The organism is Rhodococcus sp. A14 (genome assembly GCF_011603105.1).
In the GTDB taxonomy this organism is placed as follows: Bacteria; Actinomycetota; Actinomycetes; order Mycobacteriales; family Mycobacteriaceae; genus Rhodococcus_F; species Rhodococcus_F opacus.
Map to the genome: position 1 here is coordinate 56,455 of NZ_JAAOQS010000020.1, position 46,121 is coordinate 102,575.

46 protein-coding genes, 2 tRNA genes and 1 pseudogene (1 of these 49 running past the window's edge) are annotated in these 46,121 nt (G+C 66.5%); 16 read left to right on the top strand and 33 right to left on the bottom strand.

Annotated features, from left to right (window positions below; all coding sequences use genetic code 11):
• A protein-coding gene (gene pknB / locus G9373_RS13625; protein WP_005263449.1) for a Stk1 family PASTA domain-containing Ser/Thr kinase crosses the window boundary here: on the top strand, positions 1-110 show its final stretch. It extends 1,810 nt beyond the left edge of the window; 110 of the gene's 1,920 nt are visible here — the last part of the coding sequence; its start codon lies off the left edge, out of view; its stop codon occupies positions 108-110.
• Between the two features lie 60 nt (positions 111-170).
• Here pknB and G9373_RS13630 read toward each other — a convergent pair whose 3' ends face one another.
• Positions 171-824: an aminodeoxychorismate/anthranilate synthase component II gene (locus G9373_RS13630; protein ID WP_005263451.1), complete on the bottom strand. Its 654-nt coding sequence runs from the start codon at positions 822-824 to the stop codon at positions 171-173.
• Between the two features lie 54 nt (positions 825-878).
• Entirely contained in the window at positions 879-1,580 is a 702-nt protein-coding gene (locus G9373_RS13635) for a DUF881 domain-containing protein (RefSeq protein ID WP_005263454.1), read from the bottom strand.
• A gap of 119 nt (positions 1,581-1,699) precedes the next feature.
• Here G9373_RS13635 and crgA point away from each other — a divergent pair, with 119 nt between their 5' ends.
• Together crgA and G9373_RS13645 are read left to right on the top strand one after the other, a co-directional pair.
• Positions 1,700-1,963 (top strand): cell division protein CrgA, encoded by a 264-nt coding sequence (gene crgA, locus G9373_RS13640; RefSeq protein WP_005249082.1) that lies wholly within the window; start codon positions 1,700-1,702, stop codon positions 1,961-1,963.
• A 67-nt stretch (positions 1,964-2,030) separates the two neighbouring features.
• The gene (locus G9373_RS13645; protein WP_005263458.1) at positions 2,031-2,489 is read left to right on the top strand and encodes a PH domain-containing protein; all 459 of its coding nucleotides are present in this window, start codon (positions 2,031-2,033) and stop codon (positions 2,487-2,489) included.
• Here the strand turns inward: G9373_RS13645 and G9373_RS13650 are convergent.
• Both G9373_RS13650 and G9373_RS13655 read right to left on the bottom strand, forming a co-directional pair.
• Positions 2,483-3,400: a rhomboid family intramembrane serine protease gene (locus G9373_RS13650; RefSeq protein ID WP_167115471.1), complete on the bottom strand. Its 918-nt coding sequence runs from the start codon at positions 3,398-3,400 to the stop codon at positions 2,483-2,485. The genes G9373_RS13645 and G9373_RS13650 overlap by 7 nt on opposite strands.
• Before the next feature lie 13 nt (positions 3,401-3,413).
• Positions 3,414-3,941: a peptidylprolyl isomerase gene (locus G9373_RS13655; protein WP_005263459.1), complete on the bottom strand. Its 528-nt coding sequence runs from the start codon at positions 3,939-3,941 to the stop codon at positions 3,414-3,416.
• A 100-nt stretch (positions 3,942-4,041) separates the two neighbouring features.
• Between G9373_RS13655 and G9373_RS13660 the strand changes: the two genes are divergently transcribed.
• A complete protein-coding gene (locus G9373_RS13660) occupies positions 4,042-4,602 on the top strand; it encodes a hypothetical protein (RefSeq protein WP_005561066.1) in 561 nt (186 codons plus the stop codon).
• A 160-nt stretch (positions 4,603-4,762) separates the two neighbouring features.
• Positions 4,763-5,227 (top strand): hypothetical protein, encoded by a 465-nt coding sequence (locus tag G9373_RS13665; RefSeq protein ID WP_167115474.1) that lies wholly within the window; start codon positions 4,763-4,765, stop codon positions 5,225-5,227.
• Here the strand turns inward: G9373_RS13665 and G9373_RS13670 are convergent.
• The 21 genes from G9373_RS13670 to dnaA all read right to left on the bottom strand — a co-directional run bounded on the left by G9373_RS13670 (position 5,217) and on the right by dnaA (position 29,273).
• Positions 5,217-6,188: a helix-turn-helix domain-containing protein gene (locus G9373_RS13670; RefSeq protein WP_054247683.1), complete on the bottom strand. Its 972-nt coding sequence runs from the start codon at positions 6,186-6,188 to the stop codon at positions 5,217-5,219. The two genes, G9373_RS13665 and G9373_RS13670, sit on opposite strands and share 11 nt — an antisense overlap.
• Before the next feature lie 50 nt (positions 6,189-6,238).
• The gene (locus G9373_RS13675; protein ID WP_167115477.1) at positions 6,239-6,829 is read right to left on the bottom strand and encodes a chorismate mutase; all 591 of its coding nucleotides are present in this window, start codon (positions 6,827-6,829) and stop codon (positions 6,239-6,241) included.
• Positions 6,830-6,848: 19 nt separating this feature from the next.
• On the bottom strand, positions 6,849-7,682 hold the full coding sequence (locus G9373_RS13680) for a siderophore-interacting protein (RefSeq protein WP_054247685.1): 834 nt from the start codon (positions 7,680-7,682) through the stop codon (positions 6,849-6,851).
• A gap of 94 nt (positions 7,683-7,776) precedes the next feature.
• Positions 7,777-7,849: transfer RNA gene (locus tag G9373_RS13685), tRNA-Ala, on the bottom strand.
• A gap of 120 nt (positions 7,850-7,969) precedes the next feature.
• Positions 7,970-8,043 (bottom strand) — tRNA-Ile (locus G9373_RS13690).
• Positions 8,044-8,174: 131 nt separating this feature from the next.
• Positions 8,175-9,269 (bottom strand): DUF3566 domain-containing protein, encoded by a 1,095-nt coding sequence (locus tag G9373_RS13695; RefSeq protein ID WP_005561075.1) that lies wholly within the window; start codon positions 9,267-9,269, stop codon positions 8,175-8,177.
• 305 nt (positions 9,270-9,574) lie between these two features.
• On the bottom strand, positions 9,575-12,097 hold the full coding sequence (gyrA, locus tag G9373_RS13700) for a DNA gyrase subunit A (RefSeq protein WP_167115480.1): 2,523 nt from the start codon (positions 12,095-12,097) through the stop codon (positions 9,575-9,577).
• A gap of 151 nt (positions 12,098-12,248) precedes the next feature.
• A complete protein-coding gene (locus G9373_RS13705) occupies positions 12,249-13,091 on the bottom strand; it encodes an MHYT domain-containing protein (protein ID WP_005561077.1) in 843 nt (280 codons plus the stop codon).
• Positions 13,092-13,102: 11 nt separating this feature from the next.
• A complete protein-coding gene (locus tag G9373_RS13710; protein WP_005249094.1) occupies positions 13,103-13,654 on the bottom strand; it encodes an ATP/GTP-binding protein in 552 nt (183 codons plus the stop codon).
• A 13-nt stretch (positions 13,655-13,667) separates the two neighbouring features.
• Positions 13,668-14,042: a DUF742 domain-containing protein gene (locus tag G9373_RS13715; RefSeq protein WP_005249095.1), complete on the bottom strand. Its 375-nt coding sequence runs from the start codon at positions 14,040-14,042 to the stop codon at positions 13,668-13,670.
• A gap of 7 nt (positions 14,043-14,049) precedes the next feature.
• Positions 14,050-14,466, bottom strand: coding sequence for a roadblock/LC7 domain-containing protein (locus G9373_RS13720; protein ID WP_005249096.1), 417 nt, complete (start codon positions 14,464-14,466; stop codon positions 14,050-14,052).
• Positions 14,463-17,294 (bottom strand): ATP-binding protein, encoded by a 2,832-nt coding sequence (locus G9373_RS13725; protein ID WP_065488336.1) that lies wholly within the window; start codon positions 17,292-17,294, stop codon positions 14,463-14,465. The genes G9373_RS13720 and G9373_RS13725 overlap by 4 nt, the downstream gene beginning before the upstream one ends.
• A 424-nt stretch (positions 17,295-17,718) precedes the next feature.
• The gene (gyrB, locus tag G9373_RS13730; protein WP_043787085.1) at positions 17,719-19,761 is read right to left on the bottom strand and encodes a DNA topoisomerase (ATP-hydrolyzing) subunit B; all 2,043 of its coding nucleotides are present in this window, start codon (positions 19,759-19,761) and stop codon (positions 17,719-17,721) included.
• Positions 19,762-19,958: 197 nt separating this feature from the next.
• Positions 19,959-20,897 (bottom strand): alpha/beta fold hydrolase, encoded by a 939-nt coding sequence (locus tag G9373_RS13735; protein WP_167115483.1) that lies wholly within the window; start codon positions 20,895-20,897, stop codon positions 19,959-19,961.
• Positions 20,898-20,943: 46 nt separating this feature from the next.
• A complete protein-coding gene (locus tag G9373_RS13740) occupies positions 20,944-22,062 on the bottom strand; it encodes a PDR/VanB family oxidoreductase (protein ID WP_064080185.1) in 1,119 nt (372 codons plus the stop codon).
• Positions 22,059-22,967, bottom strand: a complete 909-nt coding sequence (locus G9373_RS13745; RefSeq protein WP_007301426.1) for a metal-dependent hydrolase — start codon at positions 22,965-22,967, stop codon at positions 22,059-22,061. Before G9373_RS13745 ends, G9373_RS13740 begins: the two co-directional genes overlap by 4 nt.
• A gap of 125 nt (positions 22,968-23,092) precedes the next feature.
• The gene (locus G9373_RS13750) at positions 23,093-23,656 is read right to left on the bottom strand and encodes a DUF721 family protein (RefSeq protein ID WP_005263477.1); all 564 of its coding nucleotides are present in this window, start codon (positions 23,654-23,656) and stop codon (positions 23,093-23,095) included.
• Positions 23,646-24,878, bottom strand: coding sequence for a DNA replication/repair protein RecF (gene recF, locus G9373_RS13755; protein WP_167115487.1), 1,233 nt, complete (start codon positions 24,876-24,878; stop codon positions 23,646-23,648). Before recF ends, G9373_RS13750 begins: the two co-directional genes overlap by 11 nt.
• Complete coding sequence (gnd, locus tag G9373_RS13760; protein WP_259465776.1) at positions 24,879-25,850, bottom strand: phosphogluconate dehydrogenase (NAD(+)-dependent, decarboxylating); 972 nt, start codon at positions 25,848-25,850, stop codon at positions 24,879-24,881.
• Between the two features lie 2 nt (positions 25,851-25,852).
• Positions 25,853-27,037: a DNA polymerase III subunit beta gene (dnaN, locus tag G9373_RS13765; RefSeq protein ID WP_005249107.1), complete on the bottom strand. Its 1,185-nt coding sequence runs from the start codon at positions 27,035-27,037 to the stop codon at positions 25,853-25,855.
• A 649-nt stretch (positions 27,038-27,686) separates the two neighbouring features.
• Positions 27,687-29,273, bottom strand: a complete 1,587-nt coding sequence (dnaA, locus tag G9373_RS13770) for a chromosomal replication initiator protein DnaA (RefSeq protein WP_005263480.1) — start codon at positions 29,271-29,273, stop codon at positions 27,687-27,689.
• A gap of 738 nt (positions 29,274-30,011) precedes the next feature.
• On the opposite strand from dnaA, the gene rpmH reads away from it, so the two are divergent.
• From rpmH to G9373_RS13820, 10 genes are all read left to right on the top strand, one after another.
• Positions 30,012-30,155, top strand: a complete 144-nt coding sequence (gene rpmH / locus G9373_RS13775; protein ID WP_005263481.1) for a 50S ribosomal protein L34 — start codon at positions 30,012-30,014, stop codon at positions 30,153-30,155.
• A gap of 27 nt (positions 30,156-30,182) precedes the next feature.
• Entirely contained in the window at positions 30,183-30,560 is a 378-nt protein-coding gene (gene rnpA / locus G9373_RS13780) for a ribonuclease P protein component (protein WP_005249110.1), read from the top strand.
• Entirely contained in the window at positions 30,557-30,919 is a 363-nt protein-coding gene (gene yidD, locus G9373_RS13785; protein WP_005560838.1) for a membrane protein insertion efficiency factor YidD, read from the top strand. The genes rnpA and yidD overlap by 4 nt, the downstream gene beginning before the upstream one ends.
• 4 nt (positions 30,920-30,923) lie before the next feature.
• Positions 30,924-32,036, top strand: coding sequence for a membrane protein insertase YidC (gene yidC / locus G9373_RS13790; RefSeq protein ID WP_005263485.1), 1,113 nt, complete (start codon positions 30,924-30,926; stop codon positions 32,034-32,036).
• Between the two features lie 19 nt (positions 32,037-32,055).
• Positions 32,056-32,610 carry a R3H domain-containing nucleic acid-binding protein gene (locus G9373_RS13795; protein WP_037206810.1) on the top strand — a complete coding sequence of 185 codons (555 nt, stop codon included), beginning with the start codon at positions 32,056-32,058 and terminating at the stop codon, positions 32,608-32,610.
• A gap of 1,116 nt (positions 32,611-33,726) precedes the next feature.
• Positions 33,727-34,128: an SgcJ/EcaC family oxidoreductase gene (locus tag G9373_RS13800; protein ID WP_005560836.1), complete on the top strand. Its 402-nt coding sequence runs from the start codon at positions 33,727-33,729 to the stop codon at positions 34,126-34,128.
• 679 nt (positions 34,129-34,807) lie between these two features.
• Positions 34,808-35,491 (top strand): 16S rRNA (guanine(527)-N(7))-methyltransferase RsmG, encoded by a 684-nt coding sequence (gene rsmG / locus G9373_RS13805; protein WP_005249117.1) that lies wholly within the window; start codon positions 34,808-34,810, stop codon positions 35,489-35,491.
• A gap of 68 nt (positions 35,492-35,559) precedes the next feature.
• Complete coding sequence (locus G9373_RS13810; protein ID WP_167115490.1) at positions 35,560-36,573, top strand: ParA family protein; 1,014 nt, start codon at positions 35,560-35,562, stop codon at positions 36,571-36,573.
• Complete coding sequence (locus G9373_RS13815) at positions 36,570-37,652, top strand: ParB/RepB/Spo0J family partition protein (RefSeq protein WP_167115493.1); 1,083 nt, start codon at positions 36,570-36,572, stop codon at positions 37,650-37,652. The genes G9373_RS13810 and G9373_RS13815 overlap by 4 nt, the downstream gene beginning before the upstream one ends.
• A 157-nt stretch (positions 37,653-37,809) precedes the next feature.
• Positions 37,810-38,508: a hypothetical protein gene (locus tag G9373_RS13820; RefSeq protein ID WP_005249120.1), complete on the top strand. Its 699-nt coding sequence runs from the start codon at positions 37,810-37,812 to the stop codon at positions 38,506-38,508.
• A gap of 18 nt (positions 38,509-38,526) precedes the next feature.
• Here G9373_RS13820 and G9373_RS13825 read toward each other — a convergent pair whose 3' ends face one another.
• From G9373_RS13825 to G9373_RS13845, 5 genes are all read right to left on the bottom strand, one after another.
• Positions 38,527-39,726, bottom strand: a complete 1,200-nt coding sequence (locus G9373_RS13825; protein WP_005263495.1) for an N-acetylmuramoyl-L-alanine amidase — start codon at positions 39,724-39,726, stop codon at positions 38,527-38,529.
• 165 nt (positions 39,727-39,891) lie between these two features.
• A complete protein-coding gene (gene trxA, locus G9373_RS13830; RefSeq protein WP_005249122.1) occupies positions 39,892-40,215 on the bottom strand; it encodes a thioredoxin in 324 nt (107 codons plus the stop codon).
• Positions 40,216-40,261: 46 nt separating this feature from the next.
• Positions 40,262-41,245, bottom strand: coding sequence for a thioredoxin-disulfide reductase (trxB, locus tag G9373_RS13835; RefSeq protein WP_164061726.1), 984 nt, complete (start codon positions 41,243-41,245; stop codon positions 40,262-40,264).
• A gap of 111 nt (positions 41,246-41,356) precedes the next feature.
• Complete coding sequence (gene nox / locus G9373_RS13840) at positions 41,357-42,544, bottom strand: 4,4'-dithiodibutanoate disulfide reductase (RefSeq protein WP_167115496.1); 1,188 nt, start codon at positions 42,542-42,544, stop codon at positions 41,357-41,359.
• 36 nt (positions 42,545-42,580) lie between these two features.
• Entirely contained in the window at positions 42,581-43,552 is a 972-nt protein-coding gene (locus G9373_RS13845; RefSeq protein WP_054247668.1) for an NAD-dependent epimerase/dehydratase family protein, read from the bottom strand.
• Positions 43,553-43,641: 89 nt separating this feature from the next.
• On the opposite strand from G9373_RS13845, the gene G9373_RS13850 reads away from it, so the two are divergent.
• Positions 43,642-44,214: a TetR/AcrR family transcriptional regulator gene (locus G9373_RS13850; protein ID WP_007301436.1), complete on the top strand. Its 573-nt coding sequence runs from the start codon at positions 43,642-43,644 to the stop codon at positions 44,212-44,214.
• A 3-nt stretch (positions 44,215-44,217) separates the two neighbouring features.
• On the opposite strand, the gene G9373_RS13855 is transcribed toward G9373_RS13850, so the two are convergent.
• From G9373_RS13855 to G9373_RS13865, 3 genes and pseudogenes are all read right to left on the bottom strand, one after another.
• Positions 44,218-44,964 (bottom strand): hypothetical protein, encoded by a 747-nt coding sequence (locus G9373_RS13855; protein WP_005560821.1) that lies wholly within the window; start codon positions 44,962-44,964, stop codon positions 44,218-44,220.
• A 78-nt stretch (positions 44,965-45,042) separates the two neighbouring features.
• Positions 45,043-45,624, bottom strand: coding sequence for an RNA polymerase sigma factor SigM (sigM, locus tag G9373_RS13860; RefSeq protein WP_054247671.1), 582 nt, complete (start codon positions 45,622-45,624; stop codon positions 45,043-45,045).
• A 47-nt stretch (positions 45,625-45,671) separates the two neighbouring features.
• A pseudogene (locus tag G9373_RS13865) lies at positions 45,672-46,121 on the bottom strand (peptidoglycan biosynthesis protein MviN); the annotation flags it as partial.

Consider the following 46,121-nt stretch of genomic DNA (forward strand, 5'->3'; position numbering starts at 1 on the left):
ACCCGGAGATGGTCGGCAAGATCATCAGCCAGGAACAGCCGCCGGGATCGGAGATCACCAAGAACGGTGTCGTCTCGGTCGGTGTCGGCGCGCTGGGCATCCCGCGGTAGGCGCCTCCGCCGCCTGTGCGCCTTTCTGGTTGCGGTAGCTACCACAAAGGCGCACGGGCGCTACGCGCCCAGCGCCTGCGCGACCTCGGTCTCGAGGGTGGCGACGAGGGATTCCTTCGGGGCTTCGCCGCAGACGGTGAGCCAATTTGCGAGCATGCGGTGCCCACCCTCGGTGAGCACGGACTCCGGGTGGAACTGGACGCCGTGGATCGGCAGTTCCCGGTGCCGCATCGCCATGACGATGCCGCTGTCGGTGTGGGCGGTGACCTCGAGTTCGTCCGGGATGGTGTCTTCCAGGACGGTCAGCGAGTGGTAGCGCGTGGCGGTGAACGGGTCGGGCAGACCCGCGAGAACACCCTCGCCGGTGTGGTGGACGACGCTGGTCTTGCCGTGCAGGAGTTCGGGTGCCCGGTCGACGGTCGCGCCGAACGCGGCCCCGATCGCCTGGTGCCCGAGGCACACCCCGAGAAGCGGTGTCTCGGCGGCGGCGCATGCCGTGACCAGGTCCATCGTCGCGCCTGCCCGCTGCGGTGTGCCGGGGCCGGGGCTCAGCAGAATGCCGTCGAACTCGGCCGCTGCCGCCGCGACGGCGTCGGGCCCGGTGAGGTTCGGATCGTCGTTGCGCCAGACCACGGCCCGTGTTCCCAGCTGTCCGAGGTACTGCACCAGGTTGAACACGAAGCTGTCGTAGTTGTCGACGACGAGAATCCTCATGGAAGCAGGGTATTCTGCCCGCCTCGTGCTCTGCACGGCCGGGGACCGTTCAGGTCAGTGCCCTGCGTAACCGGGCACGGTGAGTTGGCCGGACGCCGCCTCCGAATAGCCGAGGCCGAACCGCGACGCGTATTGCTTGAACACCCGGATTCCGGGTTCGTTCGCGAGCGCCGCCTCCAGTCGCGCGGGGTCCCCGATCGCCGACATCACGTACGGCGGGCTGTAGGTGCGGCCGTGCAGCAGCAGGGTGTTGCCGATGCAGCGCGGCGCCGACGTGTTCACGATCCGCTGGTCCTGCATGCTGATCGCCTCGGCGCCACCCACCCACAGCGCGTTCAGCACGCTCTGGACGTCCTGCTGGTGGACGACGAGATCGTCCGGGGACGCGTCGACGGGGTATTTGCCGTCCGCGTCGCGGGGGGCGTCGGTGAGGGTGACGGTGACGCCGGGACCGGTCATCGGCGTGAGTCCGGCATCCGTGGCGAGCGCCTTGGTGTCGGCGAGCGCCTGCGCGACACCGCTGTCGGAGGCGGCGGCGTCCTGCTGCAGCGACTCGACCTGCGCCGCCAGCCGGTCGCGGGTCTCGGCCACCTGGTCGGTCTCGGACTGCGCGTTCCGCACGAGGTCGGACAGCCGGGTGGAATCGCCGGCGCGGATCTCGTTGCCGTGCGACACCTGACGGGTGGTGGCCACCAGCAGGCCGGCCACGAGACACACCACCAGCACCGCGATCCGCCAGAAGATCGACCTGGTCACCGGTGTTTCCGTCCCCTCGTCCTCGCCGCGCGAATCGCGGCTACGTTAGCGTGTACACACGCAGGTATTTCCGAATCTACCTGCCCACATTCCCGTAGAGCCGCACGAACGAGGACGTCATGCCGAAGTCGAAGGTCCGAAAGAAGACCGATTACACGATCAACCCTGCGAGCCGCACCCCGGTAAAGGTGAAGGCCGGCCCCTCGAGCACCCTGTACGTCTCGGTGATGCTCGGGTTCATGCTGGTCGGGCTGGTGTGGCTGCTCGTCTACTACCTGGCCGCCGACCAGCTCGAGTGGATGAACAACCTCGGTGCCTACAACTTCCTCATCGGATTCGGCTTCATGGTGGTCGGTCTGATCATGACGATGCGCTGGCGTTGACGATCACAATTACACCGATGTCATTCATCCCCAATGTGGACAACCCCTGTGGATAGCCGCAGGTCGAGTGCTGATGTCTGCTGACGAGGCGCCGTTGGAGTGGTCGACGCCCCTCGGCGCGGTGATCGCGCTCGCTGCGGGCGGAGTCGCGTTGGGGGTCGCGGGACTTGCCGTGTCGACCGAGCCGGCGGGCCGTGTTCTCGTGTGCGTCGCCGCCCTCGGGCTGCTGCTGACCGCCGCGTCGGCGCTCCGGCAACGCCCCCGTCTCGCCGTCGACAAGGAGGGCGGCGGGATCGTGGTGAACCGGCTGAGAGGCCGCCACAGGTATGCCCGCTCGGAGATCGACCGCGCGCGACTCGTGCGCTACCCCCGGCTGGGTCGCCGGGTGCCGATGCTCGAGATCGACATCCGCACCGAGGACGGCACCGAACGCCTCCTGATCTTCGGCCGCTGGGATCTCGGCACCAATCCGGAGGACGTGTTCGACGCCCTCGCGGTGCATCGTCTGGTGGGCCGGGGTCAGTAGCCGAAGCTCGCGCGGAGCTGCAGGGTGCGGACCGCGATGACGGCCAGCGGCACCAGCACCACGACGCCGAGGCAGATCCAGCCGACGGTGATTGCCTTCTCCCGGTTGTTCCCGGCGCCCAGCAGCTGGGGTCCGTAGAGAATTCCCGCGGTGGCCGCGGCTCCGGCGACCAGGCCGCCGAGATGCCCCCACAGTGAGATGCCGGGGATCGTGATGCTGATGATCACGTTGACGGCGATCACCGAGATCACCGGTGCGGGGCTGCGTCGCAGCCGCAGGAGGATGACGGCCTGAGCGCCCATCAGTCCGAAGACGGCGCCCGACGCCCCCGCGGTGACCGCGCCGAGCTGGAACAGCATCACTGCGGCGGAACCGCCGAGCAGGGACACGAAGTACACGCAGGCGTAGCGGGCGCGGCCGAGGACCAGTTCGGTGTCGCGGCCGATCACCCACAGCGCGAACATGTTGACGGCCAGGTGAATGATGCCGAAGTGGAGGAATCCGCTGCCGAGCACGCGGACGATCTGCCCGTCCACGACAGCGGGTGGGAACAGCGCCCAGTCCGCGAAGAGCTTCGATCCCGCCTGGTTCTGCATGATGCTGCGGGACTGCGCCGCGGTGATCAGGAAGATGCCGACGTTCACGGCCATCAGGATGTACGTCACGAGCGGCACCGCACGCTGCGTGGTCACGGCGCCGGCGACGTTGCGAACCTGACGGACATCACGCTGCCCGGCGGCCACACAGTCGACACACTGGTAGCCGACGGCTGCTTCGCGCAGGCATTCGGGGCACGCGGGACGACCGCACCGATTGCACGACAGTGCAGTGGGCCGATCGGGGTGGCGGACGCACCGCGGCTGGGGCGGAGTGCCCTCGTTCGCGGCACCGCCCCAGCCGCGGTTGGTCATGTGCTGCGGTTCCCTACGCGATGGTGACGCTGTTGATCACGACCGGCTCGAGCGGACGGTCCGCGCGATCCGTCGCAGTGGTCGAGATGGCGTCGACGACCTTCTTCGACTCCTCGTCGACGACCTCACCGAAGATGGTGTGGCGACGGTTGAGGTGCGGGGTCGGGCCGGTGGTGATGAAGAACTGCGAACCGTTGGTTCCCGGGCCTGCATTCGCCATGGCCAGGATGTACGCGCGGTCGAACTGCAGTTCCGGGTGGAACTCGTCGCCGAACTTGTAGCCCGGGCCACCGGCGCCGGTACCCGTGGGGTCGCCGCCCTGGATCATGAATCCGTCGATGACGCGGTGGAAGACGGCGCCGTCGTAGAACGGTCCGGAGTCGGTGCCACCGGCGTTGGCGGTGCTGTAGTCCTTCGAACCGTTGGCCAGGCCGACGAAGTTCTCGACGGTCTTGGGCGCGTGGTTGCCGAACAGCGCGATCTTGATGTCGCCGCGGTTGGTGTGCAGCGTTGCGGTTGCGGTCTGATGAGGTGAAGTCACACCACCATGTTGCCATTGTGGGGTTCCGTGTGGTTCCGCCGCGGTGACTCGAGTCCTTCGGATCGGTTCGTGCTCCCGGTTCTTGTGACAAAGTGGGGACATGACACGAGCGACGGAGTCCCTCACGAATCTGCTTCCGACCGAACGCGCCGAGACCCTGCAGGAGCAGGTCTCCGAACGAGTCGAGACCGCTCTGGCCCACGTCGAGGATTCGGCTTCCCGCGTCAAGGAATCCGAGGCTGTCGATCAGGCGCGGCGCTACGCAAGCTCGGCGGCACTCGCCACGGCTCGCGGCGCCGGCCAGCTCAGTCTGTTCCTCGGCCGTCAGGGTGCCTCGCTGGCCAAGAAGGGCTACGAACGCGCCCGGACCGTGCCGGTGAAGAAGGTCGCCCAGGATGTCGTTCGTCCCCTGACCTCGGCCGCGGCGCCGGTCGAGGAGAAGAAGTCGCGGAAGGGCCGTCGCATCGCGATCATCGTCCTCGTGGGTGCCTCTGTGGCCGGGGGGGCGGTGTTCTTCAAGAGCCGCCGCCGCGAGCAGCCGCGGGTCGCGTCCGCTCCCCCGAACCTGCGCGACCTCGACAGCACGAACACGCAGGAGCCCACGCCGCCCACGGCGACGAAGCCCCTCACCGCAACCGACCCGTCACTCCCCGGCCAGTAGGGCGCGCGCTCGCTCGGTGTCGCCCGGCGCCAGCCGGGCGGCTGCAGGATCGGTCGGCACGGTCTCCGGCATCTGCGAATCCTTTCGTTTCACGGCTTGTACCAGGGGTATCCCGCAGGCAGATGCGCACCAGCGCGAGGATCCGTTCCGAGGAGCAGACATGCCCACCAGACGTATCGTCCACCGTATCGCCGCCGTCGCGTTTCCGATCGCCGCCACCGCGGCTGTGCTGACGGCCGGCCCTGCCGGCGCCGACCCGCCCCACCCGTTCGGCGGACCGGCTCTGACCATCGGATGCCCGAACCAGGGCAGCCTGATGTCGTTGACGGCGCTCACCGGACAGTCCGGGCCGGAGGCGTCGCCGCCCATCGCCGACGGCGACATCCGGTTCGAGTCACGCCCCGCCGCAGCACCGATTCCGGCAGCCGCGCAGGTCACCGTGGCCTGGGTCAACACCGACAGCGGACGGTCGGGGGTCGTGAACCTCGGCGGTGTCTACCCCTTCCTGTCCGCGACGGTGAACACCGGCGTCGGGAACGTGGTGGCGACGGCGTTCGGATCGATCAACTTCGGCAGTAGCCCGATCTGCCAGGCGAACCCGGCCATCGGCACGTTCATTGCCTGAGTTCGGCCGCGTTGCAGCCGAACCGGCGCCGATAGTCGGCCGGTGCGACGCCGACCACCCGGTTGAAGTGGTGACGTAGAAGCGCACCGGACCCGAATCCGCTGCGTCTCGAGATCGCCTCGAGACCGAGGTCGGTGCCCTCGAGTAGTTGCCGTGCGTAGAGGACCCGCTGCGTCGTCAGCCACTTCACGGGGGTGGTGCCCGTCTCGGCCGCGAACTTGCGTGCGAAGGTGCGCGTCGACATGGACGAGCGCGCCGCGAGCTCGTCGACCGTGTGGGGCAGCTCGAGATTCTCGCTCATCCACGCCATCGTCTCGCTCAGACTGTCCGACGTGCACGCGACCACCGGCTGTTCGATGAACTGCCGCTGTCCCCCGTCGCGTTGCGGCGGCACGACCATCCTCCGGGCGATCGTATTGGCGACGGTGGAACCGAGCTCCCGGCGGACCACGTGCAGGCAGGCGTCGATGCCTGCCGCGGTGCCCGCACTGGTGACGAGGTTGCCCTCGTCGACGAACAGGACGTCGGGGTCGACGGTTGCCGTCGGGAACCGGGTGGCCAGTTCGTCGACGTACTCCCAGTGGGTGGTGCACTTGCGTCCGGCCAGCAGTCCCGCCTCGCCGAGCAGGAATACACCCGAGCACAGGCTGAGGACGATGGCACCGGCATTCGCGGCCGCACGCACCGCGTCGAGCGCCTCCACCGGGAAGTCGGACTGCGCCCCCGGCGGCGGGACGACGACGAGATCCGCGTCGCGCAGGAAGTCCAGCCCGAAGTCGGCGGAGAGTGTCAGTCCCGGTGTGATCGACGCGAGCGGTTCGCCGGGACGGATCCCGCAGATCCGGAAGTCGAACGGCGGAACCCCGTGTTCGGTGCGGTCGATTCCGAACACTTCACAGACCACCCCGAACTCGAACATCGAGACACGGTCGAGGAGGAGCGTCGCGACCTTGGAGATCATGACCCCAGTCTAATTGGCGACATCTTGTCGGACCATGTCGAAACGGCCAGTCATTCGCGGACCGGCCCACAGATCGACACGAGCGCACGCGCCAGCGTGGCCTGATGCAGCGGGTCGAGGCGTTGTTCGGCCGCCACCGCGACCGTGGCGTCGACGAGCGCGGGCACGCACCCCGGACCGGCGAGCACGGCCTCCTGTTCGCGCAGCTGCAGGAGTATGTCCGAGTTCTGGCGGTCGATCACCGGACGAACCTGTGACAGGTCGGGCCGGACAGTCGGCGCCGCACCGGGCGCGACGCTCCACCAGGCGAAGAGGGCCCGCTGCACCTCCTTGTTGGCCTCGATCTGGTCCCGGAAGACCTGCTGCACCCGCGCCGCGCTCAGGCCCTCGTCGGCGGCCTGCGTGGCGACCGCATTCAGAACCTGCGCCTCGCGCGCGGGATCGTCGATCGGTGACGGGGTGCCCCACTTGGCCGCCGCCACCGCGTCGGCCGTGGCGAGGCGCAGCGAGACCGCCCGGGCGATCGGTTCCAGTGGTCGGGTCTGCGCACCCGCGGGCGCGGTACCGCCTGCCGTCAGTAGCCCGAGCATCACCGCGGCGACGGCCGCGCGGCGGGCGAGTGCTGGCCGGACCGTGGTCATGGTGCGAGTGTAGGGCCGGTCAGTCGTCCAGCCCGGCGACTCCGCGTTTCCAGTACCCGGTGAACAGCGAATCCATCCGGTCCCGGCTCCACGCGCGCAGAGGCTTGATGTCGGTCGCCTCGCCTGCCGCGAACAGGAAGGAGCGGCCGTCGGGCAGATCGAGCGACTGCACCGTCGACGCCACGGCGGACTCGCTGCCGTCGCGCACGAGCCACGTCACGTCCACGTTCTCGCGCACGGCCAGCGGGTAACCGTGCTCGACGTCGTCGTCGGTCTCGATCACGACGTGCGCCGAGACGTCGGCCGGGGATTCGTCGAGCCACCGCGCGACCGCCGGAAGCGCGGTGGAATCGACCGCGAAGACGTAGTGGTCGAAGTTGTGGGCGAATGCCTTCGCGCCGGGCGGTCCGGCGATGGTCACGTCGTCACCGATCGCGACCGTCCTTACCCAGGAGGACGCGAGCCCGCCCTCGTGCAGCACGAAGTCGAGGTCGAGTTCGCGGGCGTCGGCGTCGTAGCGGCGGACGGTGTATTTCCGCGTGGTCGGGAGCGGTCGCGGCCAGTCGAGCATCATCGCGTCGTTCACCACCGGGACGCGGCGGGTGCCGTCCGGATCGGGGAACACGAGCTTGACGTGATCGTCGGCCTGGTAGGTGTGGAATCCGTCGAGTCCGGGGCCCCCGAGCGTCAGACGCACCATGCGGGGTGTGACGTACTCGCGTGCACGGACCGTGACCGTGCGGACTCCGATCGGGTATCCGATGCGTGCGGTTCCCTCACCGGTCCGGTGGTGGGATGCGACGCGACCGCGCGGGTCGAGACGTTCACGGGCTCCGGGATCGAGGGCAGTCATGAAGTAAGGGTAACCTCACCCGGTTCTGGTCCGCACAGCAGCGTGCCCCGGACTCTTCCGAATCCGGGGCACGCTATTTCTGTATTTGTACTTGTGGAGCCTAGGAGATTCGAACTCCTGACATCTGCCTTGCAAAGGCAGCGCTCTACCAACTGAGCTAAGGCCCCGTTACCTCGTGCCACACCTCATTGCCGCGAAGCAACTTGGACAGTCCGATCGCCACCAGCACTCCGGCTCCCACAAACAGGAGGACCTTCATGCGAATGACCTTTCACCGGCACCAGGAGTGGGCCTAGGAGGACTTGAACCTCCGACCTCTTCGTTATCAGCGAAGCGCTCTAACCGCCTGAGCTATAGGCCCCTGAAGTCTGGAAACTCATCTCGCGCAGTTCCCTGAACCGAGTCGGAAGATTACCCCACCGGACCGGCAACTACCAAAACCGGTCCGGCGAGACGGTCTTTTCCCAGCTCAGCCCTCGTCGTTTTCCGCGTTCAGTCCCGGTCGGCGAGCGTCACTTCGACGCCCCCGACGAGGTCGGAACACAGGTTGTAGATGAAGGCGCCGATCGTCGCCAGTGCGGTGAACAACACCATGTTCGCGAGACCGATGACGGCGGCGTATCCGAAGACCTGCCCGGCCGTCACGAGCCCGTCAGAGCTCGACTCCGCGACGATATCGGTGAACGCGTTGTTCAGCCGGTCCCACACGCCCATCCCGTCCAGGACGACGTACAGCAGGCCGACGGCCACCATCCACACGAAGAACAGCGACACCGAAATGACGGACGAGATCTTCAGCGTCGACCACGGATCGATCTTGCGGACCTGCACCGTCGCCCGGAGAGCCTCGCCCTCCTCGACCCGCTGCGGGGCCACGGCGACCTTCGGCTGCTGACCCGCGGCCGCTGCCCCGGGCAACGGGTGCTTGGCCTCGGACAGGTCCGGCATGTCCTTGGGGAGCACGTCCCGGTTGATGTGCCGGGTGGGTCCGTCGATCGCGGACGCCTTCGCCTTCGCGGCCTCCCGCTGAGTCACGGCACCGGCGGCTGCACCGGACACCGCACCGACCGCTGCCGTGGCCGCGGTCGAGGACGGTGTGCGATCGGGCCCCTCCTTGGGCGCGGGCTGACCCTTCGCCGGCGCCGACGGGTTCTGTGCGGGCGCCTTCTGGGTGGGCACGGCCTGGGTGGGAGCACCCCCGTTCTGCGCGCCCTGGGGTCGCTGACCCTGCGCCTGGGGCTGCTGCGTCTTCTGCGTCGGCGCGGTCTGCGGTTTCTGGACGTCCTGACCGGCGGGAGCCTTCGCTGCCGCGGCACCCGCCGCAGCCGCTGTTGCCGAGCCGTTGGCCGGGTTCGGCTGCCCCTCCGGGCGCGACTGCTTGGCACCGGCCCCGCCCTGCACGGGACGCTTCAGGTTGGTCTGCGGCTCACGCTGCATTCCCCGCTGCCACGGCGGAGCCTGATTTCCCCGGATGGACTCGGTGGGAGCACCGCCCGCGGGAGCCCGGTTGCCGGACGCCTGCTGCGGCGGGCCCTGATGCCCGGGAGCCTGCTGATTCGGAGCGTGACCCTGCTGCGACGGCGGCACGGGCCTGCCCTGCGGGGTCTGCGTGCGCGGACCCTGATGCTGGGGCGTCGACGGCGACCGGGCCGGATCGGCCGGAGCCTGCCGATCCGGTCGCCCGTCGGGAGCACCACCCGGCCGGGCAGCCGGCCCCGCCTGAGCGGGGCCACGACCGGCTGACGCCTGCGGCCCCTGCGGCGCGGAACCCTGCTGCGGGTTCGGTCGCGCCGACCCGTTCTGGGGAGTGCGGGAGGCCTGCTGCTCGGATGGCGCCTGATTGGCGGAACCCGGGTTCTGCCGGTCACTGCCTGGCTGGTTGGGAGTGCTCACTAGGACTCCTTAGCTCCTTTGCCGCTGCTGTCGGCGTTGTCGTCGGGTTCGTCCGGTTCGTCGGCATTGCGCGCGATCGCGAGCAGGGTGTCGCCTTCCCCGAGGTTCATCAAACGAACCCCCTTGGTCTGCCGACCGGCCTTGCGGACCTGCTTGGCGGCGGTGCGGATGACACCACCGCCCGACGTGATCGCGTAGAGCTCGTCGTCGTCGTTCACGATGAGCGCTCCGACCAGGGTGCCACGTTTCCGGTCGTACTGGATCGTGAGTACACCCTTTCCGCCGCGACCCTGGACCGGGTAGTCCTCCATGCCGGTGCGCTTCGAGTAGCCACCCGACGTCGCCACCAGCAGATAGGTGCCTTCACGCACCACGTTCAGCGACAGCAGTTCGTCGTCACCGTTGAATCGCATGCCCTGGACGCCGGACGTGGCGCGGCCCATCGGACGCAGCGCCTCGTCGGTGGCGGAGAAGCGGATCGACTGTCCCTGCGCGGAGACGAGCAGCAGGTCGTCGTCGGAGGAGCAGAGGACCGCGCCGACCAGTTCGTCCTCACCGCGCAGGTTGATGGCGACGATGCCGCCGCTGCGGTTCGAGTCGAAGTCGGTGAGCTTGGACTTCTTCACCAGACCGTTGCGGGTGGCGAGAACCAGGTAGGGGGCGTCCTCGTACGTCTTGATCTGGATGACGCTCTGGATGCGCTCGTCGGGCTGGAACGCGAGCAGATTGGCCACATGCTGCCCGCGGGCCGTGCGGCTCGCCTCCGGCAGCTCGTACGCCTTGGCCCGGTACACGCGGCCCTTCGTGGTGAAGAACAGCAGCCAGTCGTGCGTGGAGCTGACGAAGAAGTGCGAGACGATGTCGTCCTGCTTCAGCCCGGCGCCCTGCACGCCCTTGCCGCCGCGCTTCTGCGAGCGGTACAGGTCGGTCTTGGTGCGCTTGGCGTAGCCGGTCTCGGTGATCGTGACGACGACGTCCTCGCGGGCGATCAGATCCTCGTCGGCCACGTCGCCGTCGGCCGCGATGATGCGGGTCCGGCGGTCGTCGCCGTGCTTGTCGACGATCTCCTTGAGCTCGTCACGGACGATCCGGCGCTGACGCTCGGGCTTCTCGAGGATGTCCTTGAGGTCGGCGATCTCCCGCTCGATCTCGGCGAGTTCGTCGATGATCTTCTGACGCTCGAGGGCGGCGAGGCGACGCAGCTGCATCGCGAGGATCGCGTCGGCCTGGATCTCGTCGACGGTGAGGAGCTCGATCAGGCCTGCCCGCGCGATGTCGACGGTCTGCGACGCCCGGATCAGCGCGATGACCTCGTCGAGGGCGTCGAGCGCCTTCACCAGTCCGCGCAGGATGTGAGCGCGTTCCTCGGCCTTGCGGAGCAGGTACTCGGTGCGCCTGCGGATGACCTCGACCTGGTGGGCGACGTAGAGCCGGATCATCTGGTCGAGGCGCAGGGTGCGCGGCACGCCGTCGACGATGGACAGCATGTTGCAGCCGAAGCTGGTTTGCAGCTGGGTGTGCTTGTACAGGTTGTTGAGCACGACCTTCGCGACCGCGTCACGCTTGACGGTGACGACGATGCGCATACCCGCGCGGTCCGAGGACTCGTCGTGGATGTCGGAGATGCCGGCGATCTTCGCGTCGCGCACCTGCTCGGCGATCGACGTGATCAGGTTGTCCGGGTTCACCTGGTACGGCAGCTCGGTGATGACGATCGTGGTGCGCCCCTTGGCGTCCTCCTCGATCTCCACCACACCGCGCATGCGGACCGAACCGCGTCCGGTGGTGTAGGCGTCGTGGATGCCCTGGCCGCCGACGATCAGGCCGTGCGTCGGGAAGTCGGGTCCCTTGACGCGTTCCATGACCGCGGTGAGGGTGGACTCCTCGTCGGCTTCCCAGTTCTCGAGCGCCCAGTAGATGGCCTCGGCGACCTCGCGCAGGTTGTGCGGCGGGATGTTGGTGGCCATACCGACGGCGATGCCGCCGGAACCATTGATCAACAGGTTGGGGATACGGCTGGGGAGAACTGACGGTTCCTGTGTACGACCGTCGTAGTTCGGGGTGAAATCGACCGTCTCGTGGTCGATCTCACGCAGCATTTCCATGGCCAGCGGAGTGAGCCGGCACTCGGTGTATCGCATCGCGGCGGCGCCGTCGTTGCCGCGGGAACCGAAGTTGCCCTGGCCGTCGACGAGCGGGTACCGCAGCGACCACGGCTGGGCCATGCGGACGAGCGTGTCGTAGATCGAGGCGTCGCCGTGGGGGTGGTAGTTACCCATCGTCTCGGCGACCGGTCGCGCAGACTTCACATAACCGCGATCGGGCCGGTAACCGTTGTCGTACATCGCGTACAGAACGCGGCGGTGCACCGGCTTGAGGCCGTCTCGCACGTCGGGCAGCGCACGACCCACGATCACGCTCATCGCGTAATCGATGTAGCTGCTCTGCATCTCCTGCTGAATGTCGACGGGCTCGATGCGGTCGTGCCCCGGTCCCTCCGGCGGCAACGTTGTGTCAGTCATGAGCTCCTTCTTCTACTCGGCTTGACGTCTCCTCGCGGACTCGCGGTCCTGCACGACGTCGCGCAACCACCCGAGTCTATAGGTGCAGGTCAGCTGTGAGGGTGAAGGACTCGGGTGCGCTCATGAATCGGTGCCGCCGGAGTCGTCCGATCTACTGGAGTTCGAGCTCCCGGCCCTGGGTTTCGGCGGCGAGGGATTCGGCGGCGAGCATGTCGGCCTCGAGTTCGAGCTCGGCGGCGACGCGGTCGGGCGCCATCAGCAGGGCGGTGATCGGGATCGTGACCACGAGCATGCCCAGCACGAAGACGGGGAACAGGATCGAGAACACCTCGAGCCCGTCCGGGCGCGCCACGGCCAGGTCGACGGTGGCGCTCAGCCCGAACACGCCGGTGTAGTGCATGGCCACCAGTCCGGCGGCCACGACCACCGACGCCACGAGTCGCAGCGTGCGGGACTCGAGGGCCGAGATCGACCACATGATTCCGGCGCCGACGACCAGGCCGATCACGGCCGACGCTGCCGTCAGCAGGATGTCGGAGTCCACGGAACCCTGGATCTCGAGGGAGGCGACGATCGCGAGGTCCATTCCGGTGAAGCCGACGCCGAGGAGCACCGCACCGCCGGCGAGACGGCCGATCTCCACCGACGCGCTCGGCAGCCGGTGTTTCGTCGGCGGCGGGCTGATGATCAGCAACGCCACCGCGGCGGCCGCGACGGGCACCACGAACGAGACCGCGATCCACAGGACGTCGTAGCGCACCACGCTGCCGTAGACCTCGAACCCGACCATCGCGATGTAGTGCGGCAGCCAGGCGCCGATGCCGCCGATGGACAGCGCACCCCAGGCCAGCCAGAGGTACCGCTGCCTCGGGTTCGGCGCGGTCACCGCCTTGCGGGCGCTGGCGATCCCGACGAAGACGCCGATGAACGCCGTGACCGCGGCGAGGGCGACGATCCACGTGCCCATGGAGAAGTGCTGCAAGTCGTCCGACATGTTTCGAATCCTCAGTACGCGGCCGTGTGAAGCTTGGTCAGTGCGTATTCGGTGATCGCGACCAGAGCGCGTTTCGCCGATTCCCGGTCACGCGCGTCGATCGGGATGATCGGCACGTCCTCGGAGATCGCGAGGGCCGCGCGGATGTCCTCGATGGGGTAGCGCGGGGCGTCGTCGAATTCGTTGATCGCGACGAGGAACGGCAGTTGCCGGGCCTCGAAGAAGTCGACGGCCGCGAAACTCTCGTCCAGCCGGCGGGTGTCGATCAGGACGATCGCACCGATCGCACCGCGGATCAGGTCGTCCCACATGAACCAGAACCGGTGCTGACCGGGGGTACCGAACAGGTACAGCACCAGGTCGTCGGCCAGGCTGATGCGACCGAAGTCCATGGCGACGGTGGTCGTGCCCTTCTGCGGTGTCGCAGCCAGGTTGTCGACGCCGTCGCTGGCGTTGGTCACGAGCGCCTCGGTGCGCAGCGGGACGATCTCGGAGACAGCCCCCACCAGCGTGGTCTTACCGACGCCGAACCCGCCGGCGATCACGATCTTGGTCGAGGTCACCCGATTGCGGGGATCAGATTTCGCGAAGTCCACTGAGGACCCTTTCGATGAGTTCACGACGTTCGGAGTCGGTCGAGTCTTCCTTCAGGGTGGCCAGGATCTGCAGATGACCGGCCTCGACCAGGTCGGCGACCAGGACGCGTGCCACTCCGAGGGGTACGCCCACCCGGGCGGCGATCTCGGCGACCGAAGGCGACTGCTGACACAACGCGACGATCGCGGCGTTGACGTCGTCGAGTTCCCACTGCCGGTCCACCGACTGCGGCAGTGCCTGAATCAACGCTTCGAGCGCGAGCTCGACCGCAGGCCGGGTCCGGCCCGACGTCAGCGAGTACGGGCGCACGATGTTCGGGCCCGGCTGCTCCGAGTGGTGGTCGTTCATGGGCATGGGCTGGTCAGAGACCCTGCGGGGTGCGGGCCGTGGCCTGTACCGATGCGCCGACGCGGTCGACCAGGATCGCCATCTCGTAGCCGACCTGTCCGATGTCGCACTCGGCGTCCGTGAGGGTCGCGAGGTGCGAGCCGTCGCCGACGCTCATGAGCAGCAAATACCCGTGCTGCATTTCGACCACCGACTGCAGCACTCCGCCGCCTTCGAACAACCGGGACACACCGGCCGACAGGCTGGCCAACCCAGAGGTGACCGCGGCCAGCTGCTCGGCCCGGTCGATCGGGAGATGGGCGCTGGCTGCCATCAGGAGACCGTCCGCCGACACGAGCACGGCGTGGGAGACACCGGGCACGTCACTGGCGAAGTTCGACACCAACCAGTCGAGCGGTCGCGTGACGTCGGATCCATGAGCGGTGTTCATCGGTCTCCTTCAATGCTGTTACGTTCCGCGAGCCTCGTGGCCCTGCCGTTTCGGACGCCCTGCTGGTGACGACTGAGATTGGCGCGAATTGTCTCAGGGTCACGCACCCGGCGCAGTGTCCCCGTATTGTGCGCGCCTTCGACCGTGCCGGGAACCAGTCGGTCGCCGGGACGCCGCTTCGGCAGTCCGATCTCCGGGTCGACCTCGACGGGAGTCTCGCTGATCCGTTCGGCGGCGGACCATCCGGCGTCGCCGGCGGAATGCCAGACGCCGGGTGCGCCCTCGGCGCCGGTCGGATCGGTCAGCCAGTCGGACACCATGTCGGAGAAGATCGGGGTACCGCCGCCGGGCCTGGGTGTGGCCTCGGCCGACGGCGGATCGATCCGCGACTGGAAGAACGACGCGGTCTTCGCCGAGTTGGTGCGGTAGCGGTGCCGGACCGGTGCCTGATCGTCGCCGTTCGACGACGTGGGCGCCGGCTGTTCCGCGGTCCGCGCCGCGATGCGGTTCTCGCTTCGTGGTGCGTGCGGTGCGTGCTGCGGCTGCGATTCCGCCGGTGCCGTCTCCGGGGTCGCCGCCTGCGGACGCCGCACGGGCAGCTTCGGCATCGCCCCGGATCCGCGGACGTTGACGGTGTCCTGGGACTGCGCGGCCGGGGCACCGGCCGACGATCCCGCGCCGGCCGCGATGCCACTGGCACCGGGCTGACGTCGGGGCAGGCTCGTGCCCGACGCCGTCGTCACCGCGCCCGCAGGTGCCGGGCTCGGCGGGGGCGTGGACGGGGTGCGGGTCGGCAGTCCGTTTCGGGTTGCCGGCTTCTGCTGTCCGTTGTCCGTGCGCGGTGCCGGGGCCGCGGGTGCCGGAATGGCGGTGCGGACCGGCGCCGCGGGAATCCTCCGCTGCGGTCCGGTGTCCTGCCGGGCAGCCTGCGACACGATCAGCGCATTCGGGATGTGGATGCTCACGGTCACACCCGGGTTGCGGGCGGTGTCGAACGTCGACCGCAGGCGCACGGTCAGGCCGTGACGCTTCGCGAGGCGGCTCACGACGAACAGACCCATGTGGCGGGCGGTCTCGGGACCGACCTCACCACCCGACGCCAGACGCTCGTTGACGGCGCGCATGTCGTCGGCCGGGATACCGATACCGCGGTCCGCGATCTCGAGCAGCACCCCGCCGTCCACGGCGCGAGCGAAGCTGAACGTCACCGAAGTGTCGGGCGGCGAGGCGCGCAGCGAGTTGTCGACGAGTTCGGCGAGCAGGTGCACGACGTCCGTGACGACGGTGCCGCTGAGCGCGCCTTCGGGAGTCGCACCCATCTGCACACGCTGGTAGTCCTCGACCTCGGAGATAGCGGCACGCAGCACGTCGCCGAGCGGGATCGGCGCCGCCTGCGAACGACGCACGCGGGTACCGGCCAGAATCAGCAGGTTCTCACCGTTCCGGCGCATACGCGCCGCCAGGTGGTCGAGCCGGAACAGGCTCTCGAGTCGCTTCGGATCTTTTTCCTCGAACTCGAGATTCTCGATCAGGCCGAGTTGCTGGTCGACGAGCGACTTGCTTCGGCGCGCGAGGGTTTCGAACATGTCGTTGATCTGCAGGCGCAGTTGCGCCTGCTCACCGGCGAGCTTGAGCGCCTGCCCGTGGATGTCGTCCACGGCGCGGGCGAGCTGGCCGATCTCCTCGGAGGAGTGCACGGCCACCGGCTCGAACGACAGTGCCCGCGGATCGTCACTGGCCTTGATCTGCTCGATCGCCTCCGGAAGGTCGCGGCGCGCAGCCTTCAGCGCGCCGTACCGCAGGCGGCGGATCGGACCGATCAGCGACCGCGACACGAGGAGCGCGAGGACGAGGGCGGCGAGCAGGGTTCCGAGGACGATCGCCGTGTCACGCAGCGCGGCGGACCGGGTCTCGGCCGCACGGACCTGCACGGTGGACGCGATGTCGTTCGCCGCTTCGCTGGTCAGTTCCTGGTAGACGTCACGGCTCGCGATGAGCGAGGAGCGCAGCTGCAGGATGGGCAGCATTCCGCCGCGCGCCGCGTCCGCCAGGCCCTGGTCGATGAGGGCGTTGCGGTCGTTGATGTTGTTTCGCAGCGTCTCGAGACGGGCATCACCCTTGGGGTAGTACCGGTCGAGGACGTCGAGGAGGCTCGATTCGGCGCCGGCGGCCGCGACGACGGCCGAGGTGGGAATGTCACCCGTGCGGGCCTTCTCCCGTCCGTCGGGACCGGCGTAGACGTCCTTCACGATCACGAGGCCCATGGCCTGCTCGAACAGACGACGCTGCGCCTGCCACGCGTTGGTCAGCTGGTAGCCCTTGTCGACGACTTCGCTGTCCTCGATGGGACGCACGATGTCGTCCACTTCGCGGATGAAGTCCGCGGCGAACGCGCGCTGGCGTTCCGCGAGCAGGTCGGTGGCGACGCCCGGGGAATCCATCAGATTCAGGAGGGCGCGGCCGTCCGAGACGGTCTGGTTGATGGAACTCGCGACGGCGGGATCCAGCTCGGGGTTCCGGGCCTCCTCGGACACGTCGTTCATCAAGGATTCCGCGTCCTCGCGGTCCTGCTTGGTGAGGGTGCCCGAGGCGTAACCACTGGTCACGGTACCCATCGAGGCCTCGAGGGCCACGATGTCCGGGACGACGACGATCTGGTCGGCCGCCTCGGTGAAGTGGACGGCGTTACTCAGCTCGCCCTGCACACGGAGCCCGCCGAGCACCATGGCGACGGTGACGGGAACTGCGAGAACCGCGGTGACCTTCCACCGCAGGCCCCAACCCTCGATATCCCAGAACTTTGCCCGGGGCGGCGAATCGTCGCTCATCCCACGCTTCCTTTCCAACCACTCATAGCTTGTCGCTCTGTGCTCGTGACCGCGCCTGCGGCAGGACAGTCGTACCGGCCCGGACGACACGCGTCGACAGAGGAAAGTGATCGATCAGTTGCGCTGTGCGCAGCGCTGCCCGACGCACCGATTTCCGAATGTAACGAGTTCATCACATCCCCATGGGGAACGTTCTTACCACAGAAATTCCCCGATCCTTACTTCCAAGTAACATGCGCACCACCGATCCCAGACGTTGCCGTCGCGGGGGGATCAGCGGACCAGGCTACACAGAATCGCGGTTCACAGTCGAGGACGGATTTCCGCGTCACCCGGTTCTGTAACCGGCCCAGACGGGTGCAGCCACCGGGGTCTTCCGACCGCCGGTGGCTGCACGATATCCGTAATCTCTTGTGCCGGATACCTAGACGTCGAGGAAGCGGACGTCCTTGGCGTTACGGGTGATGAAGCTACGCCGGGCCTCGACGTCCTCACCCATGAGAACGCTGAACAGCTCGTCGGCTGCGGCCGCGTCGTCGAGCGTCACCAGACGCAGAACGCGCACCGTCGGATCCATGGTGGTCTCCCACAGTTCCTTGGCGTTCATCTCGCCGAGACCCTTGTAACGCTGGATGCCGTCGTCCTTGTTGATCTTCTTGCCGGACTCGAGACCGGCCTTGACCAGGACGTCGCGCTCGCGGTCGGAGTACGCGAACTCCGGGTCGCTGCGCTGCCACTTCAGCTTGTACAGCGGGGGCTGTGCCAGGTAGACGTGACCGTGCTCGACGAGCGGGCGCATGAAGCGGAACAGCAGCGTGAGCAGCAGCGTTGCGATGTGCTGGCCGTCGACGTCGGCGTCGGCCATCAGCACGATCTTGTGGTACCGCAGCTTCGCGATGTCGAATTCGTCGTGGATGCCCGTGCCGAACGCGGTGATGATCGACTGGACTTCCGTGTTCTTCAGCACACGGTCGATGCGTGCCTTCTCGACGTTGATGATCTTTCCGCGCAGCGGCAGGATCGCCTGGTACATCGAGTCGCGGCCGGACTTGGCCGAGCCGCCTGCGGAGTCGCCCTCCACGATGTAGATCTCGGACTTGCTCGGATCGTTGGACCGGCAGTCGGCGAGCTTGCCCGGCAGACCGCCGAGGTCGGTGGCGCTCTTGCGGCGCACCAGTTCGCGGGCCTTGCGGGCGGCGACGCGGGCCTGCGCCGACGACACCGCTTTGTTCACGATGGTCTTCGCGTCGGCCGGGTTCGCCTCGAACCAGTGCGACAGGTGCTCGTTGCTCGCCTTCTGGACGAACGACCGGACCTCGGTGTTACCGAGCTTCGTCTTCGTCTGACCCTCGAACTGCGGTTCACCGACCTTCACGGAGATGATCGCCGCGAGGCCCTCACGGATGTCGTCACCGGTGAGCTTCGGGTCCTTCTCCTTGAGGAGCTTCTTGTCGAGCGCGTACTTGTTGACCGTCGCCGTCAGAGCGGAACGGAAGCCCTCTTCGTGGGTGCCGCCCTCGTGGGTGTTGATGGTGTTCGCGAACGTGTGGACCGACTCCGAGTAACCGGAGTTCCACTGCATCGCGATCTCGAGTTCGTGGCCGGTGCCCTTCGCGGTGAAACCGACGACGGAGTTGTGGATCGGCTGCTTCGTGCGGTTGATGTGCCGCACGTAGTCCTCGAGGCCGCCCGGGTAGTGGTAGACGCGGGTCTTCACCTTGTGCACGGCAGGCGCATCCGCCTCGGCGGACTCGTCCTCGGCGGTTTTCGGCGCGTCCGCGACCTGACTGACGACCTCTTCGGTGACCTCGGCGTCGCTGACGCGCTCGTCGGTGAGGGTGATCGTCAGGCCCTTGTTGAGGAAGGCCATCTCCTGGAGGCGGCGCGCGACCGTCTCGAAGCTGTAGACCGTGGTCTCGAAGATGTTCGGGTCGGCCCAGAACGTGACCGTGGTGCCCGTCTCCTTGGTGGCCTCGCCCTTGACGAGTTCACCCGGCTTCGAGTCGGTGTAGGTCTGGTTCCATTGGAAGCCGTCGCGCTTGATGTCGACGTCGAGCCGGGTGGACAGCGCGTTGACGACGGAGATACCGACACCGTGCAGACCGCCGGACACGGCGTAGGAGTCGGAGTCGAACTTGCCGCCGGCGTGGAGCTGGGTGAGGACGACCTCGACGGTGGGGACACCGGAGGCGTGCATCCCGACGGGGATGCCTCGACCGTCGTCGACGACCCGAACGCCACCGTCCTCGAGAAGGGTGATCTCGACCTTGCTGGCGTGGCCGGCCATGGCCTCGTCGACGGAGTTGTCGACGACTTCCCAGATCAAATGGTGGAGACCGCGTTCACCGGTGGAACCGATGTACATACCCGGTCGCTTACGAACGGCTTCGAGTCCCTCGAGGACGGTGATGGAAGAAGCGCCGTAGTCCTTGCTGGAGGTGCTTTTGTCTGACTTCTGGGCAGCCACGGGTGGGTAGCTCTCCTTCTCCGTCCAATGCCCGACGCAGGCGCCCACCGCCCTGGTCGGGCACGCGGGAGACGAGAATCGGGAATCTTGCCGCTAGTTACCTCGGCCATCTTACTGGTACGTCAGCGCCAGGAGCGTGCTATGACACCCCTGAGCGCCCCGTAGACGAATTTTCAGGGCGTCTCGGGAGTGAAAACCTAGGCCGAAGCGCTCTTGGACGGGCCGTCCGAGAGATCCGCCCACTGCCGGTCCTCGACGTCCAGCACGAACTCCGCGGCAAGTTGTGCGATGTCCTCGGCGTGGGAGATCGGCGACCAGTGCCCGGCGTCGACCTCTCGACGGCGCAGGTCGGGTGCCCATTTCTCGGTGTCCTCGTAGCCGACGGGCCGCACCGCCTTGTCGTTCTTGTTGAGGATCAGTTGGACGGGGACGTCGGTGTACCGCTCGCGCGGCCTCAGCAGACTCGTGCGGATGTTGGCGCGGTACAGCTTGAGACCGTTGACCATGTCGTCCGCCAGCGTCGGCGCCGGACGCACCAGCGCGGGATCGAGGCGGTCGAAGAACTTCAGGAACGCCGGCCAGTGCCGGGAGAACCAGAGCCGCAGCGGCAGCGTCGCCAGGCCCGGAATCTGGAACAGGACGGTGTAGCCGGACGCGACGGCCTGCGCGAGCGGCCCGCCGAAGCTGCGGTCCGAGATGCGGCGGCGCAGCCACTTGCCGAGGTGATCGAGGTTGGGGCCCGAGACCGAGGTGAACGACGCGATCCGCTCGCGGGCTCCCGGTTCGCAGACCGCCTCCCATGCCTCCACCGATCCCCAGTCGTGGGCCAGCACGTGCACCGGCCGGCCCGGGCTCACGGCATCGATCACCGCGAACAGGTCACCGGCCAGGGCGGGCAGCCGGTAGTCCTCGACCCGGGTGGGCACGGTGCTCCGGCCTGCGCCGCGGCTGTCGTAGCTGACCACCCGGAACCGCTCCGTCAGGAAGGGCACCACCCGGCTCCACAGGTCGTGGGTGTCGGGCCAGCCGTGCACGAGCACGATCGTCTCGCCGTCGGGGTTGCCCTTCTCGAACACGGCGAGTTCGACGGAACCGTTGGTGATCCGCCGGGCGGTACCGGATGTGGATGGAGTCATGGTGGGTCCTCTGGTCGTCGTGCGGGTTCGGGTTTGACGGTGGGAACTACAGATCGAGGACGAGACGGCCCCGGTCGGCGCGGGACACGCAGATCAGCATCTCGTTCTCCTGCTCGGCGTCGGTGAGCCGCGTCTCGCGGTGATCCGGGGTGCCGGAGAGCACCTTCACCCTGCAGGTGCCACAGAAGCCCTGCTGGCACGAATATCCCACTCCGGGCATCGTCTTCTTGATCACCATCAGTGCGGATTCGTCGGCGGGCACGGTGAGCACCTCACCCGTGCTGACGAGCTGCACTTCGAATTCGGTGCCGTCGAGCACCGGCGGCGCCCCGAACCGCTCGAAATGCAATGCGGTGGCCGGGCTTCCGGGGAACGCACGGCGCACCGACTCCAGCATCGGCGTCGGACCGCAGCAGTAGACGGCACCGCCCGGCGCGGCGCGCCCCAGCAACTCCTCGGCGGTCGGCAGTCCGAACTCGTCGTCGGGACGGATGAAAACCCGTGACCGGTCGAACGTTTCGATCTCGTCGAGGAACGGCATCGACTCCCGTGACCGGCCGGAGTACACGAACTGCCAGTCCATTCCGAGTTCGCGCGCCGCCCGGACCATCGCGAGGATCGGCGTGATGCCGATGCCGCCCGCGACGAAGAGCGCGCTCCCTTCGCCGACGAAGGGAAACCCGTTGCGGGGGCCGCGAACCGTCACCGGGGCACCCGGTTCGAGCGCGTGCATCTCGAGGGATCCGCCACCGCCGTCGGGGATCCGGCGAACGGCGACACTGTAGCCCGTGCGGTCCGCCGGGTCCCCGCACAGCGAGTACTGACGTCGCAGCCCGGACGGCAGGTGGAAATCGAGATGCGAACCCGGCTGCCACGCAGGGAGTTCCGCGCCGTCCTCGGCTTCGAACCGCAACTGGACGACGTTCTCGTCCCGTGCGACGACGTCACGCTGGGAGACAACCATTTTCATCGCCACGTCCGGGTTGTGACCGGCGACGCCCGGGTTGTACTCGTACGCGGTGAGAACACCGAGGTACTTGGCAGCGACGGCCTCGGTGATCCGCATCGCGCGGTCAGGGCGCGGTCGCCCCTTGATGTCCGGGGGAGCGTCGTAGCGGGGCAGTCCCTGCCCGGTGAGCACCTCCCGCACCTGCGACAGCTTCATCGCTCGGCCGCCTGAGCTGCCGGCGAGGACGCCAGGTACTTCACGGCCTGCGCCGTCGAACCCTCGTTGCTCGGGTGGTACGAACGCGTGAAGTACGTCGACATCCGCTTGCCGAGTTCCCGGGCCGTCGGGAGGGTGCCACGCTTGCCTGCCGCGAAGAAATCGGTCAGGTGCGGTTTGCGCCGGTGCGCCGACCACTGGGCGAGCTCCGGATCGTTGCGCATGAGGAAACGGGTGCCGCGCACCCACAGCCACACGATGACCGGGGTGACGATCACCTGGGTGCGGATCCGCCGGGACTCACGCTTGTCGAAGTACCGCATGACGTCGTAGGCCACGGAGCGGTGCTCCACCTCCTCGGCACCGTGCCAGCGCAGCAGGTCGAGCATCGTCGGATGCATGCCGGAGCGGTCGAGTCCCTCGGCATTGAGGACCCAGTCGCCGAGGAACGCGGTGATGTGCTCGATGGCGGCGATGACCGCCAGCCGCTCGATCAGGTAGTTCTTCTCCCGCAGACCGGTCAGCGGTCGCGGTCCGAGGATCTTGGAGAAGGTCCATTCCATCTGCTCGGTGAAGGGCGTCGGATCGAGACCCTTCTCCTTCAGGTGCGCCAGCACGCCGGTGTGGGCGTTGGCGTGCATCGCCTCCTGGCCGATGAACCCGACGACGTCGTCGCGGAGCCGCTCGTCCTCGATCAGCGGCAGTGCCTCTTTGAACGTCTCGACGAACCACTCCTCACCGGCGGGCAGCAGAAGGTGCAGGACGTTGAGGACGTGCGTGCCGAACGGGTCGCCCGGGATCCAGTGCATGGGGAGGTTCGACCAGTCGAACTCCACGTTCCTGGCCTGCAACAGGATGTGGTCCGGTTCGGGGATCGCGTTCCGGGGTGCAGTCGGGGCGGACATCTCATTACTCCTTCGTGCCGGCGGCTGCGCCACGACGAAGGCTTGTGGCACAGTTCACTCGAAAACTTGGAGTAACTGTAACACCGGGTAATAGACAAAACTAGGGACCGAACGTCCGCTCCGGCCTATCCGTAGGTGTCCCGAGGTCCGCGCCCCCGGATGTGCCGTTCGCCTTTTCGCCAGCTCGGGGCGGTCGGACCGGTGATCCGCAACGACTTCACGACGCCGTCGCCGACGGCCGCAGCAATCTTCGCGAGAATCTGCGACTGCATCATCCGAAGCTGCGTCGCCCAGGCCGTCGACTCCGCGGAGACGCTGAGAATCCCGTCCCGCAGCCCCGTCGGTTCGGCGTGCGCGGCGATGTCCTCACCGACCACCTGTACCCACCGACCGAGGACCGTCCCCTCCGACACCTTGGGCGACCAGCCGCGTTGTTTCGCGATCGCGTTGGTCAGCGCACCGAACGGCTGCGGGTCGCGGTCGTCCGGTCCGGGACCCGACCATCCGCGTCGACGCCGGGCGCGCAGGGCCCGGACACCCGTTCCGGATCGGCGGCCCTGCCCGACGGATTTTCCGCTGGCCTTCGCCGCGGCACGCGCCTCCTCCAGGGCACGGCGCGCGAGGTCGATTCCCTTCACCTCCGGTTCGGGGGCCGCAGCCGGTGCGGTGGGTTCGACGTCATCCGTCACGGCGGTCCTCCGTCTCTTCCACAATGTGCGATATTCGTCCTCGATCGGTGTCGCGGGCCTCCACACCGAATCGGACGGCGTCGAGTTCCTCCGGAACATCTTCCGGCACGGCCGCCGTGATCAGCACCTGTTCCGCATCCAACGCGACCTTGGCGAGTGCGCGCCGTCGACGACGGTCGAGTTCGGCGAACACGTCGTCGAGCATGAGGACGGGATCGCTGCCCTCCGAACGCAGCAGTGCGAATCCCGCCAACCGCAACGACAACGCGAACGACCACGACTCACCGTGACTCGCGAATCCCTTCGCCGGGGTGTCGCCGAGCTGCAATTCGAGATCGTCACGATGCGGGCCGACGAGACACACACCCCGCTCGATCTCCTTGGAGCGCATCACAGAGAGCTCCTGGAGAAACCGCTCCTCGAGAAACGCGACATCGCCAGCCTCGGGCGCTCGAGCCGGTTCGGTGAACTCCGGCGGCAGCGAGGAGCCCAGACTCGAGCGGTAACGGACGCTCGCGGGCCTCGACTCCGGCGCCAGCGATTGGTACGACTCGGCCAGGTGCGGCGCGAGATCGTGGACGAGGTGAAGCCTTCCGGCGAGCAGCTGCGCGCCGTGTGCAGCGAGATGTCCGTCCCAGACCTCCAGCGTGGCAAGGGCACTCGCGCCGTCCTCGCTCGGCTGGCCGCCGCCGCGCGACACCCGTCGCAACGCGCCGCCTGCCGTCCTGAGCAGCGCCGACCGCTGCCGCAGCACCCGGTCGTAATCGGCGCGCACCGCCGCCATCCGCGGGATACGGGACGTGAGGAGCTCGTCGAGGTAGCGTCGCCGATCACCCGGATCGCCGCGGACCAGCGACAGATCCTCCGGCGCGAACAGCACCGTCTGCAGAATCCCGAGAATCTCCCGCGGCCGCCGGGTGGGCGACTGGTTGATCCGCGCCCGGTTGGACTTGCCCTCGTTCAACTCGAGATCGACGGTCAGTTCCCGGCCGGTGTTGACGACCGTGGCCCCGGCGAATGCCTGACCGGTGCCCGTCCTGATCAGCGGGGCGTCCGAGCTGACCCGATGAGACGAGAGGGTCGACAGGTAGCCGAGCGCCTCGAGCACGTTCGTCTTGCCGTGTCCGTTGGGTCCGACGAAGACGGTGCAGCCCGGACGCAGGGTGAGACCGAGGGCGTCCCAGGAACGGAAGTCTCTGAGCGAGAGTGCGCGAACGAACACCTACGTTCCAGAACCGGCTTCTGCCTCGCCTGCCGCCTTCTTCACGGCGTGACCACCGAACTGGTTGCGCAGCGCCGAGACGGCCTTCATCGCGGGGGAATCGTCCTGACGGGACGCGAACCGCGCGAACAACGCGGCCGAGATCACCGGTGCGGGCACCGCGTGGTCGATCGCCTCGAGCACCGTCCAGCGTCCCTCACCGGAATCGTCTGTGTAACCGGAGATCTCGGCGAAATCGGGATCCTCACCCAATGCCTTGACGAGCAGCTCCAGCAGCCACGACCGGACGACCGTGCCCTTGGTCCAGGCGCGCAGCACACCGTGGACGTCCGTGACGAGGTCTTCCGCCTCGAGCAGTTCGTAGCCCTCGGCGTACGCCTGCATCAGTCCGTATTCGATGCCGTTGTGGACCATCTTCGCGTAGTGGCCGGCGCCGACCGGGCCTGCGTGGACGAAGCCGTCCGCACGCTCACCCTCGGGACGGAGAGCGTCGAAGACCGGCAGCGCCCGCTCGACGTCCGCGTCCGATCCGCCGACCATCAGCCCGTAGCCGTTCTCGAGTCCCCACACCCCGCCGGACACACCGCAGTCGAGGTAGCCGATGCCGCGGGAACCCAGCAGCTCGCCGTGGATTTTGTCGTCGGTGTATCTCGAGTTGCCGCCGTCGATCACCAGGTCGCCGGTCTCGAGCACCGACGACAGTTCGGTCACCGTGTCCTGGGTGATCTTTCCCGCCGGAACCATCACCCAGACGACTCGCGGAGACTCGAGTCGCTGAGCGAGCTCCGCCAGCGATGCCACATCCGTGACCTCGGGGCGGGGGTCGTAGCCGACCACCTCGTGCCCGTGCGCGCGCAACCGCTCGCGCATGTTGAATCCCATCTTTCCGAGCCCGACCAACCCGATCTGCATCGTGATCTCCGTCCACTCGTGAGATTTCTTTCGGCAGTACTGGTTTCGCTTCCGCGAAATCGTCAGCCCGGGAGACGCACCGGCATCAGCAGGTACGTGTACGCGCTCTCCGGCGCCGCGAAGTTGCCGGAATCGTCGGGTTCGATCTCGTCCTCGGTGGCCGGACGCAGCACCGCGGGGCGGCTGGGGGTCGTGAAACCGAACAGCACCTGCTCGCTGTGCAGCGAAGACAGTCCGTCGATCAGGTAGCCGGGGTTGAAGGCGATGGTGAGCGGCTCACCCTGGAACACCGCGTTCAAGCCTTCCTCGGCGCGACCTGCGTCGTCGCCACCGGCGGAGAGGAGCAGCCCCTCGGTGGAGAACTGCAGTCGGACCTGCGCGCCGCGCTCGGCGACGAGGGCCACACGCTTGATCGCCTCGACGAGCGGAGCGATCTCGACGGTGGCCAGCGCGGTGTGCTCGGACGGCAGCAGCTGCCGGAACTTCGGGAACTCGGCGTCCAGCAGCCGGGTGGTGGTGCGGCGGCCGTCGTTGACGATGCCGAGGAGCCCGTCGTTGCCGACCGCGGATCCCGAACCGAGCGCCAGCTCGACCGGCGAAGTGGCATCTCCTGCAAGAGTTTTCGCCGACTCGGAGAGCGTCTTCGCGGGGATGAGGACGGCCGCGGTGGTGTCGGGGTTCGCCGGCGACCACTCGAGTTCGCGGACTGCGAGACGGAACCGGTCGGTGGCGGCGAGCACGATCGCGTTGCGTTCGATCTCGACCCGGATGCCGGTGAGCATCGGCAAGGTGTCGTCCTTGCCCGCCGCGACAGCCACCTGACTGATCGCTTCGGAGAAGACGTCGGCGGGAATCGAGCCGGTCTGCTGCGGCAACTGCGGAAGCTGGGGATAGTCCTCGACCGGCATGGTGGGCAGGGAGAACTTGGCGCTTCCGCACGTGATCAGCACGCGGGTGCCTTCGAGGGTCACGTCGACCGGCTTGTTGGGAAGCGACTTCGTGATGTCGGCGAGAAGCTTGCCGGAGACGAGGACCTGACCGGCGCTACCGACCTCGGCTGCCACCCTGACCTGGGCCGATACCTCGTAGTCGAATCCGGAAACCGTCAACCCTTGCTCGGTCGCGTCCAGGAGAACACCGCCGAGAACGGGGACAGGAGGCCGCGACGGCAGACTGCGAGCGACCCATGCCACTGAATCAGCGAATTCTTCCCGGGAGACACGAAACTTCAGGCTTCCAAGCTCCATCGCCGGGTTGTTCCTCTCGGTAGGCACGGTTGTTCGCCACGGTCGGCCCGTGACCACAGCACTGCAGTCTTTCACAGAGCGGCGATGCATAACCGTATGCCCTCGAGGACGAACTTGAAAGCGGAACGGTCGCGTCCTCGAGTCTCCGCCAGAGGCCTGTGAACCGACGCTGTCCCCAACCCTGTTTTCAAAGAGGTTTTTAGAAGAATTAATGAGAAGTACTATTAGGTCCTGTGGAATCTGTGGACGAAGGTGTGTAGACGCTGGTCCGTCCGCGTCGCCGTATGGGGAATTCTCGAGGACAAACTCGAGGACCGATCCGGCACCCATGTGGACTACTCGAGGTTGTTCAAAGTTCTGCACGTTCTGTCCACAGAGATTCCACCTCATCCCCACACTTATCCACAGGTGTGCATGCTTTATCCCAGGTCCTGGCGTCGGCGTGTTGCACCGGCGTGTCGTGTCGGCGGGGATTCGTGCGAGCCTCGAGTAGACCCTCGAGCGGTACCTCGAGGACCCGCTCGAGCTAACCCTCGAGGACCGGCTCGAGGAGCCCCTCGAGTTGCCCGTGGGACGGTGTTTCCCCCGAAACGGCCTGTGCCCCCGGTAGGCGAGCTACCAGGGGCACAGGAGAGGGAGGTGTCGGTGACTACCTCTTGGAACGCTGCTTGATCCGGGCGGTCAGCTCCTGGACCTGGTCGTAGACCTTCCGACGCTCCGTCATCTCCTTGCGAATCTTCTTGTCCGCGTACATGACCGTGGTGTGGTCACGGCCGAACGTCTGCCCGATCTTCGGCAGGGACAGATCGGTGAGCTCACGGCACAGGTACATGGAGATCTGCCGGGCGGACGCCAGCGGACGCGCCTTGCCGGGGCCGCAGAGGTCGTCGATGGACATGTTGAAGTACTCCGCGGTGACCGCCATGATCGTCGCCGCATTGATCTCGAGACTCGACGAGTCCGGCATCAGGTCACGCAGCACCACCTCGGCGAGCGTGAGGTCCAGGGGTTGCCTGTTCAGGGACGCAAACGCCGTCACACGGATGAGGGCACCCTCGAGTTCCCGGATGTTGCGTTCGATCCGGGAGGCGATCAACTCGAGGACGTCGTCGGGCACCTCGAGCCGGTCCATTCGGGCCTTCTTGCTGAGGATCGCGATGCGCGTCTCGAGTTCGGGCGGCTGGACGTCGGTGATCAGGCCCCATTCGAACCTGGTGCGCAGTCGTTCCTCGAGTGTTGCCAACTGCTTCGGCGGCCGGTCGGACGAGACGACGATCTGCTTGTTCGCGTTGTGCAGGGTGTTGAAGGTGTGGAAGAACTCCTCCTGGATACCTTCCTTGCCCTCGATGAACTGGATGTCGTCCACCAGCAGCACGTCAGTCTCGCGGTAGCGGCGCTTGAATGCCACCTTGCGATCGTCGCGGAGGCTGTTGATGAAGTCGTTGGTGAACTCCTCCGTGGAGACGTATTTCACCCGCATCCCCGGAAACAGCCGCTGGGCGTAGTGGCCGGCGGCGTGCAGGAGGTGCGTCTTGCCGAGGCCGGACGCTCCCCACACGAACAACGGGTTGTACGCGCGCGCCGGCGCCTCGGCGATGGCGACGGCCGCCGCGTGGGCGAACCGGTTGGACGAGCCGATCACGAACGTGTCGAACGTGTACTTCGCGTTGAGGCTGTTACCCCCGGTCGCCGACGGTGCCGGGCCCGAGGGCGGCTTCGTGAAGTACGACGGCCAGGATTCGTGGACGCTGGCGAGGGCCTCGCGGTCGTCGTCGACTTCCTCGAAGTCCGTCGTGTCCGAGTAGGGCTGATCCTCACCGGAGCCGAACCGGCGCCTGCGGAACGAACCGGAACTGGTGACGGAAGGCTCGAGGTGGCGAGGAGTGTGGATAGGTTCCGGCTCGGGCCGGTGGTCCCGGCTCGGAGGCTCGGATTCGGGTTCATCGTCGACCGGGGCCGCGATACGCACACCGAGCCCTTCGACCTGCTCACCGAGATGCCGGCCGAGGGCGTGGAGGATCGGCTCGCGGAGATCCCGCTCGATCGCCTCCTGCGCGAAGGGCGACGGTACGGACAGGAGCGCGAAGCCCTGTGCGAGCGTCAGCGGTTTGACGAGCGCCAACCACGCCTTCTGTCCCCTCGTCAACGGCGGCAGATCGCCGCCGGGCGAATCGGATGTGAGGTCTGCGACGACGTCGATCCAGATCCGTGCGAGCGCATTCGGATCGTCGTTCACGTGGTTCCTCCCCAGTGTGTTCGCGGACTCGGCGCCAGCGGTGCCGAGTCGAGTGTCGGTGCCGTCGTCGAGGTGGAATTGGGAGCTTCCCCGACCTGAGGATGGACCCCGTACGGACCTACGAATATGCCATCTGAACTGTGTTTCCACACAATTATCCACAGATGTGGACAAACCGCAGACGCCTCTCGTCGAGACGCCGTTGCATGGTGAGGAGTCCAGATTGAACGCACTGACCTGCGCTTATGCTTGCGAAACCTGGATGAGCGGGTTCGAGGACCCAGGAAGTGAAGGGTGTCAACAACCCTCGTGGTGATCCGAAGCGGCACACCATCTGTGCCCTGTGGATGAATTGCGGTGAATATGCAGATGAGAACGCTGAAGTCGAGAGCTGGGCACTCGATCAGGGTTCATCGGCGAGACCATGCATAGACGCTAACAACAGTGTCGGCAACCTCACAGCGGTTTGGCACATTGGAAGTTGGGGTGCAAGCATTTGTCGATCCTCGGCGTGTCGGTCAACCGATTCGCGGGGGAATCGCAGGTGAGCGAGTTTGACCTGACCGTCAGTGGTAAGTACTCTCGAACAGTCACCCTGTGGTGAGGTGGCGGTTTCGTGCTGGCTCGAGTCCAGTTTCGAAGTCGTTTCATCCCCACCTGTGGATGAACACCTGAGTTTTCGCCAATGTTAGATCCATGACGCCGGGAGGCGTCGATGAACTTCGAGGAGTGTTGACCGTGGCCAAGGGCAAGCGGACGTTCCAGCCGAACAACCGACGCCGCGCGCGCGTTCACGGCTTCCGTCTTCGTATGCGGACCCGTGCGGGTCGTGCAATCGTTTCGGCGCGTCGCCGTAAGGGCCGCGAATCTCTCACCGCCTGATCCCGACACTGGGTTCGGGAGCTCGGGGTGTTGCCTGAGCCGCACCGATTGCGTCGTCATTCAGATTTTTCGTTGACTGTGCGACGTGGTCGTCGGATGGGAAGACGCGACCTGGTTGTGCACGCATTCGACCGTGCGCAGGCAGATGAGCTGGTGAGTAGCGGCGGTCCGCGATTCGGACTGGTTGTGAGTAAGGCTGTCGGGCCGGCGGTGATTCGACATCGAGTCGCACGCCGGCTTCGTCATATCTGCATCGACCTCGTGGACGTGGTTCCACGCGGAACCGATGTGGTGATTCGGGCTCTTCCGGGAGCTGCGACTGCAAGTAGCCGGGACCTGGAGAAGCAACTCCGTGCAGGTCTCCTTCGATTGGACCTTCTTGCGCCTGTGAGTAACTCCGCATGAAAAGCGCACTCCACGAGTCGCGCGCCCACACGGCCGAGGCCACTTCCTCGGTCTCTTCCGCGTGGAAGTCGGTCCGTGCGTTACCGGCGCGCACTCTCATATTCTTCATCGAGCTCTACCGGACGTATGTGTCGCCCCTGAGGATGCCGACCTGCCGGTTCATGCCGACCTGTAGCGAGTACGCGGTGGAATCCCTGCGTACCCACGGGGCGATCAAAGGCCTTTTCTTGACGGTGGTTCGGTTGGCGAAGTGTGCCCCCTGGCACCCTGGTGGGTGGGACCCGGTCCCTGCCCGTCACGACCGTCATGCGGGTGGCCGTTGCTGTCCGGCGAACGTGGACGAACAGAGGAGTACATAGAGCCGTGCTCGACTTCATTTACTATCCGGTGTCCGGGATCCTGTGGGTCTGGCACAAGATATTCGGTGCCATTCCCTTCCTCGGGCCGGACAGCGGTGTCACGTGGGCGCTCTCCGTGGTGTTCCTCGTGTTCACCCTGCGTGCCGTGCTGTACAAGCCGTTCGTCAAGCAGGTTCGCACGACGCGCCAGATGCAGGAACTTCAGCCGCAGATCAAGGCTCTGCAGAAGAAGTACTCGGGTGACCGCCAGCGTCAGGCCGTCGAGATGCAGAAGCTCCAGAAGGAGCACGGGTTCAACCCCATCATGGGCTGCCTGCCGGTTCTCGCGCAGGCTCCGGTCTTCATCGGCCTGTTTCACGTGCTTCGCTCGTTCAACCGCACCGGCACCGGCTTCGGGCAGCTCGGCATGTCGGTCGAGGCGAACGCGAACACGCCGAACTACTTCTTCAGCGTCGAGGACGTGCAGTCCTTCCTGAGTGCCCGACTGTTCGGTGCTCCCATCTCGGCCTGGATCACCATGCCGAAGGAGCAGCTCGATGCGTTCGCTGCCTACGGCCCGATCCCCACGGTGTTGAACATCGCGGTTGTCGCGGTTCCGCTGATGGTCATTGCCAGCATCGCGACCCACTTCAACTCGCGCGCCTCCGTCGCACGCCAGAGTCCCGAGGCCGCCGCCAACCCGCAGTCCGCGATCATGAACAAGCTCGCTCTGTGGGTTTTCCCACTCGGTGTGCTCGTCGGTGGCCCGTTCCTCCCCATCGCGATCCTCTTGTACTGGGTGAGTAACAACATCTGGACCTACGCGCAGCAGCACATCGTCTTCCGTCGTATCGACGAAGAAGAGGAAGAGAAGAAGCAAGCTGCCATCGCACGCCGGGCAGACAACGCTCCGAAGCCCGGTGCACGTCCGGATCTCACCAAGAAAAAGAAGAAGTCCGCGACCGCAACGGACGGCTCTTCCTCGGCGGACGAGCCGGAGATCGTCGAGGGTGTCGTCGAAGACAGCGCCTCCGATCAGGTGAGTGGTGATGGTTCGGCGACGGGTACGTCGAAGCCGAAGCCCGGTGCCCGCCCCCAGTCCAACCGCGGAAAGTCCCCCAAGCGCAAGCGGCGCTGATTCAGAAAAGAGAACGAGCATGGCTAGTGAGCCTGACATCGCAGTGGACGGAGATGAGACAGACGTGACTGCAACGACGCAGAACCCGGACACCGAGGTGGATTCCGATTCTGACGACTACCTGATCGAGGAAGGGGAAATCGCCGGCGATTACCTGGAGCAGCTGCTCGACGTACTCGACTTCGACGGCGATATCGACCTGGACGTCGAGGGCGACCGTGCTGTTGTCAGCATCGACGGTGGAGACGATCTCACCAAGTTGGTCGGACGCAAGGGTGAGGTGCTCGACGCACTCCAGGAACTGACTCGCCTCGCCGTGCAGCAGGCGACGGGCGAGCGTAGTCGCCTGATGCTCGACATCGCCGGGTGGCGTGCCGGCCGTCGCACCGAATTGACCGAGCTGGGTTCCTCGGCTGCTCGCCGCGTACTCGAGAGCGGCGAACGCGAGGAGCTCGCTCCGATGACGCCGTTCGAGCGCAAGATCGTTCACGACGCAGTCGCGAAGGTCGATGGCGTTTCCAGCGAGAGCGAAGGCGCCGAGCCTTCACGTCGCGTGGTCGTCATCAAGGACTGATCCACACAAGCATCACCAAGGCGGGGCTCCCGGATTCATCTCCGGGAGCCCCGCCTCTTCTCTATCCGTATGTCGCTACCCGTCACTGTGGATTCGTTTCGTTTCACGTGAAACACGCACCCCTCCCCTCCCCCACCGAGGGGGCGGGTGTCCGCAGCGAGATTCGGATGCCTCCTCCGCTCACTGCGCTGTCTCAGGGCTTCGTGGACAGTGTGTTGTCGACGAAGACGCGGACCGTGCCCGCTCGATCTCGGAGAGAGTTTGATGTTCGCGCACGCCCGCCGGTGGTCGGCGACCAGGGTATGCGGCGGGTGTTCGCGGCCGCAACGACGCTGCGAGTTCAATGCCCGGGGTACATCGCCGAGCGCCTTGATGAGGGGCCACCAGTCCGCCAACAGGTCCACCGCTCCGCGGGCACCAGCACCGCACACAACCCAGTGCGGGCATCCACAGTTCATGGTCAAGACTGGGAGCTTCGTTGTCGTTCGGATTTGGCCCTGGTTGATCGGGCGGGTGATAGGCGGGAACCGGAAATCACACTGACGATCCCCAGCGAGGGAGGTGGCGCATGAGGAAGGATTCGGCAGAAGATCGGGCACAGTTCGGCGACGTGGATGCTGAGGATCCGGAGTGTATGGTCCCAGCCGATCCGTTCGGCCATCACGGTTGCCGGAATCTCGAGATCTCAGTGCGCCCTCGGCGGCTCACGCCGAGCAGACGGGTTCGCGGGGAAATCCCCATCGCTCATCCGATCGCCCTGATAGGCAACTGCTCGAGCCGGGATCGATGGGCAGGGGTCAAAATTGGCAAGCCGTACCCCGCTCAGTTTCAGGGGCCGCCCAAAACGTGAATCCGTCGGCGACTAGTGGGCCAACCGATCGACCAATTCCTCCTGCACCGTGCCGCCGGCGAGTGCCGAGATCGTGGAGACGAGTACTGGATCCATCGAAGCTCTGCTTCGCTCATCCGCCGATGGTCACTGGACACGATCCGAAAGTTCGCGAAGTCCTGAGCCAAACGATGCACGGTGCGCTGACTCGACGCGGTGAGTTTCGCCGCTTCTCGAAGTCCACCTCATTGAAGCGACCGAACCAGTGCCGTCGACGGGTGGAGTGAGTGAGGACCGAGGACGAACGACAAATCCGGAATCTGATCGACCGTTGGGCCGAGGCTGTGCACAGCGGCGACATGGCTGGGGTGCTCGCGGACCATTCCGACGACATCGTGATGTTCGATGTGCCACCGCCATATGAGGGTGCTCGCGGAATCGATGCGTATCGCGAGACGTGGCCGCCGTTCGAATGGCAGTCGAAGGGTGCCCGCTTCGAGATGGTGGCCTTGGATGTGACAGCCGGCGAGGACGTCGCCTTCGCCCATGCACTCCTCCGCTGCGGTATGGAAGCGGAGCTCGCCGACAATCCGGAGAACCGGCTCCGCCTCACAGTGGGGTTGCGGAAGGAAAACGGGCGTTGGCTCGTCGCTCACGAACACCACTCCTTTCCGGACACCACTGTCTGACGCGTGGCGGATAGGGGGTCCGGGACCGTCGTTTTCACACTTTTTCGAAGGAATTTAGGTTGTAGTTTCACCCACCCAACCACACCCGGAAGTTTCGTCACTGTGATGATTGAGAAACAGGGATTCGTTGGGGTGGAGTTGCCGAGAGGTAGCGTCGAGGAGGCGTGGACGGCTGCCCCAAGTTGGAGAGGCCCGACTCGATTGTCGTTCACCGAACCCCGCGTGCGTCCGCTTGGGAAGGTCGCGGGGTGACGCGCGAACTTGGCCAGTGACCGCCGTCTGTTCCACGTGAAACACGAGTCGTGAAACACGAGTCGGTTGTTCCACGTGAAACCGCCGCTCGGGGCTCGGTCTGGTTGTGTCGCCGCCGTGGACGGGGTCGTCTGTTCCACGTGAAACATGAGCGCCGCGATCTGCAGTCCCAAATCTGCGTAACTCTCTGACGGCGTTGGGCGCGACATCGACCGTCCGAGAGGGTTCGCCGTCGAAGGGACGGCCGGATTCGCGGGATCGCCAGGATTCATCACCGAGAGACGACCGAACCCCTCCCCTCCCCCACCGGAAGGGGTGCGGCCCAACACTGCTCCGGCGTTGCGCGTTCGAGTTAAGGGACATAGTCGCGAGAGAGGGCGGATAATGAAGAAGCTGTGTTTGTTGATTTCGCGATATTCGCGGGAGGATGTTTCACGTGGAACCGAATGGTGGAGAGCCGGCCGAATGGGACGAACAAGCGGCGGCACGCCAGGTGTTCGGTGAACGATTCGATATTGCGGAGCGCTACTACAAGTCGTTGGCGACCGACGGTGTCGAGCGGGGGTTGATCGGACCTCGTGAGGTTCCGCGGCTCTGGGAACGTCACCTCCTCAACTGTGCCGTCGTTGGTGAACTGATCGCCGAGGGTGAGTCCGTCGTCGATGTCGGAAGCGGTGCCGGGTTGCCCGGTATCCCCCTCGCGATTGCCCGTCCCGATCTCCGCATCACGTTGGTGGAGCCGTTGCTGCGGCGGTCGGTGTACCTCGCCGAGTTCGTCGAGTCGAACGGCCTGGACGTGCTCGTGGTCCGGGGCCGCGCCGAGGAGTCGGGTGTGGTGAAGGAAGCCGGTGGCGCAGACGTTGTGACTTCGCGAGCGGTGGCACCGTTGGAGAAGTTGGCCAAGTGGTCGCTGCCGCTTATCCACGAGCATGGGAGAATGCTCGCATTGAAAGGTTCGAGCGCCGCCGAAGAGATTTCCCGTGATCGCGCTTCCCTGACTCGGTTGGGTGCTGGCAAGCTGGATATCGTGGAATGCGGAGTGGGCCTGCTTCCTGTCCCCACCGTTGTCGTTCGGGCAGAACGTGTACCGAAACGCCGTCAGCGTCGATGACGATGGGCACGGTGACTAGGGAGTGAGTATGTCGAGTAACGAGCGATTCCCAATCGAAGGAGTAGTCAATGTCGGGTGGGCCTGAATCCGCCGTTTCACGTGAAACAGTTTCACGTGAAACCGACCATCAATCCGACCAGGCGATGAGCTCCGGGAACGGAGACGACGGATTCACGGCCCCCTACAACGGAATCTCCGTCGAGGAGACTCCGATCGGTGCGGCAGCGCACCGCGCAAGCCAGGTGCTGCACCCCCATTCGGTGACCCTGCCGAAGCCGCCCGAACGGCGGATCCTCACGATCGCCAACCAGAAGGGCGGCGTCGGCAAGACGACGAGTGCCGTCAACCTCGCATCTGCCCTCGCGGTTCAGGGACTCACCGTTCTGGTGATCGACCTCGACCCGCAGGGCAACGCCAGCACTGCGTTGGGCGTCGCTCACCACTCCGGTGTGCCGTCCAGTTATGAGCTTCTCCTCGGTGAGGTGACGGCCGCGGAAGCAATCCAGAAGAGCCCGCACAATGACCGGCTTTTCTGCATTCCTGCCACGATCGACCTCGCCGGTGCCGAGATCGAATTGGTGTCCATGGTCGCCCGCGAGGGGCGGCTGAAGGGCGCACTGTCGGAGAAGGCTCTCGGCGAGGTGGATGCCGACTTCATCCTGATCGACTGCCCGCCCTCGCTCGGACTGCTCACGGTGAACGCGATGGTCGCGGCCAAGGAAGTCCTGATTCCGATCCAGTGCGAGTACTACGCCCTCGAGGGTGTGGGACAGCTGCTGCGGAATATCGAACTGGTGCAGGCGCACCTCAACCCGGACCTCCACGTGTCGACGGTCCTTCTCACGATGTACGACGGGCGCACCAAGTTGGCGGACCAGGTGGCCGAAGAAGTGCGCACCCACTTCGGCGATGCGGTCCTGCGCGCCGTCATTCCCCGAAGCGTGAAGGTGTCCGAAGCTCCCGGGTACGGCATGACCGTGCTCGATTACGACCCCGGTTCGCGGGGCGCCATGAGTTACCTCGACGCGGGACGTGAACTCGCAGCACGCACCGCACACATCACGAAGCAGGAGCAGCGATGAGTCAGACGCGTAAGGGTGGACTTGGCCGTGGACTGGCTGCGCTCATTCCTACGGGACCGACCACGACGGGACCGGGGCTGGGCAACGCCGCCGCTGACGTCGTGATCGGGGCGGACCGGCGCAGCGTACTGACAGCTCCCGCACCGAACTCGTCGGACGCTGCGACCGACAAGAAGACTGCTCCCGCGTCCACGGGAAACAACGGAGACAGCAACGGCGCCGACGGCGCCTCAGGGAACGGTGCTCAACCCCTCCCCTCCCCCACCGGAGCGGTGTACCGGGAGATCGCTCCCGACCTGATCGAGCGGAACCCCAAGCAGCCGCGTCAGGTGTTCGACGACGACGCTCTCTCCGAACTCGTCCACTCGATCCGCGAGTTCGGGCTGATGCAGCCGATCGTGGTGCGTCCACTCGACGACGGCAAGTTCCAGCTCGTCATGGGCGAGCGTCGGTGGCGTGCCAGCCAGGAGGCCGAGCTGGAGACGATCCCGGCGATCGTCCGCGAGACCGGCGACGACGCAATGCTCCGCGACGCGCTCCTGGAAAACATCCACCGCGTGCAGCTGAACCCGCTCGAAGAGGCGGCGGCGTATCAGCAGTTGCTCGAAGAGTTCGAGGTGACCCACGAGGAACTGGCGGCGAAGATCGGCCGCTCGCGTCCCGTCGTGACGAACATGATCCGACTGCTGAAGTTGCCGATCCCCGTGCAACGACGCGTCGCGGCGGGCGTGCTGTCCGCCGGTCACGCTCGCGCCCTGCTGTCACTCGAGGCAGGCGCCGACGCGCAAGAAGTGATGGCGGCCCGCATCGTCGCGGAGGGCATGTCCGTTCGCGCGACGGAGGAGGCGGTGACGCTCGCCAACCGCAGCGACGACCAGGCGGCCCAGCCCGCCCAGCGTCGTAAGCCGATCCAGATGCCGGGACTGCAGGACGTCGCCGAGCGGTTGTCGGATTCATTCGACACGAGGGTCACGGTCAGCCTCGGCAAGCGCAAGGGCAAGATTGTGGTCGAGTTCGGTTCGGTGGACGATCTTCAGAGGATCGTTGGGATGATGGAGGCACAGAAGGCCGATTCATGAGCGCCTGACAGAGGTAGACGTACCCGCGGATGATCCGTCACTGTGACAGTGGCCGCTGACGGACCGGGTCCAGCAGAACTATCGGGGGCGAAAAACGTTGAATACCAGAGGATGTCGAATGATCTGCGGTAGTGACATATGGAGGCTGAGCTAGCCAGTGTCGACTCACGTCACATCGCTCACTCTCGACGGCTTGGACAAGCTCTCCGCCCACGCTCGTCGCTGTGTCTTCTGGGAAATGGATCCGGCGGCCATCCACAGTTCGCGCGGGTTCTGCGACCAGGAGTTCGAGAAGGAAGCATGGCTCTCCATGGTCATGCTCGAATGGGGATCGTGCGGTCAGGTTGCCGTCATGGACGGTAAGCCGGTCGGCAGCGCCCTCTACGCTCCCCCACGGACCGTGCCGCGCGCGCAGCTACTCCCGACCGCTCCGGTCGGTGCCGACGCCGTCCTCCTCACGAGCCTCCGGCTCGAGCCTGCCGGCGAAGAACAGAATCTGGGAACCACCTTGATCCAAGCCGTGGTGGCCGATCTGGTGCGCCGCGGTGTTCGTGCCCTCGAGGCGTTCGGTATCCGTAATACCGACGGAACCGGGCCGATCGACACACACGGGATGGCGTCAGCCACCGCGGCCCGCGAGTGCTCCCCCGAGGAGTGCATGATCCCGGCCGATTTCCTCGAGGACAACGGCTTCGAAATCGTCGCGCCCCATCACCGGTTCCCGCGTCTGCGGCTCGAGCTGAACCGGGATCACGGATGGAAGGAAGACGTGGAGGCTGCCCTGGAGCGTCTGATCCACACCGCGTCGGTGAGCATGGTCGACATCGGGGAGCGCACACCCGTCGGTGCGCACTGAGCGCTCGGGAACGAGAAGTCAGGAACGTTCGGAAGAAGACAGCTCTTCGGCGAGCAACTCGGCGAACGTGAACGTTCCGGTCGGCTGATCGTCCTGACCGAGCAGGTACAGACGCTTCACGGAGATGAGGATCGCTTCGGCGATGGCGTCGCGCGCCCGCGGGTTGGAGAGCACCGCGGCATCGAGGTCGTTGGTGAGGTACCCGAGGTCGATCTGCACGGTCGGCATGTTCGTCAGACGCAGCAGGTCCCAGGTGCGGCCGTGGGTCCGGCAGTCCTGCAAAGGCGTGCGGGCCACGATCTCCCGCTGGATGAATCCGGTGAGAACCTGACCGATCATCGACGTCGAACCGTGCGAGTTGCCGAAGTGGAAGCTCGCGACACCATTGGCGGACGGGCTGGTGTTGCCATCGCAGCGCAACGAGATCATCAGGTCGGCGTCGAAGGCGTTCGACGTGGATGCGCGTTCGATGTCTGTGGGGTTCGCGTGGTGCGGGCGGGACAGGAACGTTTCCATCCCCGTCGCGGCCATGCGGCCCTCGAGGCGGCTGGCGAGGTCCCACAGGATGTCGGACTCCGAGATCGTGCCGTACGGGGACCGCACGATGGTGCCGTAGGTGTCGCCGCCGAGGCCCGGATCGATGACGATCCGCTTGCCGCTCAGCTGTGGTCCGGAGCTGCGAACCATTTCTTCTTCGCTCATCGCATGCGGTGAACCACCGGTGACGCGGGTGCCGAGCAACTCGAGCGACCGCAGGGTGGCCGGACCGCAGATGCCGTCGGCGGCGATCCCGATCTCCCGCTGGAATGAGGACAGCGAGTCGTGGGTCTGCGGGCCGAAGAAGCCGTCGACGCGTCCGACGTAGAAGCCGAGATCCTGCAGGCGGGTCTGCAGAGTGGCGACGTCGTCGCCGTAGAGCGGTGCGGACAGCTGGTAGATCAGCGTGCGCGCGCCCAGGCGGTACGACGCCTCTTTCATGGACCGGTAGGTGGCAGGACCCACGATTCCGTCGACGAGAAGCCCACGCTGCTGCTGGAAGGCCCGTACGGCACTGTCCAGGTGATGATCGAACACGGCGTCGGGAGCGATCCAGTGCGAACCGTTGGTGCCCTCGCGCCGGGTGTCGGCGACTCCGTTGTGCAGGAAACCGAGACCGGCCAGAGTGCCCCGAATCTCAGCGACGGCCGGACCATGGTCGCCGTGACGGAGTCGGTGCATGTTTCAGGGCCTCTCAGTCCGAATCAACGAGTACTTACGAGTCTCGGTACAAACAAAACGATCGATGTGTTCCGGTCGGTCTAGCTGATGCGACTGGAGCACATCGATCGATTGTCTCAGAGATTCCCACAAAATCGGGAATCGCGCCGGGTGTTCGGGTGTCGATCAGAGAACGTCGGCGAGCTCTTTCAGCAGCGCAGCCTTGCCCTTGGTGCCGACGATCGTGTTGATCGGCTTGCCGTCCTTGAACAGGATCAGCGTGGGGATCGACATGACCTGGAAGTCGCGGGCAGCGCCCGGGTTGGCGTCGATATCGAGCTTCGCGATGGTCAGCTTGTCGCTGTGCTCACCGGCGATCTCCTCCAGGACGGGGGCAATCATCTTGCACGGGCCGCACCAGGTGGCCCAGAAGTCGACGAGGACGGGCTTGTCGCTGGAAATGACGTCCTGCTGGAACGAATCATCGGTGATGGTGACGGTATTCGACACGGGGATTTCCCTTACTCGAGGTGGTCGGTGGGTGTTTGTGGTGAGCTCAGGCGTCGACCGGCGAGCCGGCGGCGGCGACGGTGTTGGCCGTGATGTCGCCGCGCTCTGCGAGCCAGCGCTCGGCATCCATGGCCGCGGAACATCCGGTGCCCGCGGCGGTGATCGCCTGCTGGTAGATGTGATCGACCAGGTCGCCGGCGGCGAAGACTCCGTCCACGGAGGTGGCGGTGGTCGGCGTCTTGACGATCACGTATCCGGCGTCGTCGAGGTCGACCTGTCCCTTGACGAGTTCGCTGCGCGGGTCGTGACCAATGGCGACGAACATGCCGGTCACGTCCAGCGTGGACGTCTCACCGGTGACGGTGTCGCGGATCACGAGGCCGGTGACGCTGTTCTCGCCCAGGACCTCGACGGGTACCGCGTTGGTCACGAACCGGATCTTCGCGTTCGCCTTGGCGCGCTCGAGCATGATGCGGGACGCGCGGAACTCCTCGCGGCGGTGCACCACGGTGACGCTGCGGGCGAAGCGGGTGAGGAAGGTGGCCTCCTCCATGGCGGAGTCGCCGCCGCCGACCACGACGATGTCCTGATCCTTGAAGAAGAATCCGTCGCACGTGGCGCAGGCGCTGACGCCGCGGCCGAGCAACTTCTCTTCACCGGGAATCCCGAGGTAACGGGCTGCGGCGCCCATTGCCAGCACGACTGCGTGCGCCTGGTAGGTCTCGCCGTTCACGACGACCTTCTTGATCGGGCCGGTGAGGTCGAGTTCCTCGACGTCCTCGGTGCGGATGTCGGTGCCGAAGCGCTTGGCCTGCTCGCGCATCTGGTCCATCAGGTCGGGGCCCATGATTCCCTCACGGAATCCGGGGAAGTTCTCGACCTCGGTGGTGGTCATGAGGGCGCCACCGAACTGGGTCCCCTCGAACTGCAGCGGTTCGAGTTCCGCGCGCGCCGCGTAGACGGCAGCGGTGTATCCGGCAGGTCCCGAACCAACGATGATGAGTTCATGAACCGTCGATGGAGTGGTCATGCGGGCCTTCCAGTAGTGAGGGGTGCTCAGTCGTATGGATCAACACAAGACTAAAGGGTGTTGTTCCCCGACTGCAGGTGATACCGGTCGCTCCCCTCGCAGGCGCCCTGATCAGCGCAGAGTCTCCCGGATGACGCAGCGGGTGCCCGTGTAGATGGTGGGCATGCATTTGTTGCAGTGGATGCAGAGTCCCTCGGGCACGTGCCGGTCGCGGAATTTGTTGACGAGGTCCGGGTCGCGGAGCAGGGCGCGCGCCATCGCGACGAACTCGAACCCTTCGCCGAGTGCGTTCTCGATGGTGTCCAGCCTGTTGACGCCGCCGAGGAGGATCAACGGCATCGACAGGGCCTCGCGGAACTGCCGGGCCATCGGGAGGAAGAAGGCTTCCTCGAACGGGTAGGTCGGAAAGATGCGCGGCCCGTAGACCTTCAGGCCCCAGCCCACCAGCTTGGGCTGTGAGGCAACGAATTCCGCCATCGGAACCTCGCCGCGGAAGAAGTACATCCCGTTGAGCAACGAGCTGCCGCCGGTGAGCTGCAGTGCGTCGAGGTGCCCGTCGGCTTCGAGGAGCTGTGCGATGCGGAGACTGTCGTCGAGCCACAGCCCTTTCGGAACACCGTCCGTCATGTTGAATTTGGCCGTGACGGCCACCGAGTCGCCGGCGGCGTGGCGCACTCTCTCGATCACCCGCCGGGGGAACGCCGCCCGCCGCTCCAGGCTGCCCCCGTACTCGTCGGTGCGCTTGTTGAGGTTGGGACTCATGAACGAACTGAGAAGGTAGTTGTGGCCGAGGTGGACCTCGATTGCGTCGAATCCGGCGTCGACGGCATTGCGGGCCGCGTCCTCGAAGTCGCGGGTGACCTGGTCGAGTTCTTCCCGCGTGGCGCCCTTCACCAGACCCATGGCGGGCGGGCTGAGCCGCGTGGACGGCGCGAGGGTCTTGGTGCGGTTGGACAGCGTGTTCGCGACGAGACCGGCATGACCGATCTGCGCCGCGGCCAACCCCCTTTCAGCGTGGACGGCGTCGGTGAGCCGGCGCAGATCGGGGACGTGGGCACGGTCGAGCACGAGGGTGTTCGCGTGGACGCGTCCGCCGGGTGAGACGGCGCAGTACGCGACGGTCGTCAGTGCGGCACCGCCGCGAGCGACCTCGGCGTGGAAGTCGACGAGCTGGTCGGTGACCCGGCCGCGCGGCATGACGCCCTCGAACGTGGCTGCCTTCACGATGCGGTTGCGTAGCGTCAGGGGGCCCAGGCGGGCCGGCTCCCAGATGCCGGGGTGTGGTGGTGGAACGGTCATGGTGGTCTGCCTTCGGGGGTGGGGGTGTGAGGGCGTTCAGGCGAAGGTCGCGGCCAGCGCCGCGCGGGCAGGTCGCCACGTGAGCCCGAGCTCGTCGCGGGTTCGCGAGTCGTCGGTGGGGGTCGCGGAGGTGAGCAGCCAGGCGGCCTCGTAACTGAGCCCGGCGCTGAGGGGTGTGAACTTGCCGATCACGTCGGCGATCCGCCCGATCGTGCGAAAGGTGCTGCCCGACAGCGGGATGCGCCGGAGTCGACGACCCGAGGAGTGTTCGAGGACGTCGATGAGCTGGTTGAACTCGACGAGTTCGCCGCCGCAGACGTATCGCCGGGGACCGCGGCCGGGGTGCATCGCGGCGGCGTGGACCGCGGCCACGTCGCGGACGTCGATCATCTGCATGCCGCCGTCGAATCGGGGCGCCACCCCGCCGCTGACGATCGCGCCCCATCCCTGTTCGGTGACGCCCTGCGTGGATCCGAGCCCGGGACCGACGACGCTCGTCGGGTAGGTGATGACCACGGGGGCGCCCGCGTCCTGGAGCGCGCGGGCGATGCGGTCGGCGGCGGCCTTGGTGCGGCCGTACGCGCTGCGGCCCGACGCCGTCGGACTGTCCGGTCCGATGACGGCGTCGGGCGACGGAAACAGGGCACTGAAACTTGCGACGTGGATGATGGGGTCGAGTCCGAGGAACGCCGCCCGGGTGAGGATCGCGGCGGTGGCCTGCGTGTTGATTTCCCACATCAGTTGTTCGCGACGGTCGTCGGTGCCCACTACCCCGGCGGCGTGGAGGAGGGCGTCGCAGCCCTCGAGGAGGCGTCCGACGGCCTGGGTGTCGCGGATGTCGCCGACCACCTGCTCGATCCGCGCGGCGTCGTTCCCCGCTGCCGCCAGCAGTGCGTCGGGAGATTCGGCGGGAAGCACCAGCAGTCGAACCGTGTGGCCGGCGGCGAGGAGCGCCAGCGTGGTGTGGGCGCCGACGTATCCGGTGCCGCCGGTGACCGCGATCTTCATGTGTCCGCCCTGTTCGAATTACGGTGCCACTGGACTCGTAATAGGTACGATATAGCGCGGAAGGCACTTCTGTCCCACAATTCGAACCAATGAATGCAACTGGAACGGGCCGCCCCCGCGACCCGCGGATCGACACCGACGTCCTCGCGGTCACCCGGGCGATGCTCGTGGAATCGGGCTGGGAACAACTCAGCATGCGGGCCATCGCGACCCGCTCCGGGGTGAGCAGGGCGTCCATCACCAGACGGTGGCCGTCGAAGGCACACCTCGTTCTCGACGCCATCCTCGGCGCGACACCCGACCTGACACCGTTCGAGGGCACCGATCGCGAAGGCTGGGTCCGCTGGGTGGTGACCGGCAGCGCCGAATTATTCTCACGACCGGAGGTGCGAGCGGCCACGCCGGGTCTGCTGGCCGCGATCCGGGACCACGACGATCTCCGCACCGCGCTCTGGCGGGGGTTCAGCGGGCCGAGTACTCAGCTGTTCGAGCGCGAGGAGGGCCCGGGTGAGTCCAGCACCGCGACGGCCGTACTCGTCCTCGCCGCCGGCGCCGCACTGTTCACGAGCCTGATCGCCGTCGAGGACGACACTCCGGAACTGCGCGCGAAGATCCTCGAGCTGCTCATGCCGGTCGCCCGTTCGGAGCGGGAAAAATCCTGAGAATCAACCGATCTCGGTGACAGCGATCGTCGCCGGATCTCCCGCGCCGCACTCGCGGCCCACCACCAGGGCCGTGATCTGCGGCGGACGCGGCGCAGCCACCAGTAGCAGTACCCCGGGAGCACCGTCGAGGCGAACCTCACTGGACCCCAGAAGGGGGCGGGACGGTTCGATGCCGTTGGCGCGCAGGCATTCTGCGAGTTGCGCGGGATCCCCGAGTGGTCCGAGCTGCCGCGAACCGATCACGGTGAGGAGGCGTCCGGAATCGAGATCGGTGCCCAGATCGAGAACGGCCGATGCCGGTGAGGTTTCGGAACTGGGCAGGGCAACGGCCGGCTCGGATTCCCGGCTGTCCGGCATGACGACCGCGACGGCCACCACGACCGCTGCCGCCGCCGCGAAGGTCCCCGCGGCCGCCGCAGCCCACTTCCGTCGCCGGGCGAGCGGCACCACGGTGGCCTCGGCCGGTGTGTCCCGTTCCGCAGCGAGAGCGCGGTTGATGCGGTCGGCGACGTCGGCGGGAATCGAGGTCGAGACCGAATGATCACGTCCGAGCGCGCCCAGCTGATCGGTGACCCGGTCGAGTGCGTCGATCACGTCCATGGCCTGCGGGTCGTTCCGGACGAGCGGCCACAGGCGATCGCTGACCGACTCCGGCAACACCCCGGCGTGGAGATCGGCCAGCAGGTCCTCGGAGTACGGCGGTGCGGGCAGCGCGGCATCGGACGGTTCGGGTTCACGGTCGGCCATGGCACCTCCTCGCCGGTTCATCGTGGTCCGGGACGTCAGGACAGTTTCCCGCTCCCACTAGGTTTTGACGCCCCGGAGTCATGATCGGTTCCCCTCCACCCGAAAATATTCGAGAGAGGCGGCCAGCTTCTTCCGGCCGCGGGCGCAGCGGCTCTTCACGGTGCCTTCCGGAACCCCGAGAAGCGCGGCCGCCTCACTCGTCGAACGGCCCTCGAGGTCGACTGCCACGATCGCGGTCCGCTGATCCGGCGGGAGCTGCGCCAGTGCGCGCTCGACCACCAGGCTGAGCTCCACCTCGGAAACGTAGTCGCGGATATCGCGCGGTTCGTCGTCCTCGTCGGCGGACAGGGACACCGCAGGACGAGCCTTGTTCCGGCGGATGCGGTCGAGGCAGGCGTTGACCACGATCGTGTGCAGCCAGCTCCGGACCGCGGCGTCCCGGCGGAACGAGCCCGCGTTGCGGTGCGCGGACAGCAGCGCCTCCTGCAGGGCGTCCGCCGCGTCCTCGGTGGTGTAGCTGGTGCGTTTGGCGACGTGCCACAGATGGTCGTAGTGCCGTCCGAGCAGTGTCTCGAATGCGTGCCGATCGCCGGCGACGTGCGCAGCCAATAGGTCGACGTCCGAGGGCTCACCCTCGGAATCCCCCCGGAAGATTCGCACCGGCGGATGTTAGCTCAGTTCGCCGATCCGCGAGCACCGGGTGCCGACTACGTCGCGGCGTTGAAACCGATGTCGGCGATGGACGATTGGTTCTTGCCACCGGAATTACTCAGGCCGGTGATCCACACCAGGATGTTCTTGGTGGGTCCCTCCGACTTCACCGGGATATCGGTGACACCGTTGCCGAGGACCTTCGAGCCGAGCACCTGCGTCTGGTCGAGGGTCGGGTTCTCCGACGGGGCGCTGCGAATCTCGACGTTGGTGCCCGGTGTCGGCGAGTTGATCCGCACGCTCGACAGTGTCGCCGGCTCGTCCAGCGTGACCATCAGGCCCACACCGTTCTTCAGCGCGGGGAACGGCTGGAAGTACGAGTCGGTGCTCCACACGGTGGACGTGTTGCCGTCGACCGCCAGCCGGGCGTTCGCGGCGGAGTCGGGGGTGCCCTGCGGCGAGAACACCGTCGCCCCCGAGGGGCTGACCGGCGCGACGTTCGCCGC

What these genes read in the sequence shown, in the direction of transcription:
- G9373_RS13670 (WP_054247683.1), bottom strand. Translation starts at nt 6,188, where the DNA reads ATGATCTCCAAGGTCGCGACGCTCCTCCTCGACCGTGTCTCGATGTTC.
- G9373_RS13745 (WP_007301426.1), bottom strand. Translation starts at nt 22,967, where the DNA reads ATGTCCGCCCCGACTGCACCCCGGAACGCGATCCCCGAACCGGACCAC.
- G9373_RS13675 (WP_167115477.1), bottom strand. Translation starts at nt 6,829, where the DNA reads ATGACCACGGTCCGGCCAGCACTCGCCCGCCGCGCGGCCGTCGCCGCG.
- G9373_RS13725 (WP_065488336.1), bottom strand. Translation starts at nt 17,294, where the DNA reads ATGAGCGACGATTCGCCGCCCCGGGCAAAGTTCTGGGATATCGAGGGT.
- G9373_RS13740 (WP_064080185.1), bottom strand. Translation starts at nt 22,062, where the DNA reads ATGAAGCTGTCGCAGGTGCGGGAGGTGCTCACCGGGCAGGGACTGCCC.
- G9373_RS13705 (WP_005561077.1), bottom strand. Translation starts at nt 13,091, where the DNA reads ATGTCGGACGACTTGCAGCACTTCTCCATGGGCACGTGGATCGTCGCC.
- G9373_RS13680 (WP_054247685.1), bottom strand. Translation starts at nt 7,682, where the DNA reads ATGACTGCCCTCGATCCCGGAGCCCGTGAACGTCTCGACCCGCGCGGT.
- dnaN (WP_005249107.1), bottom strand. Translation starts at nt 27,037, where the DNA reads ATGGAGCTTGGAAGCCTGAAGTTTCGTGTCTCCCGGGAAGAATTCGCT.
- G9373_RS13810 (WP_167115490.1), top strand. Translation starts at nt 35,560, where the DNA reads ATGTCGGGTGGGCCTGAATCCGCCGTTTCACGTGAAACAGTTTCACGT.
- G9373_RS13815 (WP_167115493.1), top strand. Translation starts at nt 36,570, where the DNA reads ATGAGTCAGACGCGTAAGGGTGGACTTGGCCGTGGACTGGCTGCGCTC.
- trxB (WP_164061726.1), bottom strand. Translation starts at nt 41,245, where the DNA reads ATGACCACTCCATCGACGGTTCATGAACTCATCATCGTTGGTTCGGGA.
- yidD (WP_005560838.1), top strand. Translation starts at nt 30,557, where the DNA reads ATGAAAAGCGCACTCCACGAGTCGCGCGCCCACACGGCCGAGGCCACT.
- G9373_RS13850 (WP_007301436.1), top strand. Translation starts at nt 43,642, where the DNA reads ATGAATGCAACTGGAACGGGCCGCCCCCGCGACCCGCGGATCGACACC.
- gyrA (WP_167115480.1), bottom strand. Translation starts at nt 12,097, where the DNA reads ATGACTGACACAACGTTGCCGCCGGAGGGACCGGGGCACGACCGCATC.
- G9373_RS13630 (WP_005263451.1), bottom strand. Translation starts at nt 824, where the DNA reads ATGAGGATTCTCGTCGTCGACAACTACGACAGCTTCGTGTTCAACCTG.
- nox (WP_167115496.1), bottom strand. Translation starts at nt 42,544, where the DNA reads ATGACCGTTCCACCACCACACCCCGGCATCTGGGAGCCGGCCCGCCTG.
- rsmG (WP_005249117.1), top strand. Translation starts at nt 34,808, where the DNA reads ATGTTTCACGTGGAACCGAATGGTGGAGAGCCGGCCGAATGGGACGAA.
- G9373_RS13855 (WP_005560821.1), bottom strand. Translation starts at nt 44,964, where the DNA reads ATGGCCGACCGTGAACCCGAACCGTCCGATGCCGCGCTGCCCGCACCG.
- G9373_RS13795 (WP_037206810.1), top strand. Translation starts at nt 32,056, where the DNA reads ATGGCTAGTGAGCCTGACATCGCAGTGGACGGAGATGAGACAGACGTG.
- crgA (WP_005249082.1), top strand. Translation starts at nt 1,700, where the DNA reads ATGCCGAAGTCGAAGGTCCGAAAGAAGACCGATTACACGATCAACCCT.
- G9373_RS13735 (WP_167115483.1), bottom strand. Translation starts at nt 20,897, where the DNA reads ATGACTCCATCCACATCCGGTACCGCCCGGCGGATCACCAACGGTTCC.
- G9373_RS13650 (WP_167115471.1), bottom strand. Translation starts at nt 3,400, where the DNA reads ATGACCAACCGCGGCTGGGGCGGTGCCGCGAACGAGGGCACTCCGCCC.
- G9373_RS13660 (WP_005561066.1), top strand. Translation starts at nt 4,042, where the DNA reads ATGACACGAGCGACGGAGTCCCTCACGAATCTGCTTCCGACCGAACGC.
- G9373_RS13825 (WP_005263495.1), bottom strand. Translation starts at nt 39,726, where the DNA reads ATGCACCGACTCCGTCACGGCGACCATGGTCCGGCCGTCGCTGAGATT.
- G9373_RS13665 (WP_167115474.1), top strand. Translation starts at nt 4,763, where the DNA reads ATGCCCACCAGACGTATCGTCCACCGTATCGCCGCCGTCGCGTTTCCG.
- G9373_RS13845 (WP_054247668.1), bottom strand. Translation starts at nt 43,552, where the DNA reads ATGAAGATCGCGGTCACCGGCGGCACCGGATACGTCGGCGCCCACACC.
- G9373_RS13715 (WP_005249095.1), bottom strand. Translation starts at nt 14,042, where the DNA reads ATGCCCATGAACGACCACCACTCGGAGCAGCCGGGCCCGAACATCGTG.
- G9373_RS13720 (WP_005249096.1), bottom strand. Translation starts at nt 14,466, where the DNA reads ATGAACACCGCTCATGGATCCGACGTCACGCGACCGCTCGACTGGTTG.